The sequence below is a fragment of the Streptomyces sp. NPDC027185 genome (assembly GCF_055567035.1).
In genome coordinates this window covers 1-57,196 of the sequence record NZ_JBVHRF010000012.1, presented here as the reverse complement: position 1 = coordinate 57,196, position 57,196 = coordinate 1, and the positions used below count along the sequence as shown (strand labels likewise).

47 protein-coding genes (1 of these 47 cut by a window edge) are annotated in these 57,196 nt (G+C 72.9%); 18 read left to right on the top strand and 29 right to left on the bottom strand.

The genetic code is table 11. The annotated features are described in order from the left end of the window. Positions 1–922 carry the 5' portion of an HhH-GPD family protein gene (locus tag ACZ4M8_RS29225; RefSeq protein WP_399087439.1) on the bottom strand. Its footprint begins 41 nt before the window's first position, so the window shows 922 of its 963 coding nt (coding positions 1–922); the start codon lies at positions 920–922; its stop codon lies beyond the left edge, outside the window. Between the two features lie 480 nt (positions 923–1,402). On the opposite strand from ACZ4M8_RS29225, the gene ACZ4M8_RS29220 reads away from it, so the two are divergent. Continuing rightward, positions 1,403–2,074 (top strand): pyridoxamine 5'-phosphate oxidase, encoded by a 672-nt coding sequence (locus tag ACZ4M8_RS29220; protein ID WP_467612817.1) that lies wholly within the window; start codon positions 1,403–1,405, stop codon positions 2,072–2,074. A gap of 34 nt (positions 2,075–2,108) precedes the next feature. On the opposite strand, the gene ACZ4M8_RS29215 is transcribed toward ACZ4M8_RS29220, so the two are convergent. Continuing rightward, complete coding sequence (locus ACZ4M8_RS29215; protein WP_467612814.1) at positions 2,109–2,717, bottom strand: phosphatase PAP2 family protein; 609 nt, start codon at positions 2,715–2,717, stop codon at positions 2,109–2,111. Between the two features lie 422 nt (positions 2,718–3,139). Between ACZ4M8_RS29215 and ACZ4M8_RS29210 the strand changes: the two genes are divergently transcribed. Both ACZ4M8_RS29210 and ACZ4M8_RS29205 read left to right on the top strand, forming a co-directional pair. After that, entirely contained in the window at positions 3,140–3,955 is an 816-nt protein-coding gene (locus ACZ4M8_RS29210; RefSeq protein ID WP_467612811.1) for a hypothetical protein, read from the top strand. Between the two features lie 378 nt (positions 3,956–4,333). Then, positions 4,334–5,323, top strand: a complete 990-nt coding sequence (locus ACZ4M8_RS29205; protein ID WP_467612808.1) for an NAD-dependent epimerase/dehydratase family protein — start codon at positions 4,334–4,336, stop codon at positions 5,321–5,323. Positions 5,324–5,383: 60 nt separating this feature from the next. Here the strand turns inward: ACZ4M8_RS29205 and disA are convergent, their stop codons facing one another. Together disA and radA are read right to left on the bottom strand one after the other, a co-directional pair. Beyond that, the gene (gene disA, locus ACZ4M8_RS29200) at positions 5,384–6,508 is read right to left on the bottom strand and encodes a DNA integrity scanning diadenylate cyclase DisA (RefSeq protein WP_467612805.1); all 1,125 of its coding nucleotides are present in this window, start codon (positions 6,506–6,508) and stop codon (positions 5,384–5,386) included. A 130-nt stretch (positions 6,509–6,638) separates the two neighbouring features. Continuing rightward, a complete protein-coding gene (gene radA / locus ACZ4M8_RS29195; protein ID WP_345077337.1) occupies positions 6,639–8,051 on the bottom strand; it encodes a DNA repair protein RadA in 1,413 nt (470 codons plus the stop codon). A gap of 516 nt (positions 8,052–8,567) precedes the next feature. Here radA and ACZ4M8_RS29190 point away from each other — a divergent pair. Continuing rightward, complete coding sequence (locus ACZ4M8_RS29190; RefSeq protein ID WP_467612802.1) at positions 8,568–10,376, top strand: RNA polymerase sigma factor; 1,809 nt, start codon at positions 8,568–8,570, stop codon at positions 10,374–10,376. A gap of 485 nt (positions 10,377–10,861) precedes the next feature. On the opposite strand, the gene ACZ4M8_RS29185 is transcribed toward ACZ4M8_RS29190, so the two are convergent. Next, the gene (locus tag ACZ4M8_RS29185) at positions 10,862–11,740 is read right to left on the bottom strand and encodes a DUF3109 family protein (protein WP_467612799.1); all 879 of its coding nucleotides are present in this window, start codon (positions 11,738–11,740) and stop codon (positions 10,862–10,864) included. 135 nt (positions 11,741–11,875) lie between these two features. Here ACZ4M8_RS29185 and ACZ4M8_RS29180 point away from each other — a divergent pair, with 135 nt between their 5' ends. The 3 genes from ACZ4M8_RS29180 to ilvD all read left to right on the top strand — a co-directional run bounded on the left by ACZ4M8_RS29180 (position 11,876) and on the right by ilvD (position 15,901). Then, a complete protein-coding gene (locus tag ACZ4M8_RS29180) occupies positions 11,876–12,808 on the top strand; it encodes a Ppx/GppA family phosphatase (protein ID WP_467612796.1) in 933 nt (310 codons plus the stop codon). Positions 12,809–12,846: 38 nt separating this feature from the next. Continuing rightward, positions 12,847–13,659, top strand: coding sequence for a sugar phosphate isomerase/epimerase family protein (locus tag ACZ4M8_RS29175; protein WP_467612863.1), 813 nt, complete (start codon positions 12,847–12,849; stop codon positions 13,657–13,659). Between the two features lie 403 nt (positions 13,660–14,062). Next, the gene (gene ilvD, locus ACZ4M8_RS29170) at positions 14,063–15,901 is read left to right on the top strand and encodes a dihydroxy-acid dehydratase (protein ID WP_467612860.1); all 1,839 of its coding nucleotides are present in this window, start codon (positions 14,063–14,065) and stop codon (positions 15,899–15,901) included. A 329-nt stretch (positions 15,902–16,230) separates the two neighbouring features. Here ilvD and ACZ4M8_RS29165 read toward each other — a convergent pair whose 3' ends face one another. Beyond that, on the bottom strand, positions 16,231–17,142 hold the full coding sequence (locus ACZ4M8_RS29165) for a GNAT family N-acetyltransferase (RefSeq protein WP_467612793.1): 912 nt from the start codon (positions 17,140–17,142) through the stop codon (positions 16,231–16,233). Positions 17,143–17,355: 213 nt separating this feature from the next. Beyond that, complete coding sequence (locus ACZ4M8_RS29160; protein WP_467612790.1) at positions 17,356–17,946, bottom strand: TetR/AcrR family transcriptional regulator; 591 nt, start codon at positions 17,944–17,946, stop codon at positions 17,356–17,358. 260 nt (positions 17,947–18,206) lie between these two features. Here ACZ4M8_RS29160 and ACZ4M8_RS29155 point away from each other — a divergent pair, with 260 nt between their 5' ends. Together ACZ4M8_RS29155 and ACZ4M8_RS29150 are read left to right on the top strand one after the other, a co-directional pair. Continuing rightward, complete coding sequence (locus tag ACZ4M8_RS29155; RefSeq protein WP_467612787.1) at positions 18,207–19,361, top strand: FAD-dependent oxidoreductase; 1,155 nt, start codon at positions 18,207–18,209, stop codon at positions 19,359–19,361. Between the two features lie 407 nt (positions 19,362–19,768). Continuing rightward, on the top strand, positions 19,769–19,900 hold the full coding sequence (locus tag ACZ4M8_RS29150; protein WP_467612784.1) for a hypothetical protein: 132 nt from the start codon (positions 19,769–19,771) through the stop codon (positions 19,898–19,900). Between the two features lie 502 nt (positions 19,901–20,402). On the opposite strand, the gene ACZ4M8_RS29145 is transcribed toward ACZ4M8_RS29150, so the two are convergent. After that, on the bottom strand, positions 20,403–21,113 hold the full coding sequence (locus ACZ4M8_RS29145) for a DUF4232 domain-containing protein (RefSeq protein ID WP_467612781.1): 711 nt from the start codon (positions 21,111–21,113) through the stop codon (positions 20,403–20,405). A gap of 205 nt (positions 21,114–21,318) precedes the next feature. Here ACZ4M8_RS29145 and ACZ4M8_RS29140 point away from each other — a divergent pair, with 205 nt between their 5' ends. Next, positions 21,319–22,911, top strand: a complete 1,593-nt coding sequence (locus ACZ4M8_RS29140; RefSeq protein WP_467612778.1) for a helix-turn-helix domain-containing protein — start codon at positions 21,319–21,321, stop codon at positions 22,909–22,911. Positions 22,912–23,139: 228 nt separating this feature from the next. Here the strand turns inward: ACZ4M8_RS29140 and ACZ4M8_RS29135 are convergent, their stop codons facing one another. Beyond that, positions 23,140–24,732 carry an MDR family MFS transporter gene (locus tag ACZ4M8_RS29135; RefSeq protein WP_467612775.1) on the bottom strand — a complete coding sequence of 531 codons (1,593 nt, stop codon included), beginning with the start codon at positions 24,730–24,732 and terminating at the stop codon, positions 23,140–23,142. Positions 24,733–24,909: 177 nt separating this feature from the next. Between ACZ4M8_RS29135 and ACZ4M8_RS29130 the strand changes: the two genes are divergently transcribed. Continuing rightward, positions 24,910–25,521, top strand: coding sequence for a TetR/AcrR family transcriptional regulator (locus ACZ4M8_RS29130; RefSeq protein WP_467612772.1), 612 nt, complete (start codon positions 24,910–24,912; stop codon positions 25,519–25,521). Here the strand turns inward: ACZ4M8_RS29130 and ACZ4M8_RS29125 are convergent. Then, positions 25,503–26,141 (bottom strand): M23 family metallopeptidase, encoded by a 639-nt coding sequence (locus tag ACZ4M8_RS29125; protein ID WP_467612769.1) that lies wholly within the window; start codon positions 26,139–26,141, stop codon positions 25,503–25,505. The two genes, ACZ4M8_RS29130 and ACZ4M8_RS29125, sit on opposite strands and share 19 nt — an antisense overlap. A gap of 1,028 nt (positions 26,142–27,169) precedes the next feature. On the opposite strand from ACZ4M8_RS29125, the gene ACZ4M8_RS29120 reads away from it, so the two are divergent. Continuing rightward, entirely contained in the window at positions 27,170–30,403 is a 3,234-nt protein-coding gene (locus tag ACZ4M8_RS29120) for an NACHT domain-containing protein (RefSeq protein WP_467612766.1), read from the top strand. Positions 30,404–30,486: 83 nt separating this feature from the next. On the opposite strand, the gene ACZ4M8_RS29115 is transcribed toward ACZ4M8_RS29120, so the two are convergent. Continuing rightward, positions 30,487–33,015: an ATP-dependent Clp protease ATP-binding subunit gene (locus tag ACZ4M8_RS29115; protein ID WP_467612764.1), complete on the bottom strand. Its 2,529-nt coding sequence runs from the start codon at positions 33,013–33,015 to the stop codon at positions 30,487–30,489. Between the two features lie 502 nt (positions 33,016–33,517). Here ACZ4M8_RS29115 and ACZ4M8_RS29110 point away from each other — a divergent pair. Next, complete coding sequence (locus ACZ4M8_RS29110) at positions 33,518–34,258, top strand: SCO3374 family protein (protein ID WP_467612761.1); 741 nt, start codon at positions 33,518–33,520, stop codon at positions 34,256–34,258. Here the strand turns inward: ACZ4M8_RS29110 and ACZ4M8_RS29105 are convergent. The 10 genes from ACZ4M8_RS29105 to ACZ4M8_RS29060 form a co-directional block, all read right to left on the bottom strand. Beyond that, a complete protein-coding gene (locus ACZ4M8_RS29105; RefSeq protein ID WP_030289381.1) occupies positions 34,189–34,524 on the bottom strand; it encodes a histone-like nucleoid-structuring protein Lsr2 in 336 nt (111 codons plus the stop codon). The genes ACZ4M8_RS29110 and ACZ4M8_RS29105 overlap by 70 nt on opposite strands. 157 nt (positions 34,525–34,681) lie before the next feature. Further along, entirely contained in the window at positions 34,682–35,200 is a 519-nt protein-coding gene (locus tag ACZ4M8_RS29100; RefSeq protein WP_399087482.1) for an amino-acid N-acetyltransferase, read from the bottom strand. Between the two features lie 9 nt (positions 35,201–35,209). Continuing rightward, entirely contained in the window at positions 35,210–35,752 is a 543-nt protein-coding gene (locus ACZ4M8_RS29095) for a BlaI/MecI/CopY family transcriptional regulator (protein ID WP_467612857.1), read from the bottom strand. Positions 35,753–35,924: 172 nt separating this feature from the next. Continuing rightward, positions 35,925–36,104: a hypothetical protein gene (locus ACZ4M8_RS29090; RefSeq protein WP_467612757.1), complete on the bottom strand. Its 180-nt coding sequence runs from the start codon at positions 36,102–36,104 to the stop codon at positions 35,925–35,927. A gap of 44 nt (positions 36,105–36,148) precedes the next feature. After that, positions 36,149–36,781, bottom strand: coding sequence for a hypothetical protein (locus ACZ4M8_RS29085; protein WP_467612754.1), 633 nt, complete (start codon positions 36,779–36,781; stop codon positions 36,149–36,151). Positions 36,782–36,994: 213 nt separating this feature from the next. After that, positions 36,995–37,792 (bottom strand): type III pantothenate kinase, encoded by a 798-nt coding sequence (locus tag ACZ4M8_RS29080; protein WP_030289391.1) that lies wholly within the window; start codon positions 37,790–37,792, stop codon positions 36,995–36,997. 5 nt (positions 37,793–37,797) lie between these two features. Then, positions 37,798–38,862, bottom strand: coding sequence for a carboxylating nicotinate-nucleotide diphosphorylase (gene nadC, locus ACZ4M8_RS29075; RefSeq protein WP_467612751.1), 1,065 nt, complete (start codon positions 38,860–38,862; stop codon positions 37,798–37,800). A 64-nt stretch (positions 38,863–38,926) separates the two neighbouring features. Next, complete coding sequence (locus tag ACZ4M8_RS29070) at positions 38,927–40,738, bottom strand: L-aspartate oxidase (RefSeq protein WP_467612748.1); 1,812 nt, start codon at positions 40,736–40,738, stop codon at positions 38,927–38,929. Beyond that, complete coding sequence (gene panC, locus ACZ4M8_RS29065) at positions 40,738–41,928, bottom strand: pantoate--beta-alanine ligase (protein ID WP_467612745.1); 1,191 nt, start codon at positions 41,926–41,928, stop codon at positions 40,738–40,740. The genes ACZ4M8_RS29070 and panC overlap by 1 nt, the downstream gene beginning before the upstream one ends. Beyond that, a complete protein-coding gene (locus ACZ4M8_RS29060) occupies positions 41,925–42,989 on the bottom strand; it encodes a Rossmann-like and DUF2520 domain-containing protein (RefSeq protein WP_467612742.1) in 1,065 nt (354 codons plus the stop codon). Before ACZ4M8_RS29060 ends, panC begins: the two co-directional genes overlap by 4 nt. Positions 42,990–43,321: 332 nt before the next feature. On the opposite strand from ACZ4M8_RS29060, the gene ACZ4M8_RS29055 reads away from it, so the two are divergent. After that, the gene (locus tag ACZ4M8_RS29055) at positions 43,322–44,557 is read left to right on the top strand and encodes a threonine aldolase family protein (protein ID WP_467612739.1); all 1,236 of its coding nucleotides are present in this window, start codon (positions 43,322–43,324) and stop codon (positions 44,555–44,557) included. A 64-nt stretch (positions 44,558–44,621) separates the two neighbouring features. Here the strand turns inward: ACZ4M8_RS29055 and ACZ4M8_RS29050 are convergent, their stop codons facing one another. Then, positions 44,622–44,975 carry a hypothetical protein gene (locus ACZ4M8_RS29050; RefSeq protein ID WP_467612736.1) on the bottom strand — a complete coding sequence of 118 codons (354 nt, stop codon included), beginning with the start codon at positions 44,973–44,975 and terminating at the stop codon, positions 44,622–44,624. A gap of 99 nt (positions 44,976–45,074) precedes the next feature. On the opposite strand from ACZ4M8_RS29050, the gene ACZ4M8_RS29045 reads away from it, so the two are divergent. Then, positions 45,075–46,178, top strand: coding sequence for a DUF5937 family protein (locus ACZ4M8_RS29045; RefSeq protein WP_467612733.1), 1,104 nt, complete (start codon positions 45,075–45,077; stop codon positions 46,176–46,178). Positions 46,179–46,280: 102 nt separating this feature from the next. Here the strand turns inward: ACZ4M8_RS29045 and ACZ4M8_RS29040 are convergent, their stop codons facing one another. The 3 genes from ACZ4M8_RS29040 to ACZ4M8_RS29030 all read right to left on the bottom strand — a co-directional run bounded on the left by ACZ4M8_RS29040 (position 46,281) and on the right by ACZ4M8_RS29030 (position 49,411). Beyond that, on the bottom strand, positions 46,281–46,991 hold the full coding sequence (locus ACZ4M8_RS29040) for a glycoside hydrolase family 75 protein (protein ID WP_467612730.1): 711 nt from the start codon (positions 46,989–46,991) through the stop codon (positions 46,281–46,283). Between the two features lie 216 nt (positions 46,992–47,207). Then, positions 47,208–47,897 carry a response regulator gene (locus ACZ4M8_RS29035; RefSeq protein WP_467612727.1) on the bottom strand — a complete coding sequence of 230 codons (690 nt, stop codon included), beginning with the start codon at positions 47,895–47,897 and terminating at the stop codon, positions 47,208–47,210. A 317-nt stretch (positions 47,898–48,214) separates the two neighbouring features. Continuing rightward, on the bottom strand, positions 48,215–49,411 hold the full coding sequence (locus tag ACZ4M8_RS29030) for a sensor histidine kinase (protein WP_467612724.1): 1,197 nt from the start codon (positions 49,409–49,411) through the stop codon (positions 48,215–48,217). Between the two features lie 226 nt (positions 49,412–49,637). Between ACZ4M8_RS29030 and ACZ4M8_RS29025 the strand changes: the two genes are divergently transcribed. Together ACZ4M8_RS29025 and ACZ4M8_RS29020 are read left to right on the top strand one after the other, a co-directional pair. Then, positions 49,638–50,687 carry an SAM-dependent methyltransferase gene (locus tag ACZ4M8_RS29025; RefSeq protein ID WP_467612721.1) on the top strand — a complete coding sequence of 350 codons (1,050 nt, stop codon included), beginning with the start codon at positions 49,638–49,640 and terminating at the stop codon, positions 50,685–50,687. A 136-nt stretch (positions 50,688–50,823) separates the two neighbouring features. Continuing rightward, entirely contained in the window at positions 50,824–51,966 is a 1,143-nt protein-coding gene (locus ACZ4M8_RS29020) for an NADH-quinone oxidoreductase subunit D (RefSeq protein ID WP_467612718.1), read from the top strand. A 540-nt stretch (positions 51,967–52,506) separates the two neighbouring features. Here the strand turns inward: ACZ4M8_RS29020 and ACZ4M8_RS29015 are convergent. The 4 genes from ACZ4M8_RS29015 to ACZ4M8_RS29000 all read right to left on the bottom strand — a co-directional run bounded on the left by ACZ4M8_RS29015 (position 52,507) and on the right by ACZ4M8_RS29000 (position 56,666). Further along, entirely contained in the window at positions 52,507–53,949 is a 1,443-nt protein-coding gene (locus ACZ4M8_RS29015) for a hypothetical protein (protein WP_467612715.1), read from the bottom strand. Positions 53,950–54,013: 64 nt separating this feature from the next. Next, positions 54,014–54,982 carry an ABC transporter substrate-binding protein gene (locus tag ACZ4M8_RS29010; protein WP_467612712.1) on the bottom strand — a complete coding sequence of 323 codons (969 nt, stop codon included), beginning with the start codon at positions 54,980–54,982 and terminating at the stop codon, positions 54,014–54,016. 236 nt (positions 54,983–55,218) lie between these two features. Further along, positions 55,219–55,965 carry an ABC transporter permease gene (locus ACZ4M8_RS29005; protein WP_467612709.1) on the bottom strand — a complete coding sequence of 249 codons (747 nt, stop codon included), beginning with the start codon at positions 55,963–55,965 and terminating at the stop codon, positions 55,219–55,221. Between the two features lie 2 nt (positions 55,966–55,967). Then, positions 55,968–56,666, bottom strand: coding sequence for an ABC transporter permease (locus ACZ4M8_RS29000; RefSeq protein ID WP_467612854.1), 699 nt, complete (start codon positions 56,664–56,666; stop codon positions 55,968–55,970). A gap of 268 nt (positions 56,667–56,934) precedes the next feature. Here ACZ4M8_RS29000 and ACZ4M8_RS28995 point away from each other — a divergent pair. After that, on the top strand, positions 56,935–57,196 hold a 262-nt coding region (locus tag ACZ4M8_RS28995; protein WP_467612707.1), incomplete at its 3' end, for an ATP-binding cassette domain-containing protein.

Below are 57,196 nucleotides of genomic sequence, written 5' to 3'. Positions count from 1 at the left end.
CCACCAGACCGTCGGAGACCAGGCCGTCGAGCGCGCGGGCCCGCTGCACCGGCTCGTCCCACACCGCGTCCAGTGCCGCCTGCGGCACCGGCGACAGCGCCTCGCGCAGGACGGCGAGGAGCTTGCCGCGGACCTGCCGGTCGGTGCCCGCGTACGACTGCGTGCGGCGGGCCGGGCCCTCGTGGGGCGGGGAACCGGCCAGTTTCCAGGCGCACCGGGCGGCGATCGGGCAGCGCCCGCACTCCGGGCCGCGCGCCGTGCACACCAGCGCGCCCAGCTCCATCGTGGCCGCCGCCCACTTCGCGGCGATCCGCTCGTCGTCCGGGAGCAGTGCGCGGGCGAGCTTCCGCTCGGCGGCGGTGGTGGCGTTCGGCGGGAACTGGCGGCCGGTGACGGCGCGGGCGAAGACCCGCCGCACGTTCGTGTCCAGCACCGCGTGCCGCTGCCCGTACGCGAAAGAGGCGACGGCGGCGGCGGTGTACTCACCGACACCGGGCAGCGCCAGCAGCTGACCGTGCTCGCGCGGGACGTCCCCGCCGTGGCGTTCCTGTATGGCCAGCGCCGCGGCGTGCAGGCGCAGTGCGCGCCGCGGGTAGCCGAGCCGGCCCCACGCGCGGACCGCCTCGCCGGGGGCTTCGGCGGCCAGGTCGGCGGGGCGCGGCCAGCGGGCCAGCCACTGTTCGTAGACCGGCAGCACCCGGCTGACCGGCGTCTGCTGGAGCATGAACTCGCTGACCATCACGCCCCAGGCACCCGCTTCGGGGCGGCGCCAGGGCAGGTCGCGGGCGTGTGCGTCGAACCAGTCGGTGACGGGACCGTGGAGCTGGGACCCGTCGGACCCCTCCGCGGCCGGTACGGCGGCGGAGGGCAGGGAGGCGGCGGAGGGCGGGACCGTGGGGGTGGTGGCAGGGATGGAAGTCATGGCCCACCGATCCTGGCACGGGCGCACCCGCCCATGAAACGCGCCGGGCCCGCACCACCCCGCGCCCCACCCGCACGCGGGAGGCCCGGTACGTACGGGTGGCGGCTTACCGGGGGTAGGGGTGGTGCGCCACCGGGGCCGGTGCGGGGCATGTGCCAGAGGCGTTCGCCGCCCCGGGAGCGGCACCTTCGGGGCGCCTCGGGGCGGTGAGCCGGGACGGCGGGCGGCGAGCGGCGGGTGGCGGGTGGCCTGCCGGGCGGTCTCCCCGGGCGGGCTCAGCCGTGCAGGGCCGGGCCGGTCGCGCCGGACGTGGTTCTCCGGGAGCCGGTGTGCGAGCGACCTTGAGGGGGTCCAGGTATCCGTTCCGGGGGTGGGGCGCCCCCGCCTGCGCGGGGCCCGTTCCGGACGGCAGAGTGGAGGGACGGGCGGCCGGCGAGGCGTCGCCGTCCCGTGCGCACACCAGGAACGGAGACGGCCAGGATGACCACGTACGAGGCGGACGGGCCCGGAGCCGCGGTACCCGGGGAACCCGGGGGCGGAACGGCCGGCGGTCCCGAGGGCGGGACGCCCGGCGGCCCCGGGGGCGGAACGGCCGGCCCCCGGGACGGCCGCCCCGGCTCCCCCGGGGGCGACAGGCCCGGCGTACCGGGCTCCCCGCCCTGTGGCGACGGTCCCGGCCCGGCCGGTGAGGACTGTCCGGCCGCGATCCGGCAGGCACTCGCCGCCCATACGACGCTGACGCTCGCGTACGCGGACGACGACGGGCCGCAGGCGTGCGCGGTGCTCTACGCGCCGGGCGGGGACGCCGCCGCGCCTCTGCTGTACTTCGTCACCGCGCGTTCCACCCGGCACGGGCGGGCGCTGGCCCGGCCCGGGGCCCGGGTGGCGTTCACGGCGCAGCGCGACGGCCAGGAATGGAGCGGGCTCACCGGGCTCCAGGGGCGCGGCCGCTGCCGCGAGCTGACCGGCACCGCGCGGGCGGCGGGCTGGAACGCGTACACCGGGCGGTTCCCCTTCGTCGCCGGGGAGGAACGGCTGCGCGCGGCCCTGGAACGGACTGCCCTGTGGGAGCTGCGCCCCGACTGGCTGCGGCTGATCGACAACGGCCGGGGCTTCGGCCACAAAGAGGAGTGGCGGCCCCAGGGCCCGTAGCCCTGTGCCGCCACCCGGTGGTCGCCGCGGCCGGTCAGCCGGCCGCGTGCGAGCCCCGCCGCGCCTCGACCAGCGGCTTCAGCGGCCCGGTACGCAACTTGAGCACCAGCGCCGTCATCGGGCCGGTCAGCGCGGTCACGCAGATCGCGGCGATCACCGCGCCGAAGAGCAGCCCGGCGGCGACGTCGTGCGGGTAGTGCACGCCGACGAAGACCCGGGAGAAGCCGGTCAGCAGCGCCACCGGCACCGCGAGCCAGGCCGCCGCGCGCCAGGCGAGGAAGATCCCGACGGCCAGCGAGGCGGCGATCACCGAGTGGTTGCTGGGGAAGGACCAGTCCCCCTCGGGCGGGCAGGTGGCGATCGACGCGGCGGCGTGCGCCACCGCCCGGCACGGCCGCTCCTCGTGGACGAAGCTCTTGAGGATCTCGCTCAGGAGGTAGGCGACGGCCGTGCCCACCGGCACCAGCACGGCCAGGGCGACCGCACGCGGTGCGTGGCGCCGCGCCCGCCACCAGCCGAGGACGGCCACCGCCATCAGGAGCAGGATCCCGCCTTCGGTACCGGCGTCGGCGAAGGAATGGACCCACCCAGGGGTGCCGTGCGCGAAGTCGGTGACATCGCGATAGAGGTCGGTGCTGTTCATGAGGGACGACGGTACGTAATGCCGGGCCCTTAGCGCACCTGGCCCACGTGTCCAGGGCCGTCCGGCCAACGCCGGGCACCCGTCCGGTGACCGTTCGGAAACGCCGGACCGGTGGCCACGGAGGCGTCGGGACCGGTGGCGAGGCCGGTGGCCGGGGCAGGTGGAACGGCAGCGCCGGAGGCAGCAGGGAACGGCACCGCCGAACGGATCCGAGGTCGGGACCAGGGGACGTCCCTCTGGGGTCAGCTCCGGCCCGCCCTCGCGGACGGTTCTGGAACAGGCGCTGGAACGGTTCCGGAACGGCCCTGGAACGCCTCACGCCTCCTCTCGCGTCCCGTCTCCGGACCGATCATGGGAAAAGTTGCCGTTCTGTGCGGCGGGTACTGGCCGGTGCCGGTGGTGATCTCTCGTAGAGTTTCCGCGTGGGATCTCTGCGCAATCCGATCGGGCCGCTCCCCTCCTCCATCTACTGGCGGCGGAGAGCCGTTGCGCTGGGCATCATCGCGCTGCTCGCCCTCCTCACGGCGTGGATCCTCAACTGGGGCGGCGACAGCGGCTCCACCGGATCCGAGGACAAGAGCACCGCGGGGCACGGCCCGGCCGACGCCATCACTCCGGGTCCGTCCTCCACGGGCCCCGCGATCAGTCAGAAGCCGGGCGGCCGCGACGAGTCGGGCGACGACGGCGCGGGCGGATCCGGCGGCGCGGACGGTACCGGCTCCGGCGGTCCGGGCGGCGGGAGCGCGGGCTCCGGCGGCGCCGGCTCCGGGGGTCCCGGCGCGGGCCCGATCGGCACGGGTACCGGCGGCGCGCCCGTCACGGCCGGTTCGGCCCTGCCGAACTGCACCGGCTCCAGCACGGAGTTGGCGCTGCGCAGCGTCAAGGACGCGTACCACCCGGGCGTGAAGCCCGAGTTCGAACTGTCCGTCAAGAACACCGGCGGCGCGGACTGCAAGGTCGATCTCGGCGCGAAGGCCGCGGTGCTGACCATCACCGACACCACCGCGGACGACCCGGTGTGGGCCTCCGACGACTGCCCGAAGGGCTCCGCCACCGCCTTCCTGAAGATCCCCGCGCACTCCACCGTCACCCGCACCGTCACCTGGGACCGCCGGGCCGGCGGCCCGCAGTGCGCCACCCCGAGCGCCGCCTTCGTCCCCGCCGGCAAGTACCGCGTCGAGGCCGCCGTCCCGGGCCTGACCGCGGTCCACACGGACTTCACGCTCGCCAAGGACTGACCCCGGAACGGCCCCGGGCCCGTCCCCCGGGCCGTCCCACCGGGGGCGGGCCCCGGGCCGTCCTCCATTCCGCGTTCCAGGCCGCCCCTCCCACGTTCCGGGCAGCCTGGGGCCCCGTTCGTCCCCGCGTCCCGCGTTCCGTGTTCCGTGTTCCGGGCGACGGTCTGCCCCTCGTCCCACCGTCGCCCTCCGTACGTCCTGCACCTCGGCAAGTGCGGCGAACGGCCTCACCGGAGAGTCCGTTCCAGCAGGGCGCGGTCCGGCCGTACCGTCCCCGCCGCCTTCGGACGCACGGACTCCGGTTGTTCCGCCGGCAGCGGATCTGCTCGGAGCACGCGTTCCTGGCGGCCCCGGGACGGCGCGGGGCACAGTCGCCGTATGAAGCTGCTGATGCTGGGTGGAACGGAGTTCGTCGGCCGCGCGGTCGCCGAGGAGGCCCTGGCCCGGGGCTGGCAGGTGACGGTCTTCCACCGTGGCCGCCACGCACCGCCTCCGGGGGCGGCGGTGCGCACCGGCGACCGGAACACCCCGGGCGGTCCGGACGCACTGAAGGACGGGGTCTGGGACGCCGTCGTCGACACGTGGAGCGGCGCACCCGTCGCCGCCCGGGACACCGCACGGCTGCTGTCCGGCCGCGTCGGGCGCTACCTCTACGTCTCCTCGCGGTCGGTCCACCCCTTTCCGTGCGCCGCGGGGCTCGACGAGAGCGGCCCCGTGGTCGACGCCTCGCCCGACGACCCCTCCGCCGACGACTACGCGCGGGCCAAACGGGGCGCCGAACTGGCCGTCCAGGAAGTGTTCGGCGAGCGGGCGGTGCTGGCCCGTGCCGGGCTGATCCTCGGGCCGTACGAGAACATCGGGCGGCTGCCGTGGTGGCTGGGCCGCATCGCCCGGGGCGGGCCGGTCCTCGCACCCGGCCCGCGCGGACTGCCGCTCCAGTACATCGACGTCCGCGACCTCGCCCGCTGGTCGCTGGACGCGCTGCGCGACCGGGTGCCCGGCGGCGCGTACAACGTCGTCAGCCCGACCGGTCACGCCACGATGGGTGAACTCCTCGACGCCTGTGTGCGGGTGACGGGCGCGGACGCCGAATTGCGCTGGGCCGCACCGGAAGCGGTGACGGCCGCCGGGATCGCACCGTGGACGGAGCTGCCGGTGTGGCTGCCCCCGGGTGAGCAGCACGACACGCTGCACCGCGGCGAGGTGACGAAAGCGCTGGCCACCGGGTTGCGGTGCCGTCCCGTGGCGGAGACCGTCGCCGATACGTGGGCGTGGCTGCGGTCGATCGGCGGCACCGCGCCGCTGCGCCGGGACCGGCCAGCGGTGGGGCTGTCCCCGGAGAAGGAGGCGGCGTTCCTGGCGGCGTGACGCCCGCCCGTCATACGGGCGCGCGGGCCCGGAGGCCGACCGGCCCCGGGCCCGGCGCCGTCAGACGTACCGTTCGAGGATCGACGACTCGGCGAGGCGGGACAGCCCCTCGCGGACCGAACGGGCGCGGGCCTCACCGACACCGTCCACCGCCTGGAGGTCGTCGACGCTGGCGGCCAGCAGCTTCTGGAGGCCGCCGAAGTGGTCGACGAGACGCTCGATGACCGCGCCGGGCAGCCGCGGCACCTTCGCCAGCAGCCGGAAACCGCGCGGCGACACCGCGGAGTCCAGCGTCTCGGGCGAGCCGCTGTAGCCCAACGCGCGGGCGACGGTCGGCAGTTCCAGCAGTTCGGTGTGGGTGAGCGCGTCCAGCTCCGCGAGCGCCTCGGGGACGGTACGGGAACGTTTGGCGGTCGGCTCGGGGACGTAGTCGCGGGCGACCAGCTCGCGCTCCGGCTCGACTCCGGCGATCAACTCGTCCAGCTGGAGCGTCAGGAGGCGGCCGTCGGTGCCCAGTTCGACGACGTACTCGGCGATCTCGGTGGCGATCCGGCGGACCATCTCCAGGCGCTGCGCGACGGCGGAGACGTCCCGCACCGTGACCAGGTCCTCGATCTCCAGGGCGGAGAGGGTGCCGGCGACCTCGTCGAGGCGGAGCTTGTACCGCTCCAGCGTCGCGAGCGCTTGGTTGGCACGGGAGAGGATCGCCGCCGACTCCTCCAGGACGCGCCGCTCCCCGTCGACGTACAGGGCGATCAGCCGCATCGACTGGCTCACCGAGACGACCGGGAAACCCGCCTGGATGGAGACGCGCTGCGCGGTGCGGTGGCGGGTGCCGGTCTCCTCGGTGGGGATGGAGGCGTCCGGCACCAGCTGCACCCCGGCGCGGAGGATCTTGCTGATGTCCTTGTCGAGCACGAGCGCGCCGTCCAGCTTGCACAGCTCACGCAGGCGGGTGGCGGTGAACTCGACGTCCAGCACGAAGCCGCCGGTACACATCGACTCGACGGTTCTGTCGAAGCCGAGGACGATCAGTCCGCCGGTGTTGCCGCGCAGGATGCGTTCGAGTCCGTCGCGCAGGGCCGTACCGGGGGCGACCGCGCTCAGCGAGGCGCGCATCAGGGCGTCGGTGCCGGAACCCCCGCCGGACCTGCCGGGAGACGATGCCCGGTCGTTGGCTGCCACTGCACTCCTCCGTCGCACGGTCTGTCGGTCCGCAGCCGCCCGGCCCCTGCCGTGGTGTCCTGCGGCGTACCAGGGAGCGTACGTGTCCCGGCGGCAGGACTCGGTGGGGCGGGCGGGACCGGGGCAGAGTCTACCGGCGGACCTCCTCCTCCTGCGGGGCCGCTCGCCGGGGCCGCTTGGGCAACACCCGCAGCGCCTCACCGACGTCGGCGACCTCCAGCACCCGCATCCCGTCGGGGATCTTCCCCGGATCGGACGGCACCAGGGCGTGGGTGAAACCGAGCCGCGCCGCCTCGGCGAGCCGCCGCTGCACACCGGTGACGCGCCGCACCTCCCCGGCGAGCCCGACCTCCCCGATGGCGACGAGGTTCTTCGGCAGCGGGGTGTCGCTCGCGGCACTGGCCAGGGCGAGCGCCACCGCGAGGTCGGCGGCGGGCTCGGTGAGCTTCACCCCGCCGACGGTGGCGCTGTAGATGTCGCGCTTGCCCAGGGCGCTGATCCGGCCGCGCTGCTCCAGGACGGCGAGCATCATCGAGACGCGGGAGGTCTCCAGGCCGGAGGTGGTCCGCCGCGGCGAGGGGATCTGCGAGTCGACGGTGAGCGCCTGCACCTCGGCGACGAGCGGACGGCGGCCCTCCAGCGTGACGGTCAGGCAGGTGCCGGGCACCGGCTCGGCGCGGCGGGTCAGGAAGAGGCCCGACGGGTCGGCGAGCCCGGTGATGCCCTCGTCGTGCAGCTCGAAGCAGCCGACCTCGTCGGTGGTGCCGTAGCGGTTCTTGACGCCGCGGACCAGGCGCAGCCGGGCGTGCCGGTCGCCCTCGAACTGGAGGACCACGTCGACGAGATGCTCCAGCAGGCGGGGGCCTGCGATGGCGCCGTCCTTGGTGACGTGGCCGACGAGGAGGGTGGCCATCCCGCGCTCCTTGGACGCGCGGATGAGCGCCCCGGCGACCTCGCGGACCTGCGCCATACCGCCCGGGGCGCCGTCGATCTCCGGGGAGGCGACGGTCTGCACGGAGTCGAGGACCAGCAGCGACGGCTTGACGCTGTCGAGATGGCCGAGGACGGCGGAGAGGTCGGTCTCGGCGGCCAGGTAGAGGTCCTCGCTGAGCGCGCCGATGCGGTCGGCGCGCAGCCGGACCTGGCTCGCGGACTCCTCACCGGTGACGTAGAGGGTGCGGTGCGCGTCGGACGCGGCCTTCGCGGCGACGTCCAGCAGGAGGGTCGACTTGCCGACCCCCGGCTCCCCGGCGAGCAGCACCACGGCCCCGGGGACGAGGCCGCCGCCGAGCACGCGGTCCAGTTCGGGCACGCCGGTGGAGCGGGCGGTCGCCCGGCGGCCGTCGACCTGCCCGATCGGCACGGCGGCGGTGGTGACCCGCCCCGGCGCGGTGGTGCGGACCGCCCCGGCGCCGCCGGTCTCCTCGACCGTGCCCCACGCCTGGCATTCGGGACAGCGCCCGAGCCACTTGACGGTGGTCCAGCCGCACTCGGTGCATCGGTAGGAGGGGCGCTCCTTGGCCGACGTTTTACGGGTTGCCATGACGTCACCGTAACGGCGGGGTGTGACAACGGGCGCCGACGGCGGCCGGGCGGGACGGCGCGGGCGCGGGTCCGGGCAGGTGGCGGGCGGACGGCGCGTACAGCGGCGGCCCGAGCGGCGTGCCCGGACCGCAGGTTCTCCCCGGGGCACCGCCGGACGTCCCGCCGCTCGCGCCGGGGCGCTCCCCGCCGAGCACGCCACGGCGCTCCCCCCATGGGCGAGAACCTGATGCAGAACCGCTGGAGCGCCGTTCCACCTCCCGTTCCCGCCGTTCCACCCGTTCCACGGCCGCCCGTTCCGCCGTCGGCCGCACCGGGTTCCACCCCGTTCGGGGAGCCCGGGTGTTTTCCGTCGGAAACGGTCGAGGGCGCCCGGACCCGGCCCCGCCACCTTCGGGAGGCTTGGGCGGAACGGGTGGTTCCTGTCCCCTTTTGAGTGAGATGCTCACTCGTTAGGGTTGAATGTGCGGCCAGACGGCGAGTGCCGCTGGATCATCGCCCTACCGTCGCCGGGGTGATGAGCAGGCCCGAGCACCCCACGCACACCACCGGCGCACACCGGTCGCGCAGCGGCGCTTCGCATCGGAGCAGGCCGCAGCACCCCGGCCGACCGGCGCCGTCCGACCGTCCCGAGCAGACCGGCCACCCCGAGCGGGCGGCCCGCATCGCCTGGCCCGTCCTGCCCCCACCCCCGGGCGCCCCGGGTCCGCAGCCGCACGCCCCGCGCCCCGGTGCCCCCGGCCGTCCGGGGCACCCCGTCCGCGCCGCGGGCTACGAGCCGTATCTGGACGGGCTGTTCACGTACTGCCTGTCGGTGCTGTGCGCGCACGACGCGGCGACCGCGGTGCTGGGTGAGACGCTGGCGCTCGCCGAGCGGCAGCACGGCAGGCGCCCCGGCGATCCGGGCCTGTACCGCCCGTGGCTCTACGCACTCGCCCGCTGGGCGTGCCTGCGCCGGCTGGCCGATGCCGCGCCGCCCGATCCGGCGGACGGCCCGGAGGCCGGACGGCGTGAGCTGGCCCGGCTGGCGTGGCCCGAGGCGGCCGGGATGACGCCCGAGCAACGCGAGGCGCTGGAGCTGTCGGTCCGCCACCGGCTGCCCGCGGCGGAGGTGGCGGCGGTGCTCGGCACCGACCCGGTGGCCACCCGGGCGCTGCTGGCCACCGCGTCCTGCGAGGTCGAGCGGACCCGCGCGGCGCTGACCGTCGTCGAGCGCGGCCGGTGCCCGGACGTGGCACAGCTGGCCGGCGGCAGCGGGATGCTGCTCGGGGCGGTGCTCCGCCGGGAGTTGGTGCGGCACGTCGACGACTGCGCCGAGTGCCGCCGGACCGCCGAGTGCGCGACGGCCGCCGGTCCCTGGCCGGGCACCGCACCCGCGGCCCGGGGGACGCTGCCGCTGGTCGCGGCGCCCCGGGAGGCGGTGTTCGGGGCGCTGGCGGCGGCCCGGCGGGCGCGCTCGGGGCGGGCTGAGGGGGTGGCGGGTTCGGGGGTGCCGGACGGGGCGCGCCGTACGGGCCGCGGCGGTGGGCCAAACGGTTCTCCACGCTACGACCGCCGGGGCTTCCCGGTCCGTCCGACGGATGTGGCGGCCCGCCGGCTGAGGCTGCGCAGCCGCGCGATGACGACGACGATCGTCGCCACCGTACTGGCCGCCCCGGTGCTGGCCCTGTGGGCGGCGTACCGCGGGGCGCCCGAGCCCGGGAAGGCGGAGAGCGCGCCGCCGGTGTCGGCCGTCGACTCGGACAGCGGGCGGCTGGACGGCCGTCCCTACGAGAACGCGGGAAACGCCGGGACGCCCCCGCGCTCCTCGACGTCGGCGCCCGGAGGGGCGGGGAGCGTGGCGGCGCGGGTGACCGGCGCGGATACCGGACGCGCGCGCCGGGACACCGGTCCCGGGCGGCTGACCGTGGCGGCGCAGCCGCGCGGCGCGGCGACCGTCATCACGCTCAGCGCGTCCGGGGGCGCCCCGGTGCGGTGGACGGCGGCGTCGGGCGCCCCCTGGCTCCGGCTCAGCCGGACGGCCGGGGAGCTGCGGCCGGGGCGGACCACGACGGTGCTCCTCCACATCACGCACGACCGGGAACCGGCCGGTCCGTGGCGGGCCCGCGTCGTCATCGGTCCGGGCACCACCACCGTCACGGTGGAGGGCCACGGCACCGGCTCTCCGGGTACGGACGCCCCGCGCCCCACGGACCCGTCCCCCGCCCCGTCCCGTCCGGCCACCCCGTCGCCCCGCCCGACCGGTCCGTCCCCGACGCCCCCCGGCCCCACGCCCACCGGGCCGGCGCCCGCGGACTCGTCCACGCCGGTGGCCACGGTGCGCTGAGCGGGCGGGCGGCACGGGACACCGCCCCTTACGGGTGGAACGCCGGAACGGCCCGGTGGAACGTCCCACGGCCGACGCGGGACACCGGAACGGCCCCGGCAAGGCACCGCACCACCCGACCGGAACACCGGACGGAACGTGCGGAACGCCCTTCCCCTACGGGTGGAACGCCGACCCGGCCCGTCCGGGACGCCGGGCTGCACCGAACGGGCCGCCGCCCCGCCTGTCCGGGACGCCGGAACGGTCAGCTGGAACGTCCGAGCGGCCGGGCTGCCGAGCGGCCGGAGGGCCGGAAGGCGGGAAGGGGTCGGAGGGCCGGAAGGGGTCGGCCGGGACGCCGTCCCCCACCGGGTGACCGCCCGAGCACACCGCTCGGCACACCGGAAACGGCCCGGGTGGAACGCCGGAACGTCCCGGTGGCCAGGCCCGCCCCTCAGCCCCGAACGGCCTCTCCGCACCCGGACCTCATCCCGGGAACGCGCCGGTCAGACCGTTCCCTCCGGGTGTTCCAGCTTGGCCGCCTTGCCCGAGCGGGCGGACTTGGGCGGGCGCGCGGGGTCCGCCGGGTGCGGGGCCAGCGGGAGGGTGGCGGCCAGGCGTTCCTCGCAGAGTTCGGCGAGCTTGGCGTAGCCCTCCTTGCCCATCAGTTCGGTGAGTTCGGGCTCGTACGAGACGTAGACCGGGTCGCCGGCGCCGTGGGCGGAGGTGGCGGAGGTGCACCACCAGTGCAGGTCGTGACCGCCGGGGCCCCAGCCGCGGCGGTCGTACTCGCCGATCGTGACCTGGAGGATCTGGGTGTCGTCGGGCCGGTCGATCCAGTCGTAGGTGCGGCGCACCGGGAGCTGCCAGCAGACGTCCGGCTTGGTCTCCAGGGGTTCGCGGCCCTCGCGCAGCGCCAGCAGGTGCAGGGAGCAGCCGGCGCCCGCCGCGAAGCCGGGGCGGTTCTGGAAGATGCAGGAGCCCTGCCAGCGGCGGGTCTGCCGGTCGCCGTCCTCGTCCTCCTCGGTCCAGCCGCTCTCCGTGCCGACGTCGTGGAACTGCCACAGCTCCGGCGTGAGCCGCGCCACGTGTCCGGCGACGCGCTGTTCGTCCTCCTCGTCGGAGAAGTGCGCGCCGAGCGTGCAGCAGCCGTCGTCGGCGCGGCCCGCCTGGATGCCCTGGCAGCCGCTGCCGAAGATGCAGGTCCAGCGGGAGGTCAGCCAGGTCAGGTCGCAGCGGAAGAGCTGCTCGTCGTCGGCCGGGTCCGGGAAGGTGACCCAGGCGCGGGCGAAGTCGAGGCCGACCTCGTCGGTCGCGGCGCCCGCCTGGCGCTTTGCGCCCTTCTCCGCGGTTTTCCCGTGCTTCGCCTTGTTCGTCTTAGCCACCTCTCCAGCGTACGGGCCCGGCGCCGGCGGCTCCGTCCCCCCGGGCGCGCGCGTATCCCCGCCGGGCGCCCCGGATCGCACCGCATCCCCCGGGCGGGCCCCTCCGCCTCCGGGCGCCGCAGTAGGTTTCCCCGTATGAGACTCGGTGTCCTCGATGTGGGTTCGAATACGGTGCATCTCCTGGTGGTCGACGCGCACCCGGGCGCGCGTCCGCTGCCCGCCTACTCGCACAAGGCGGAGCTGCGGCTCGCCGAACTGCTCGACGCGGACGGCGCGATAAGCGACGCGGGGGTGGAACGGCTGGTCGCGACGGTCCGGGAGGCCGGGCAGGTGGCCGAGGACAAGGGCGTCGAGGACGTGCTGCCGTTCGCGACCTCCGCGGTCCGCGACGCCGCCAACGGTGAGGCGGTGCTGCGCCGCGTCACCGAGGAGACCGGTATCGCGCTGCAGGTGCTGTCCGGCGCGGACGAGGCGCGTTTGACCTTCCTCGCCGCCCGCCGCTGGTTCGGCTGGTCGGCAGGCCGGCTGCTGCTCCTGGACATCGGCGGCGGCTCCCTGGAGATCGCGTACGGGCTGGACGAGGAGCCGGACGCGGCGGCGTCGCTGCCGCTCGGCGCGGGCCGGCTGACCAGCGGCGCGCTCCCCGGCGATCCGCCCGGGACCGAGGAGGTGCGGGCGCTGCGCCGCCGGGTGCGGGCCGACATCGCGAAGGTGGTGAGCGACTTCACCCGGTACGGCACCCCCGATCACGTCGTCGGGACGTCGAAGACCTTCCGGCAGCTGGCCCGGATCACCGGTGCCGCCCGTTCCTCCGACGGGCTGTACGTCCAGCGGGAGCTGGAACGCAAGAAGCTGGAGGAGTGGGTGCCGAAGCTGGCGGGGATGACGGCGCGGGAGCGCGCCGAACTGCCCGGCGTCTCCGAGGGCCGCTCGCGGCAGCTGCTGGCGGGGGCGCTGGTGGCGGAGGCGGCGATGGACCTGTTCGGGGTGGAATCGCTGGAGATCTGCCCGTGGGCGCTGCGCGAGGGCGTGATCCTGCGGCGGCTCGACCACCTGCCGACGGCCTGAGCGGTGCGGCCCGTACGCTGTCCCTCGTGACAGAGCCAGTGGTGCGCATCCCCGATGCGAAGGTCGCGCTGTCCACGGCCTCGGTCTACCCGGAGTCGACGGCGACGGCGTTCGAGATCGCCGCGCGTCTGGGGTACGACGGCGTCGAGGTCATGGTGTGGACCGACCCGGTCAGCCAGGACATCGAGGCGCTGCGACGGCTGTCGGACTACCACGGTGTGCCGGTGCTGGCGGTGCACGCGCCGTGTCTGCTGATCACGCAGCGGGTGTGGTCGACGGACCCGTGGGTCAAGCTCCAGCGCGCGAAGAACGCCGCGCAGAAGCTGGGCGCCTCCACCGTCGTCGTCCATCCGCCGTTCCGCTGGCAGCGGGCGTACGCGCGGGAGTTCGTCCGCGGCGTGTGGCGGATGGAACAGGAGACGGACGTCCGGTTCGCCGTCGAGAACATGTATCCGTGGCGCTACCGCGACCGGGAGATGCTGGCGTACGCGCCGGACTGGGACCCGACCAACGACGACTACCGCCACTTCACGATCGATCTCTCGCACACCGCGACGTCGCGCAGCGAGGCGCTGAAGATGGTGGAACGGATGGGCGACCGGCTGGCCCACATCCATCTCGCCGACGGCAGCGGTTCGGGCAAGGACGAGCATCTGGTGCCGGGACGCGGTACGCAGCCGTGCGCGCAGCTGCTGGAACAGCTGGCGGTGACCGGTTTCGACGGGCATGTCGTCGTCGAGGTCAACACCCGCCGCGCGATGTCCACGGCGGAACGCGAGGCCGATCTCGCCGAGGCACTGGCTTTCACCCGGCTCCATCTGGCGTCGCCCACGGGGACGCCAGGGGCGTGAGGCGGCGGTCCGGGGCCTCCTGAAGGGGCCTCCCGCGGGGCCCTTCCCAGGAGGGGCCCCTCCCCGAGAGGGAACGGTCCCGACCCGTACGGGTGGCGACCGGCCCGTAGGGGAGACGGGCCCCAGCCCGTAAGGGACCGCCCTCGCCCCTTACCGGAGCCGGAACCGCCCATCAAGAACGGCGCGGCCCACCCCCGTGCCACCTCCCCGGATCTGTCCGCACTCCGGTCACCCGTCTCACCATGCGGAGGGCTTGTCCGGATCGCGGATCGGCAGCGTACTCTCGGATGAGCTGATACAGGACGGCTGATGTACGGCGCCGCCGGTACGCGGCGGGGTGCCCGCACCCCTTCCGGTACCGCAGCGGCGGTCGTCCGAGACGATCCCCTAGGGAGTGACCATCGTGCCCGAGCTGAGGTCCCGCACCGTTACCCATGGCCGCAACATGGCCGGCGCCCGAGCCCTTATGCAGGCCAGCGGCGTAGCGCGCGAGGACTTCGGCAAGCCGATCATCGCCGTCGCCAACAGCTTCACGGAGTTCGTGCCGGGCCACACCCACCTCCAGCCGGTGGGCCGCATCGTCTCCGAGGCGATCCACGCGGCGGGCGGCATCGCCCGGGAGTTCAACACCATCGCCGTCGACGACGGCATCGCCATGGGCCACGGCGGCATGCTCTACAGCCTGCCCTCGCGCGATCTGATCGCCGACTCCGTCGAGTACATGGTCGAGGCGCACTGCGCGGACGCGCTGATCTGCATCTCCAACTGCGACAAGATCACCCCGGGCATGCTGATGGCCGCGATGCGCCTCAACATCCCGACCGTCTTCGTCTCCGGCGGCCCGATGGAAGCCGGCCAGACCACGCTGGTCGACGGCACCGTCCGCAAGCTCGACCTCGTCAACGCCATCTCCGAGGCGGTCAACGAGAACGTCTCCGACGAGGACATCCTCCGTATCGAGCAGAACGCCTGCCCGACCTGCGGTTCCTGTTCCGGCATGTTCACCGCCAACTCCATGAACTGCCTGACCGAGGCGATCGGCCTGGCCCTGCCCGGCAACGGCTCCGTCCTCGCCACCCACACCGCCCGCAAGGCGCTGTACGAGAACGCCGGCCGCACCGTCGTCGAGATCACCAAGCGCCACTACGAGCAGAACGACACCACCGTCCTGCCGCGCTCCGTCGGCTCCCGCGCCGCGTTCGAGAACGCCGTCGCCCTCGACATCGCCATGGGCGGGTCGACCAACACGATCCTGCACCTGCTGGCCGCCGCCCAGGAGGCGGAGCTCGACTTCGACATGAAGAAGATCGACGAGCTGTCGCGGAAGCTGCCGTGCCTGTCGAAGGTCGCCCCGAACGGCGCGTACTACATGGAGGACGTGCACCGCGCCGGCGGCATCCCCGCCATCCTCGGCGAGCTGTACCGCGCCGGGCTGCTCAACGAGGACGTCCACACCGTCCACTCCCCCTCGCTCGCCGACTGGCTGAAGAGCTGGGACATCCGCGGCGGCTCGCCGTCCGCGGAGGCCACCGAGCTGTTCCACGCGGCGCCCGGCTGCGTCCGCTCCGCGAAGGCGTTCTCCCAGTCGGAGCGGTGGGAGTCGCTGGACACCGACGCGGCGAACGGCTGCATCCGCGACATCGCGCACGCCTACTCCACCGAGGGCGGCCTCGCGATCCTCTACGGCAACCTCGCCGTGGACGGCTGTGTCGTGAAGACCGCCGGTGTCGACGAGTCGATCTGGACGTTCGAGGGCCCCGCCGTGGTCTGCGAATCGCAGGAAGCCGCGGTCGACGCGATCTTGAAGAAGCAGGTCAAGGAGGGTGACGTCGTCGTCATCCGCTACGAGGGCCCCAAGGGCGGCCCCGGTATGCAGGAGATGCTGTACCCGACGTCGTTCCTCAAGGGCCGCGGTCTGGGCAAGGCGTGCGCGCTCGTCACCGACGGCCGGTTCTCCGGCGGCACTTCGGGCCTGTCCATCGGCCACGCCTCGCCCGAAGCGGCGTCCGGCGGCACCATCGCCCTCGTCGAGAACGGCGACCGTATCCGCATCGACATCCCGAACCGCTCGATCGAACTCCTCGTCCCGGAGACGGAGCTGGAGTCCCGCCGCCTGGCCCTCGGCGGCGTCTACGCCCCCAAGGACCGCGAACGCAAGGTCTCCCAGGCCCTGCGCGCCTACGCCGCGATGGCCACCAGCGCCGACAAGGGCGCCGTCCGCGATGTGAGCAAGCTGGGCTGAACCACCGGATTCGTACGTGGGCCCTCGCCGGGAGGCGGGGGCCCACGGTGGTGTCCGGGCCGCGTCGGCGTCGTGGCGCAGCCGTCGTGGCGCGGCCGTCGTGGCGCGGCCGTCGTGGCGCAGCCGTCGCGATGCGGCACCAGGACAGCGCGCCGGGGCGGCAGGGTCGTCGGTCCGACAGGGCACGGCCGGTCCCGGACGTGTGGCGGAGCCCGGCGGGGCCCGGACGCGAAGGTGAGGGGGCCCGGAGCGCGACCGGGCCCGGCGGAATCCGGAAGCGAAGGTGGGGCGGGGCCCGGAGCGGGAGCCCCGCCGGGCCCGGCAGGCGGTCAGCCGGTGAGCGGCAGGGACCTGCTGGTCTCCACGACGCGGTAGCCGGCCCGGTCGTACAGGCGCATCGCCACCTCGTTCCCGCCCCACACGGTGAACATCAGCGCCGTGTCCCCGGCGGTACGGGTGAGCTGTTCGCCCGCTGCCATCGCGGCGCGGCCGTAGCCCTTGCCGCGGTGCTCGGCGTCGATGTCGAGGCTGTAGCCGTAGGTGACGCCGGGCAGATGGCCGTGGTGGAGCCAGCCGGTGCCGACGGGGCCGTCCGCCGCCTCCAGGACGACGAAGGCGTGGCCGGGGGTGGCCTGCCCCCGGGGGATCAGCTCCGCGAAGTCGTCCTCCGCCTTCCGGACGGCTTCGTCCCTGGTCGAAGTGGCCGCCCGGACGATGTCACCGATGTACGCGTCCTTCTCGGCGGCGAACCAGCGTGGGAACTCGTCCGCGCCCATCGGCCGTGCGACGACCGGGGAGGGCGGTGGCGGTCCGGCGTCGAGGGTACGGATCCGCAACTCCGCCGCGACGGGGTAGTCGGCGAACGGCCCACCGTCCGGGCCGGCGACCCGGACCGCGATCCGGCGTGCGCCACGCTCGGCGCACCACGCCTCGGCCCAGGCACGCGCGGCCTGTTCACGGCCCTGACCTGCGTGTTCCGCGTTGATCCAGAGGTCTTCCACCCGGCCCACGGGCGTGCCGTGGTCGTCGGTGACGTCCACCGCGACATACCCGATCCGGGTCCCGCCGTCGGTGATCTCCGCGACGGTCCACTCCTCGCACCTCTCCCCCTTCCGGAGCCGGGCGACCCGGCCCTCGGCCGCCTCCGGACCGAGCCCGGCGGCGCGGTACGCACGCCGCCGCCGTTCCTCGAAGTCCCGCTGCCACGCGGCGCGTTCGTCCAGCACACGGAATCCCGTCATCGGGCCACCGTAGCCATGGGCACACCGTGGCGCGCGGGCGATTTCCGGTACGGCGCGTGCAGCGACCGGGAGTCAGCGACGCGCCGTCAGAACTTCCGTCGCAGGGCACCCCGTGGATGCCATGGCTCACCGCCTGTCCGAAGGGGTTCGGGGGTCGGCGCCCCGGGCCGCGCGGCGTGGGTCCGCTCTCCCGTCCGCCCGCTGCCGCCTCCACTACCCCTTGCCCCACCCGTTCTCCAGCAGGTCGAACGCCGCATCCAGCGCCGCCACCTGGTCATCGGAACGGTATGCGAGCGCGACCGCCTCCAGGGCGAAGCGGGCCAGAGCCGCACTCCGCGGATCGCCGGGGGCGGCACCGCAGTCCTCGGCGATGGCGCCGGCGAGGGCGGTCTGATGGCGCATCCACATGCGGTGGGCGTACGCGCTGAGCGCCGGGGTCCGCTCGACGAGGGCGAAGAACTCAGCCGCGCCGGAGGTCTCGTCGGAAATTTTCAGGCGGGCCCATTCGGCGTGGGCGCGGAGCGCCGCCGGGATGCTGACGCCCCTCTCCCGGTCGCGTACGGCGGCGACGAGCCCCGCTTCCTGGTCCGCCTCCTCGTCGAAGACCAGCGCTTCCTTGCTCGGGAAGTACTTGAGCAGCGTGGTGGTCGAGACGTCCGCGGCGTCGGCGACGGTGTGCAGCGTCACCGCGTCGTAGCCGTGTTCCAGGAAGAGGCGCAGCGCCGCGTCGGCCAGGGCGCGACGGGTGGCCGCCTTCTTGCGTTCGCGACGCCCTACAGGTGCGGGCTCGACGGGAGTGGGCATGCCGCCACCCTACCCAAGGTGGCACGATCAAAAAAGTTGCATGGTTGCACTTTCTTGGTCAGTGTTCTTTCATGAGCACGGCGGCACGGTAGCGCGGCGGCACGGCGACGCACCGGGACCTCCGCGCCCTCCTTCCTTCCACCCTTTCCTCCTCCCTCTCTCCCTCCTCTCACCTCCTCCGGCCGTCCACGCCGGGCTCTCTTCCGCACCTTCCCGGCCACCGCGTGCCGATGAAGTTCCACCACCATCCGAGGATCGTCATGCCTTCTTCCCGCACCCCCCGTATCGACGTTGTCGGCGCCGGCCCCGGCGGCCTGATCTGCGCCCGCGTACTCCAGCGCCACGGCGCCGCCGTCACCGTCCACGACCTCGACGGATCCGCCACCGCCCGTGACCAGGGCGGCAGCCTCGACATGCACCCCGGCACCGGCCAACACGCCCTGAAAGAAGCCGGTTTGTGGGATGCGTTCACCCCTCTCTCCCGCCCCGAGGGCCAGCAGATACGCGTGGCCGACCGCCACGGGCGGCTCCTGCTCGACGCCGCGCCGCCCGAGGACGGGGACGGTGCCGATGTCCGGCCCGAGATCGACCGCGGTCGTCTGCGTCACCTCCTCCTCAACTCCCTTACGCCCGGCACCGTCCGGTGGGGCCACCGCCTGGAGCACGTCGAGCCGCTGGGCCACGGCGTCCACCGCCTGCACTTCGGCAATGGCTCCACGACCGAGACGGACCTGGTCATCGGCGCGGACGGCGCCTGGTCCCGGGTCCGCCCGCTGGTCTCCGACGCCCGCCCCGACTACACCGGCGTCACCGTCGTCGAGGCCGAACTGCTCGACGCCGACCGCCGCCACCCGGAGCTGTCCGCCTTCACGGGCAACGGCATGATGATGGCCATCGACGCAGGTCAGGGCGTGATCGCACAGCGCAACGGCAACGGCCGGATCCGTGTCCACATCGCCCTGCGCACCGCCGAGGACTGGCACCGCACGGCAGGTGTCGACCTCGCCGACCCTGCCGCCGTCCGCACCGCCCTCCTGGCACGCTTCTCCGACTGGGGGACCCCGCTCCTCGCCTTCCTCCGGGCCACCGACACCGGTTACGTCAACCGCCCCGTGTACGCGCTGCCCGTCCCGCACACCTGGCGGCCCACCCCCGGTGTCACCCTGCTCGGCGACGCGGCACACCTGATGTCCCCGATCTCGGGCATGGGCGCCAACCTGGCGATGCGGGACGGCGCGGACCTCGCCCATGCGCTCCTCGACCACGCCACCACCGACGCGGCCGTCGCTGCCTACGAGAAGGTGCTCTTCCCCCGATCCGCCGAAGCAGCCCAAGGCGCCGCGGCGGGCCTGGCCGACCTCTTCTCCCCGGACGGCGCCGCGCATGTCCTCGCCCACATGTCGGGCGAGGGGTGAGGGGCCGGCACGGAACCGGTCCGGCTACCGCCCGTCGCCCGGCGGCCGGAAACAGTCCATGGTGACCGCCAACCGGACCGTGTGCGGCGGCTTGGCGGAGGCGACGGCGAGATGGCTGCGGTGCGGTCCGTCGGTGGCGTCGAGCTGGGCCTCCTGGGCCGGCGGCCGTTCCTCGTACGTGGTGATCTCGACGCCGCCGCGCTGCTCCAGCGCTGTCCGGAGTCGTCGCAGCGCGGCGATATGGAGTGGGTCGGGCAGGTCCGCGTACGCGGTGTACGTCAGTGCGTACGGGCCGTCGGTGGGCGCCCGGACGCCTTGGCGATCGCATCGTTCGTAGAACGCGCCCGGGGTGTACCGCCCGGTGATGCCGATACGGGCGTCGGCGGCCAGCGCCTGGACCTGTTGCTGTGGCGAGCGCCGCCGCCCGGCTCTCCCGAGGCGGCGCCGTCCCGGCGGACGACCACGCCAGCCACCAGGCGATCGCGGCGATCACCACCGCGGTCACGATCGGCCCGCCGCGTCGCCGTCCGGTGCTGTAGCTGCTCAACGGCCCGACAGCGTTCCGCTCTTCACCGCACCGGCGTACGGCGCCCGAGTCGATGCCCAGAACGCGGGCGCGAGTTGGGTCGGAGTCTTGCTTTCCTGGATGGGGGAGAGTGCGGAGAGGTTGCCGGAGACCTCTGCACAAGCCTCGCCCTCGTGGTTGTGGTGTCTGTGACTGCGCCCCTGAAGGGTGCTCAGTTCGGCTTGGCGGGCGGGCATGCGGCTCCCTTCAGGGCACGGTCTGGACTCGACGGACTCGCGTGCGGGAAGAGCGCGAGCGCGCAGTCGATCGTAACTGGCCTGTCAGTACTCAACTCTGGCGTTATGGGGCACCGGTAATTTGCTGGATCCGGCCCCTTTCGCAGGCAGCGCAGTGACCGTCGCGTGCCGGTCGCCCCGGCGCGGCACCGGCTCCCGTTCGGGCAGTGAACTGCCCTGCGGGGCCGGTGCCGGGAAGGCGGCCGGAGGACCGGGCGCGGAGGCCGGTACCCATCGGTCTCAGAAGGAGAGGGCGGTGTTGGGATCGGTCTGCCAGTAGGTGACGAAGGCGTTGTCGTCGATCTTGGTGCCGTCCGGCAGGGCGAGGGTGACGCTGTGCCCGGCGTCGGGCTCACTCTCGTCCCGGCCCTGGAAGTGGACCTCCAGATTGCGGGCGTCGCGCAGGTGGGTGTCGTCGCTCGGCTCGCCTATCAGCCCGACCCCGGCGTACGCGGACTCACCGGGCTCGATGCTCACGACGGCCTGCGGCTGCGAGTCGTCCAGCACGCGGGTGGCGGCCTGGTCCTCGTCGAAGCGGAGCTGGGGGGCGTAGTACGCGTTGCAGCGCTTGCTGCCGGTGTTGGTGATCTTGATGAGCAGGTGGTTGATCGGGCGCGGCGCCTGGGAAACCTCGGCCTTCACCGTCGCGCCGGTGCAGGGAGCGTCCTCCGACGCCTCGCCCGCGCCGCTGCCCTTCTTACCGGCGTTGCTCCTGCCGGCGTCGCTGCCCTGATCGGTGGTGGCGCGGGCCTCTTCCTTGCCCGTGCTCCCACCGCCCTTGGCGTCGGTGCCGCCGCCGGAGGTGTGCTGTCCCTGCTCCTCCGCCGCGGAAGGTACGGACTTGAGCGCGTCGTCCTTCCCGTCGGCGGGGCCGCAGGCGGTCAAGGAGAGGGCCGCGAGGGCGGTGACGGCGAAGAGGGCGGGCTTGCGGACATGGCGAAGAGCAGACATGGCAGACCTCGGTCAGGTGATCGGAGTGGATGACCGCGGTGGAGATTCTCAACGCCGCGGCGTGGTCACCACATTCACCGTTCCACTCCTCACGCGGCAAGGATTCGGGCCTCATACGGGACGCCGGAATGATTCCACCTCACCTGACCTGCGGGGTTATCCACAGCCTGGAACGCCTGCCTGGAACGGGTGGAATAGTTGAGGCATGACGAAGGACGAAGGGGAGGGCTCCTTCGCGGCCATGCTGCGGGAGTTGAAAGGGCGTTCGGGGCAGAGCTACGGCACGCTGGCGAAACGGCTGCACGTGAGCACATCGACGCTGCACCGCTACTGCAACGGCGACGCGGTTCCCGCCGAGTTCGCGCCCGCCGAACGTCTCGGGCGGTTCTGCGGCGCGAAGCCGGATGAACTGGTCGAGCTGCACCGCCGGTGGATCCTGGCGTCGGCCACCCGGGGAGGGAAGAAACGCCCGGCGGGCGCAGCCGCCGAGGAACCGGCCGCGTCGGCGCCGGCGCACGTCCCGCATGCGCCGTCCACCGTCCCGCCCGAACCGGTCGGACCGACAACGCCGTTCGAGGCAGCACCTGGCCCGGCACCAGGGCCGCAGGACGCACCGGCGGCCGAGCCGGAGCCGGGGGGCACGGCGGTACGGAAGCCGGAGTGGGCACGGGACGCGGAAGCCGCGTCGGCGGCGTCGGAGATGGATCCGGAACCGGTCCGGGACGTACACCCGGACGAGGAAGCGGCCCGCAACGCCGCCTTCCCCGTTCCCGCCGGCCCGGCTCCCGGCTCGGGCGACCATCCGGACGACGCCGCCGCCCGGAACGCCGCCTACGCCGCCCCGCCGAAAGCGTTCCGGAAACGCCGGCCGCTCCTCATCGCGGCGGCGGTGGCCGTCGTCGCCGCGCTCACCGTCACCGCCGCGTACCGCATCGCGGGCGACGACGCCTCGCGCCGCGTCACCACCACCCACGACGGGCAGGACGACGCGGGTGCCACCCCGGGTGACGGCGCCGCTTCGGCGACCGCCGGGAAGAAGGGGAAGGACGAGAAGGAGGACGAGAAGAACAAGGACGGGAAGAACGGCTCCTCCGCCCCGCCCGGCAAGGGCGATCGGGATCCGTCCGGCGCCCCGTCCTCCTCCGCGGGCGCCGGCAACGGCCACCCTTCGAGCGGCATCCCGTTGTCGGTGAACGTCCGCCCGTACGTATGGGGGGACGAACTCCCCTGTATGCAGACCTTCCTGATCGACCGGGCTCCGGAGAACATGCCCGGCACCCCGCAGACCGGCGACACCGTCGGCTGGGCCCGCAGCCTCGGCGGTGTCGACGCGGAACACTCGCGCATCGGCGTGGTGGTCCGCGGTACGGAGAAGGAGCCGGTGGTGCTGGAGGCGCTGCGCGCCCAGGTCGTGGGGCGGGGCCCTGCGCTGGGCTGGCACCACTACAACCCGTCGGGCGGCTGCGGCGGCGGGCTGACCCCCTCCTCGTACTCCATCGCCCTCGACAACACCAGTCCGGTCGTCAAGCCGATCCCCGGTGAGCAGGCGGGGAAGCCGGTCCCCGCCAAGCCGTTCCCGCGTACGGTCAGTGCCGGCGATCCGGAGGCGCTGGCGGTCCGGGCGGACGCGGTCTCCTGCGACTGCAGCTGGTACCTGGAGCTGGACTGGAGCAGCGGGAAGCGCAGCGGCACCCTCCGTATCGACGACGGCGGCCGCCCGTTCCGCACCAGCGGTGCCGCCAGCCGCACGACCTACACATACGGCGGCGATCCCGCCAAGTGGTGGGGCGACAACTGACCCCACCGGCGCCGCGTCCTGGAACGTTGGCCATGGAACGCGTGGCGAGCAGCCCTGGAACGGCGTCGCCCCAGCCCGTCCGTCACCCCTGGAACGTTGGCCATGGGACGCGGTGAGCGGCGGGCCGGAACACGACGGTCCCGCCTCGTACGGCATGGAACGCACACAGCGGCCCCCGCCGGAGCGGGGGCCGCTGAACGTATGCGCCGGTCAGGCAGGTGAAACAGATCAGACCGGTTCGGCGACGGGCGCCGGGGCGGCGGTGTGCTCCTCCGCCTCCGGACGGGCCGGACCGCCGCGCAGCGGGATCTCCTTGAGGTACCACGCCGCGGCGAACCCGATGACGCTGATCACCGCGCCCCACAGGAAGACATGGTGCGTTCCGGCGGAGACCGCGTGCAGATACGCGTCCTTCACCATCGGCGGCAGCTGCGCCAGGCCCTTCGGGTCCAGCTGCGCGGCACCGCCGGACGGCAGCTTGCCGCCCGCCGCGCCGAGCCGCTCACTCATCGTGTCCTTCACCTGCTGGGTGAAGATCGCACCGAAGACCGCGACACCGAAGGAACCACCGATCGTCCGGAAGAGCGTGGCGGACGACGAGCCGACGCCCATGTCCTTCATCGCCACGCTGTTCTGCGCGATCAGCATCGTCGTCTGCATCAGGAAGCCCATACCGGCGCCGAGCACCGCCATGTAGAGACCCGAGGTGAAGCGGGTGGTGCCGACGTCCATCAGGGACAGCAGCCCCAGACCGACGGTGATCAGCCCGGCGCCGACCACCACGAAGACCTTGTACTTACCGGTCGTGGTGGTGACCCGGCCCGCGAACAGCGACACCGCCATCATCGCCAGCAGCATCGGCAGAAGCAGCAGCCCGGAGTTGGTGGCCGAGGCGCCCTGCACCGTCTGCTGGAACAGCGGCAGGAAGGTCATCGACCCGAACATCACGAAGCCGACGAGGAAACCGATCAGCGTGACCAGCGAGAAGTTGCCGTTACGGAAGATGTGGAGCGGCAACACCGGCTCCGCGACCTTCCGCTCCACCAGCACGAACAGCACCAGCGCGACGACCGCGCCCGCACCCAGCCCGATGATCTGCGGCGACGCCCACGCGTACTCGGTACCGCCCCACGTCGCCATCAGCACCAGCGCGGTGATACCGACGGTGAGCAGCGCCGCGCCGAGGTAGTCGATCCGCGCCTGCGCCCGCTTCTTCGGCAGGTGCAGCACCGCGGTGACCATGGCGAGGGCCACGGCGCCCAGCGGCAGGTTGATGTAGAAGCTCCAGCGCCAGCCGAGATGATCGGTGATGGAGCCGCCGACCAGCGGCCCGCCGATCATGGCGATGGCCATGACACCGGCCATCATGCCCTGGTACTTACCGCGCTCCCGCGGCGGAATCAGATCACCGATGATCGCCATGACGCCGACCATCAGACCGCCGGCGCCCAGTCCCTGCACGGCACGGAAGCCGATGAGCTGGCCCATGTCCTGGGCCGCGCCGGAGAGCGCCGAGCCGATCAGGAAGAGCACGATGGACGACAGGAACACGCCCTTGCGTCCGTACATGTCGCCAAGCTTGCCCCAGATCGGGGTGGACGCTGCGGTGGCGAGCGTATAGGCGGTGACCACCCAGGACAGGTGCTCCAGACCGCCCAGTTCACCGACGATCGTGGGCATCGCGGTGCCGACGATCATGTTGTCGAGCATCGCGAGCAGCATCGCGATCATCAGCGCGAAGAGCACCACCCGCACGCTGGCGGGCGGCTTACCCGCCACCTGCTGTTCCGGCGCCGGTCCGTCCTTGTCGCCCGCTGCCATTCCGTCCCCCGTCGGGGTCGCGCTCCGCGACTTCCCCATCACTCTCACTTACTCCCACTTACTTGCCGCCCGGCTAGTTCAGTACAGTGAGGAAAGGTAAGTCGGCACTAGCCGGTCGTCAAGTAAGTTTTTTTCTGACGCACCGGGAGCACCACATCGAGGACCCAGGAGAGCGCCATGAGCACAGGTCAGCGCAGGGGCAACACCCGTCGGCGCATCCAGGACGCCGCACTGGAACTGTTCTCCGCGCAGGGTTACGAGAAGACCTCGCTCCGCGAGATCGCCGAGCGGCTGGACGTCACCAAGGCCGCCCTCTACTACCACTTCAAGACCAAGGAAGACATCGTCATCGGCCTCTTCGAGGACGCGGCACAGCCGATCGACGCCCTCCTGGCCTGGGGGCGGGAGCAGCCACGCACCACGGAGACCAAGATCGAACTGGTCCGCCGCTACGGCGCGGCGCTGCGCAACGCGGAGGCACTGTTCCGCTTCGTCCACGACAACCAGGCGACGGTCCGCGACCTCAGCATCGGTGAGATCTTCAAGCGGCGGGTGATGGAACTGTTCGACATGCTCAAGGACCCGGACGGCGATCTGGTCGACCAGATGCGGTGCCTGGCCGCGGTGCACGCGCTGCACGCGGGTCAGTTCACGATGCAGCACGTCGAAGGCGACCCCGAGGAGAAGCGCAAGGCCATCCTCGAGGTCGCCACGGAACTGGTCACGGCGGCCAACCCGCCGTACCGCCGGCCAGCCCGGCCGGACTCAGCTCAGACGGCGTCGCCGTGAGCCCGCAGGAATCCGGTCGGCTCGATGCCCGACCCGTAGTTGGGGCCGGTGCGGACCTCGAAGTGCAGGTGCGGGCCGGTGGAGTTGCCGGTGGAGCCCGACAGGCCGATCTGCTGACCGGTCTTGACGGCCTGGCCGACGCTCACCTGGATCTGCGACAGGTGGGCGTACTGGGTGTACATCCCGTTCGGGTGCTTGATCACGATGGCGTTGCCGTACGCGGGGCCGTCGCCGCCACCGTTCGGACCGGCCTTGACCACGATGCCGTTGTGCACGGCCTTGACGGCGGTACCGGTCGGCACGACGAAGTCCTGACCGCTGTGGTTGTGCGACCAGTGCGAACCGGCGAGACCGAAGGTGGAGCCGAGGGTGTACTTGTCGACCGGCTTGACCCAGGCGTTGGCGGACTTCTTGGCGCTCTGGACGGCCTTGGTCTGCGCGTCGGCCTGCTTCGCGACGGTGGAGCTCACATTCGAGGTGAGGCTCGTCAGCCCGGAATCCGCGGCGTTCGCGACACCCGCGCCCAGCGCGACGGAGGCGCCCAGACCGACGGTGACGGCCACCGCACGGGTACGGAGAACGGACTTCTTGGAATTGCGGAGCTTGGCGAACTTCGACATGCGGGTTGTACCTCCGGAAAGGAACGGAAAGGGATCTGCGATCCGGCTGCGGACCGGCATCGCCATTCCTTGGTAACCCGCCATTGCCGTGCTGCCAAGGGCCCTTTCTACTAGCCCGGACCGTAAGCATGCCGAGGCGCGGATGTCCGTCGGACACCCCGAGCAGCCGGTGGATCAATCCCCCAAATCACCCCATCTCGCCTAGGCTGACGCAGCCCCCATACCACCCCTGAACTGGACATATAGGCTCACACCACCCAGGCCGGGAGCCCTGCGCCCCACCCCCGGGAAACACGGCCCGCGAGGGTCGGCCCACACCCCCGTACACCCCCGGAGAACTCCCCCTAATTCCTCTAGTAGGCCGGAATTCGGCTGTGCGGCACGTCACCGGAAAGCCCTTTCGGTGGGACTTTTGATGTCCGTTTCGGGACCAACGGCCTTCTGTGACCGGGGTTACTCTCCTGCCGCCCGCAGCGCTTTTCGATCACCATTTTCCGGGTTTATGTGACCGCGGTTACTCGGAATGGGGTGAAAATGACCTGGGTTATGTGACGGCGGTTACCCGGCACGGTGCGACGGCGGGAGCGGGGCGAGGAACGGCCACCGAGGCCGCCGGCGAACGACCGGGACCGCCGCCGGGCCGCTGCCCGTGGCTGCCGACCGGGTGCCGCCGCCTCCGCCGGATCCACCGTCGCGGAACCTTCCGAAACCGCTCCCCGGGCCACTCGTACGCCCCTAGCCTTGTTCGCGCCCGTCCCGCCTGGAACGGCGAAGGCCCGGGGCCCGTGTCCCAGCCGTTCCAGGAACGGCAACGGGCGGCAGATCGCGTCCCACCCTGGAACAGCCTGGCCGGGCCTCACGCCCCACCGTTCCGGGAACAGCGGGAGCCGGGGCCCCGCGTGCCACGCGTCCCTGGAACAGCGGCGGCCGAGGGCCCGGCCACGTACGCCGGGGCCAGAGGCGGCACAGGGAGCCAGGCAACGCAGGGCAACAAGCGGATACAAGGGAACTCGGGGGGAGACCCACTCATGGATCCATCCACCGCGGGCGTACGCCTCGCCTCCGCCGTGGTCGGGCCGCTGGTCCGGAAGCTCTTCGTCCGCGAAGGGCCGGGCGCCGGCTTGACCGACGCCCCGGTCCGCCTCTCCGCACTGATCTCGTTCCGCGGCGAGAAACGCACCCTCACCCCGAAGGACCTGCACGGACTCGCCGCCGAACTGGTCCGCCGGGCCGTCGACGCGGCCGGGCCGGGCGAGCGTCCCGTCCCCGCCGACGAGGAGACGGCCGTCGCCGATGCCCTGGCCGCCTCCCTGGGCGCCCTCGGGGACCTCGACATGGACGACGTCCAGGCCGTCCGGCTCGGCGCCACCGCACTCGCCGCCCGCCTCACGGCCGCCGCCCCGAACGCCATCCGCGGCCTCAGCCGGGACGCCGAGGAACTCCACCGCACCCTCCTCACCACGTCCTGCCTGCACATCGTCCACTTCTTCACCCAGCGGTCGACGTTCGTGGCCCGCACCCTCGTCCAGCAGAGCCGTGGTCTGGACACCCTGATCGACCGCGTCGACACCCTCCTCGCCCGCCGGCCGTCCGTGCACGCCGCCGACGCCGCCTTCGACCGCGACTACCTCCGCTACATCGCCCGCAAGCACAGCCGCCTGACCATCTACGGCATCGACCTCACCCGCTCCCCCGACCGCTGGCCCCTCGACGCCGCCTACCTGAGCCTCCGCGCCGCCCCGCACCGCCACACAGGCCCCGGCGGACCCACCGACCTCGACGGTCTCGGCACGGAACCCGCGCCCCCGCCCCTCGAACCGGCCGACCGAGCCCTCGCCCACCTCGACCGTGTCCTGCTGCGCGGCGTCGCCGGCTCCGGCAAGAGCACCCTCGTCCAGTGGCTCGCCGTCGGCTGCACCCGTGAACCCGCCGCCACCCCGCTCCCGCACCTCTACGGCCGCATCCCCTTCGTCCTCCCGCTGCGCACCCTGCACCGCGCCGACACACTGCCCGCCCCGGACCGCTTCCTGGCCGCCGTCGGCTGCCCCCGCACCGGCCCCCAGGGCTGGGCCGAACGCGTCCTGACCGCCGGCCGCGGCCTCCTCCTCATCGACGGCCTCGACGAAATCCCCGAGGCCGACCGGGAACGCGCCCGCCGCTGGCTCCGCGACCTCCTCGACGCCTTCTCGGACAACCTGTGGATGGTCACCACCCGCCCCTCCGCCGTCCGCGAGGACTGGCTCGCCTCCGAACACTTCACGGAACAGACCCTCGCCCCCATGGGCCGCGACGAGGTGGCCGCCTTCATCACCCGCTGGCACACCGCCGCCCGCCCGGACGCCCCCGACCCGGACCTCCTCGACACCTACGAAACGTCCCTGCTCACCGCCGTCCGCACCAAGCAGGACCTCGCCCGCCTCGCCACCAACCCGCTCATGTGCGGTCTGCTCTGCGCCCTCCACCACGACCGCCGCGGCTACCTCCCCACCGGCCGCAAGGAGCTGTACGACGCCGCGCTGACAATGCTCCTCACCCGCCGCGACCGGGAACGCGACATGCGCGGCCCCGACGGCATCGAGCTGAGCGACGCCCCGCAGATCCAACTCCTGCAACGCCTCGCCTACTGGCTCATCCGCAACGGCCGCACCGAACTCGACCGCCCCCACGCCGAACGCCTCATCGCCCAGGCCCTCCCCTCCGTCCCCGCCGCCGCAGCCCAGGGCGACGCCCCGCAGATCTTCCGCCACCTCCTCCTCCGCAGCGGCCTCCTCCGCGAACCCACCCCCGGCTCCGTCGACTTCGTCCACCGCACCTTCCAGGACTACCTGGGCGCCAAGGCCGCCATCGAGGAGGGCGACCTGGGGCTGCTGGTCCGGCACGCCTCGGACTCCCAGTGGGAGGACGTGATCCGGATGGCGGTGGCCCACGCGCGTCCGCGGGAACGGGCGGAGCTGCTCACCGAGATGGTGGCCCACGGCGACGAGATCGAGGACCGGACCGTCCGCCTCCGCGTCCATCTCCTCGCACTCGCCTGCCTGGAACATGCGACGGAGCTGGCACCCGCGGTACGGGAGGCCGTGGAGGAACGGGCGGGGGCCATTCTGCCGCCACGGCATTTCGAGGAATCCAAACTGCTTGCCGACGTCGGCCCACTCGTCCTGGAACTGCTGCCAGGGCCCGAAGACGACCTGTCGGACGAAGAAGCCAGGGAGACGGTCCACACGGCCGGCCGGATCGGTACGGCCGGCGCACTGGAATTCCTCAAGCGCTTCCGGAAACACCCGGCCCCCGCCGTCCGACTCCAACTCGCACATTCCTGGTCGTCGTTCGACACCGACCGCTATGCGGAGGACATCATCCGGCACCTCGCCCCGGAGGTCCTCCACAAGGCCAATTCCACCGCCGAACTGCAGATCCTCAAAGCACTCGGCGGCCGCACCCGTATGTGGGTGAACGGCCCCTTCCCCGACGCGGAACTCGTCGATGCCCTGGACGTGGAACACCTCGAAGCGCTGTCCCTCATGGACAATCCGGTCCTCGATGACCTGAGCTTCCTCCGGAGAGCCCAGCACCTGACGTCACTGACGTTGTCCAATTGCCCGAAGATCACCGGTCTCGCTCCGCTGGCCGGGATCAGAACCCTCCGCGCGCTCTACCTCCACGGCACCGACGCCGACCGCTCTCCCGGCGACCTCGTCACACTCCGCCACCTCGAATCCTTGAATGTCGGCGTGCCACTGCCACCGGACGGCTTGCGTGCCTGCCCTACGGACGCCCCGCTGACGCATCTGACGCTCGGCGCGCCACTCGGCGCCGAGTTCGACCGAGCGGCGGAGATCTGGCCGCTCCTGAGCAGTCTCCAGCTCCGCCGCCTCACGGCCGACTTCGGCGAGGAACAGTGGGACGTTCTCACCCGCCTCCCGAACCTGACGGATTTCGTCTTCGGGGTGCACGCGAACGCAACGCTCCGGCTCCCCGCCGGGCTACGGATCCCCCAGGTGACGACACTCAGCATCGTCAATGACGAAAAGGATCCCGAAACGGCCCTCACCGCCCGGCTGCGCGCTGTCCTCCCGCATTTCCCCGGCGTCCGGACCCTGAAGGTGTTCGGCATGGGCACCCATTTCCCCGCCTTCGACGCCCCGGACCTCTCACTTCTGCCCCTCCTCGAAGAGCTCCATCTCTCCCTCCTTCTGCCCGCCACGGATATCGCCCTGCCCCCCGGCGTAAAACTCACCCTCTATCCCGAGCCCCGCACCTGAGCCCCAAAACAACACCGCCCCGAACCGTAAAAACGGTCCGGGGCGGTGCCGCCGGCGCTGCGCCACGCGCAGGCCGTTACGCGTTACGCGTCCTTGCTCAGGTTCGTCGGACCGGAGCCACCGGCCGCGGACTCGATCGGCGGGGCGTCCGGCAGGGCCGACTTCTCCTCGCCGCGGAAGGTGAAGGCGGCGGTGTCGCCCTCGCCCTCCACGTCGACGACGACGATGTGACCGGGGCGCAGCTCGTTGAAGAGGATCTTCTCCGAGAGGGTGTCCTCGATCTCACGCTGGATCGTGCGACGCAGCGGACGGGCGCCGAGCACCGGGTCGTACCCGCGCTTGGCCAGCAGCGACTTGGCCTCGCCGCTGAGCTCGATGCCCATGTCGCGGTCCTTCAGCCGCTCGTCCACCTTGGCGATCATGAGGTCGACGATCTGGATGATGTCTTCCTCGGTGAGCTGGTGGAAGACGACGGTGTCGTCGACACGGTTGAGGAACTCGGGGCGGAAGTGCTGCTTCAGCTCCTCGTTGACCTTGTTCTTCATCCGCTCGTAGCCGGTCTTGACGTCGCCCTGGGCGGCGAAGCCCAGGTTGAAGCCCTTGGAGATGTCCCGGGTGCCGAGGTTCGTCGTCATGATGATGACGGTGTTCTTGAAGTCCACGACCCGGCCCTGGGAGTCGGTCAGGCGACCGTCCTCCAGGATCTGCAGCAGCGAGTTGAAGATGTCCGGGTGGGCCTTCTCGACCTCGTCGAAGAGCACGACGGAGAACGGCTTGCGGCGCACCTTCTCGGTGAGCTGACCGCCCTCTTCGTAGCCGACGTAGCCGGGAGGCGAGCCGAAGAGCCGCGAGACGGTGTGCTTCTCGCTGAACTCCGACATGTCGAGGGAGATCAGCGCGTCCTCGTCGCCGAAGAGGAACTCGGCGAGCGTCTTGGAGAGCTCCGTCTTACCGACACCGGACGGACCGGCGAAGATGAACGACCCGCCGGGGCGCTTCGGGTCCTTCAGACCGGCACGGGTGCGGCGGATGGCCTGCGAGAGCGCCTTGATGGCGTCCTTCTGGCCGATGACGCGCTTGTGGAGCTCGTCCTCCATCCGCAGCAGCCGGGAGGACTCCTCCTCGGTGAGCTTGAAGACCGGGATACCGGTGGCCGTCGCCAGGACCTCGGCGATCAGCTCCTCGTCCACCTCGGCGACGACGTCCATGTCGCCTGCCTTCCACTCCTTCTCCCGCTTCGCCTTCGCGGCCAGGAGCTGCTTCTCCTTGTCGCGGAGACCGGCGGCCATCTCGAAGTCCTGCGAGTCGATCGCGGACTCCTTCTCGCGGCGCACGTCGGCGATCTTCTCGTCGAACTCGCGGAGGTCCGGCGGCGCGGTCATCCGGCGGATGCGCATCCGGGAGCCGGCCTCGTCGATGAGGTCGATGGCCTTGTCCGGCAGGAAGCGGTCGGAGATGTACCGGTCGGCGAGGGTCGCCGCGGCGACCAGCGCGGAGTCCGTGATGGACACCCGGTGGTGCGCCTCGTAGCGGTCCCGCAGGCCCTTGAGGATCTCGATGGTGTGCGGCAGCGACGGCTCGGCGACCTGGATGGGCTGGAAGCGGCGCTCCAGCGCGGCGTCCTTCTCCAGGTGCTTGCGGTACTCGTCGAGCGTGGTGGCGCCGATGGTCTGCAGCTCACCACGGGCCAGCATCGGCTTCAGGATGGAGGCGGCGTCGATCGCGCCCTCGGCGGCGCCCGCACCGACCAGCGTGTGCAGCTCGTCGATGAACAGGATGATGTCGCCGCGGGTGCGGATCTCCTTGAGGACCTTCTTCAGGCGTTCCTCGAAGTCACCGCGGTAGCGGGAGCCGGCGACCAGCGCGCCGAGGTCGAGGGTGTAGAGGTGCTTGTCCTTGAGGGTCTCGGGCACCTCGCCCTTGACGATGGCCTGCGCCAAGCCCTCGACGACGGCGGTCTTGCCGACGCCGGGCTCGCCGATGAGGACCGGGTTGTTCTTGGTGCGGCGGGACAGCACCTGCATGACCCGCTCGATTTCCTTCTCACGCCCGATGACCGGGTCGAGCTTGGTCTCCCGGGCGGCCTGCGTGAGGTTGCGGCCGAACTGGTCCAGGACGAGGGAGGTCGAGGGCGTGCCCTCGGCGGGGCCACCGGCGGTGGCGGCTTCCTTGCCCTGGTAGCCGGAGAGCAGCTGGATGACCTGCTGCCGCACCCGGTTGAGATCGGCGCCCAGCTTCACGAGGACCTGGGCGGCGACGCCCTCGCCCTCGCGGATCAGGCCGAGCAGGATGTGCTCGGTGCCGATGTAGTTGTGGCCGAGCTGAAGGGCCTCGCGGAGCGAGAGCTCCAGGACCTTCTTGGCACGGGGGGTGAAGGGGATGTGGCCGGACGGAGCCTGCTGGCCCTGCCCGATGATCTCCTCCACCTGCTGGCGGACCGCCTCGAGCGAAATCCCGAGGCTCTCCAGGGCCTTAGCGGCGACACCCTCACCCTCGTGGATCAGGCCCAGGAGAATGTGCTCGGTGCCGATGTAGTTGTGGTTGAGCATCCGGGCTTCTTCCTGAGCCAGGACGACAACCCGCCGCGCGCGGTCGGTGAACCTCTCGAACATCGTAAATCGCTCCTCAGAGCGGTCGGGCAGTGAAGGGGGCGGTCCCCTCCCTGTCCTTCCGCATGCTAGTCCCGCAGGGCGGGACAGCTCATTCCAACTGCCGACACCCGTACGCAGCTCACCCCACTCTCGTAGGGACGTCACCTGCCCCGAACAGCCGACAACTGCTCCAACCCGATGGTGCGAGACGATGTTCCCGCAGGCCAGGCATATACGCCCACCACCACTACGCCCGTGGCGAACGCGGCCCGTTCCGGCACGGCGTCCGGGAAACCGGCTCTGCCGCCGATATCCGGGCGTCGTACGCCGTCACACCGTCTTTTCCCATGATGAATGTCTTACCCGCCGCCACTGACACTCCATGCGGCACGGGCCCCTCCCATCCGCTACGGGCGAACACCGCGGGACCCTTCCGGGCCCCCGCCCGGCACCCGCTCCCGTACGGAAAGCAGTCACCCGTCGACCCTGCGTAACCTTCCGGGGTTCCGGAAGTTCACCGGGCATGGCCCGCGCGTTCCCGCGTCCCCGTACGCCTTTCGCCGCCCTGCGCCGCCGGTACGAGCGGGAACTCGGCTGGCCGACGGCCCCGGGGGAGCCGCCGGAGCTGCTGACGGGGGTGTGGTTCGACGTTCTGGAGATGCCCGCGGACGCGGGCCGGGCGGTGCTGCGGGTGCTGCCGGGCACCGGGCCGGTCGCGCTTTTGGGTGGTCACCCCTGTGCGTCGTCCGGGCCCGGGGCGGCGGTGTGCCGCGCCGGAAGTGTTCCGGCCGGTACCGACGGGATTTCCCGCGTCGATCGGCCGAAAATACTCATGCTCGTGGCGGTGGGCGGCGCCGAGGAACTGCCCGGAATCCTGGAATGGCTGGAGTGGGGCTCACTCGTACCCGATCTCACGGCGCGGGGCGCCGGAGAACGGATGCCCGCTCCGTCATTCCCCACTTCCGGACAGTCGCCGTGCGGAATCGGCTCGCGGGAGGCCGCGGTTTGGATGCGGCCTCCCGAACCGGGATACGAGGCCGAGAATTCCCTGCCCGTCACGGGGATCGGGGCAGGTTTCGGGGGTCGCGGCGGCGCCCCCGACCTCGTACGGCTCGTGAGCGCGGCGGCCACGGAATGCCACCGCGCCCGGTTGCTGCGTGCTCGTAATGACCAAACGGATCGCGCCGGAGGCGATCAGCCGTTGGCCTTCTCGTATGCCTCGCGAATGTCGGCGGGGACACGGCCGCGGTCATTGACGTTGTAGCCGTTCTCCTTGGCCCATGCGCGCACCTTCGCGGTGTCCTGGCTGCCACCGGAAGCCGCACGTGCCTTGCCGCGACCGGAAGCGGAACGACCTCCGGTACGACGGCCCGCCTTCACGAAGTCGGCAAGAGACTCACGCAGCTTGTCCGCGTTGGCGGTGGTGAGGTCGATCTCGTAGGACTTGCCGTCGAGAGAGAACGTCACGGTCTCGTCGGCCTCGCCACCGTCGAGGTCGTCGACAAGAAGAACCTGAACCTTCTGTGCCACCGGGTTTCCCTTTCATCGAATGCGGATTACGACGGAAAGCAAACCGCTTTTCCCGGAAAAACACAAACCCCCGGGTAGGGTTCACTTGCCTGTGCACCGGGGAACACGTCGTGTCCTGGCCATGGGATAGGGGCGCGATTCGGACATAGAACGCCGGTCAGAGGTGCAGAAGCATGCGGCTGTTGCCCAGGGTGTTGGGCTTCACCCGTTCGAGACCGAGGAACTCCGCCACTCCCTCGTCATAGGAACGCAGCAGCTCGCTGTAGACATCACCGTCCACGGGAGTCTCACCGATCTCGACGAAGCCGTGCTTGGCGAAGAAGTCGACTTCGAAGGTGAGACAGAAAATGCGCCGCACGCCGAGCCAGCTCGCGGTCCGCAGCAGCTTGTCCAGGACCTGATGGCCGACGCCGGCGCCCTTGAGCTGCGGATCCACGGCGAGTGTGCGGACCTCGGCGAGGTCCTCCCACATCACGTGGAGAGCGCCGCAGCCGACGACCTCGCCGTCCTCGTCGCGCTCGGCCACCCAGAACTCCTGGATGTCCTCGTAAAGCGTGACGGTGGCTTTGTCGAGCAGGATGCCGTCACGGGAGTACGAGTCGATGAGGTGACGTACGGCGGGCACATCTGCGGTCCTGGCGCGGCGGACGGTGAGCCCTTTTGAATGCGGAGGCATGCGGCGACGCTATCGCTCCGTGTCGCGCGCGTCCGCCCCGGGTTCTTCGCCTTCCGCCGGGGCGGTGCGGTGCGGCTCTTCCGTGACTTCTTCCGGCGCCGCTCCGGCGGTCCGGGAGGTGTTCGGGTGAGTCTCTTCCGGCTCTGCGGGGAGTGCGGTGCCGGATGTCCGTTCGGGGGCGGCGGGGGCTTCTGCGGCTTCGGTGAGTTCTGCCGGCGGGGTCACCGCGTCGATCTGAACCATATGGACGGCGTCACGCAGTGCCTTGCGTTGTTCCGCCGACATCATGCCGAAGAAGGCGACAAGAGCGGCCGCCGGGTTGTCGCTCGCGGACCATGCTTCGTTCATCAGTGCGGCCGAGTATGCGGCGCGGGTGGAGACCGCTTCATATCGATAGGCGCGCCCTTCCGCTTCGCGCCGGACCCAGCCCTTCTGGTGGAGGTTGTCCAATACCGTCATGACGGTCGTGTACGCGATCGACCGTTCCTTCTGCAGGTCCTCCAGAACTTCCCGGACGGTGACCGGGCGGTTCCACTCCCAGACCCGCGTCATGACGGCGTCTTCCAGCTCACCCAATGGTCTCGGCACACTTGAACAATAGTGGGAGATGTCGCGATTGCCGGTTCATCGGGTGCGTTTGCGCGGGAAAAACGAGGTACGGCCCGGGGGGAATCCCGGGCCGTACGAAGTGCGGGTGGCGGTGTTCGCCGGATTGCGCCGTGGATCAGACGCCGGGCGCGGCGGGCTTCTGGCCGGAAGCCACCGATTCGGCCAACGCCGCGTCGACCGCGGCGTCTTCCTTGGCCTTGTTCTGACCGCCCTGGCTCTTGACCATGACCACAATCAACGCGGTGAACGCCACGGCCATTAGTGCGGGCGGGAAGAGCGCGGCGACGTATTGCATGGCGGTGCCTCCTTGGGGCGTGAGGATTCCAGGGTACGCAGCGCTCAGGCCGTACGGGCCGCGGGGGGCGGCGTGGGGCGGCGGGGCGGGAAGACCTCCCCCGGGGTGGGGACGGGACGGTCGGGACGGGGCGCCTTGGGTGCGGGGCGCGGGGCCGGGCGGGACGCGGGGCCGGGTGCCGGGCGGGGCTCGTCGGCGCTGCGGGCGGCCGGGAGGGTCCTGAGGCGGGCGTCCGCCGGGCGGGGGCGGGCGGTCCGTCCGGCGCGGTCCTCGCAGCGCCGGAGCAGCCCGGTGCGGCGGTCGCGCTCGGCGGGCCCGGCGGCCCGTGGGGCGAGGACGCGCAGGGCGGCGAGGTCGTCGGCGGCGGGGGTGCAGCCGGTGGCGAGCGCCTCGTCGAGGCGGGCGAGGTAGCCGGGGGCCGCGCCGGGGAGGGCGGCGCGGTAGCGGGCGAGGTCGGCGAGGAGGAAGGCGCGCAGCCGGGCGCCCTCGCGTTCCGCCTCGTCGACGGCCTCGGCCAGCCGGAGGTACTCCTGCGGTTCCACGGGGCGCTCGGGTCCGGTGGGGCCGGGCGGGGCGGCGGGCGCGGGACGGCGGGCGTGGGCGAGGGCGCGGCGGAGCACGCGCAGTTCGTCGGCGCTGAACACCATGCCGCCGCGGGTTCCGTATGGCATAGGCATGCAGCGGACTTTACGTGCAATCAGGACAAAAGCTGCTTAGCGGGATGGAGGCGGCGTGGGGTGGGTGCGGTCCGGGGCGGGAAAGGGCGCGGCCCCCGGGGTGGCGCCTGGGGGCGCGTACCGGGGGCCGTGCGGGCAGGCCGGGAGCCGCGGTACGGGGCGGCGTGGTCGGGCGCGGCCCCGTACCGGCGGTCAGCGGCCCCGTACCGGTGGTCAGGAGCGGGCGACGTTGCGTTCGTGGACGAGGCGGAGGCCGATCAGGGTGAGCCACGGCTCGTGCTCGTCGATCTCGGTGGCCTCGCCCAGGACCATGGGGGCGAGGCCACCGGTGGCGATGACGGTCACGTCGTCCGGGTCGTCGGCGAGTTCGCGGGCCATCCGGCGGACGACGCCGTCGACCTGGCCGGCGAAGCCGTAGAGGATGCCGGACTGCATCGCCTCGACGGTGTTCTTGCCGATGACGCTGCGCGGGCGGGCCAGTTCGATCTTGCGGAGCTGGGCGCCGCGGACACCGAGGGCGTCGACGGAGATCTCGATGCCGGGCGCGATGACGCCGCCGACGTACTCGCCGCGGGCGCTGACCGCGTCGAAGGTGGTGGCGGTGCCGAAGTCGACGACGACGGCCGGGCCGCCGTACAGCTCGACGGCGGCCAGCGAGTTGATGATCCGGTCGGCGCCGACCTCCTTGGGGTTGTCCATGAGGATCGGCACGCCCGTCTTGACGCCGGGCTCGACCAGAACGGCCGGGACGTCGCCGTAGTAGCGGCGGGTGACCTCGCGCAGTTCGTGCAGGACGGAGGGGACGGTGGAGCAGATGGCGATGCCGTCGATGCCGTCGCCGAGGTCGTCGCCCAGGAGCGGGTGCATGCCCATCAGGCCGTGGAGCAGGACGGCGAGTTCGTCGGCGGTGCGGCGGGCGTCGGTGGAGATCCGCCAGTGCTCGACGATGTCCTCGCCGTCGAAGAGCCCGAGGACGGTGTGGGTGTTGCCCACGTCAATGGTCAGCAGCATGGCGGTCAGCGGTCCTCGTGCTCGTCGTGGGCCGGGGCGGCGGGGGCCTCTTCGCGCAGGTCGAGGCCGATGTCGAGGACCGGCGCGGAGTGGGTGAGGGCGCCGACGGCGAGGAAGTCGACACCGGTGCGGCCGTAGCGGGCGGCGTTGTCGAGGGTGAGGCGCCCGGAGGACTCCAGGATCGCGCGGCCGGCCACCAGGGCGACGGCCTCCTCGGTCTGCTCCGGGGTGAAGTTGTCCAGGAGGATCAGGTCGGCGCCCTCGGCGAGGATCGGCGGGATCTGGTCGAGCCGGTCGACCTCGACCTCGATCGGCACACCGGGGAACTCGTCGCGTACGGCGGTGAACGCCTCGGCGACGCCGCCCGCCGCGATGACGTGGTTGTCCTTGATCAGCGCGGCGTCCGACAGCGACATGCGGTGGTTGACGCCGCCGCCGCAGCGCACGGCGAACTTCTCCAGGGCGCGCAGTCCGGGGGTGGTCTTACGGGTGTCGCGGACCTTGGCGCCGGTGCCCTCCAGGGCGTCGGCCCAGGCGCGGGTGGCGGTGGCGATGCCGGAGAGGCGGCCGAGGAGGTTGAGGGCGCTGCGCTCGGCGGTGAGCAGGTCGCGGGTGCGGGTGGTGACGCTGAGGAGGGTGGTGCCGGCCTCGACGCGGTCGCCGTCCTCGACGTGCCGCTCGACCTCGAACTCCTCGGTGCACACCAGGGAGAGCACCGCCTCGGCGACCCGTAGGCCGGCGACCGTACCGGCCTGGCGGGCGGTGAAGTCACCGGTGGAGACGGACTCCTCGGGGACGGTCGCGACGGTGGTGACGTCCACGCCCTCGTCGAGGTCCTCCTCCAGGGCGAGGTGGGCGATGCCCTCCACCTGGACGGGGTCGAGTCCGCCGGCCACCAGGAGGGCGGCGAGGTCCGGGTCGAGTCCGCAGGTCAGCGGGGACAGGTCGTAGCCGTCGTCGGTCCCGCCGCAGCCGCAGGCGTCGCCGCAGCCGCCGCCGGCGGGGGCCTCGGCCGACGGCCTGCCGATGCCGATCTGGAGGAGGGGGAGGTCGTCGGGGGTGCTGCTCACGGGTTGGGCTCCGTATCGGGAAGGGGCGGGTGTGGCGGGTGGTGGGACGTCCGGTGGGGGCGCGTCAGGCGGCCGGTGCGCCGGGGGCGGGCGCGCTCGGGCCCGGTGCCGTCGGCGGGAAGGACGCGGTCCTCGTGGTGTGGACGGCGAGGGCGCGGCCGGTGCCGAGGGTGATGCGGAAGTGGCGGCGCCAGGCGGCGTCGTCGCGTCCGGGGTGGTCCTCGCGCCAGTGGCAGCCGCGGGTCTCCTCCCGGCGCCGGGCCGCGGCGACGAGGACGCGGGCGACGCAGAGCAGGTTGGTGGCCTCCCACGCCTCGACGCCGGGCTCGGGCGCCTTGAGGTCGGGGGCGCCGTCGCCGCCGGCCGCGGCCGCGTCCTGGTGGAGCCGGTCGAGCGCCGCGGCGGCCCGCGCGAGGCTGCCGGCGCTGCGCAGTACCCCGGCGCCCTCCGTCATGACGCGCTGCACCTGGGTCCGCGCCTCGGGGGCGAGGAGGGGGAGGGCCGGGGTGTCCTCGGGGGCGGCGGGGGCCGGCTTGCCCGGGGAGGCGGCCGTGGCCTGGGCGGTGGCCCGGGTCTGCTCCCCCGGGGCGCCCGGCGCGCCCGTGGTGAGGTCCGTCGCGATGCGTTCGGCGAAGACCAGGCCCTCCAGGAGGGAGTTGGAGGCGAGGCGGTTCGCCCCGTGGACGCCGGTGCAGGCCACCTCGCCGCAGGCGTAGAGCCCGGGGACGGTCGTCCGGCCCCACAGGTCGGTGCGGACGCCGCCGGAGGCGTAGTGGGCGGCCGGGGCCACCGGGATCGGCTGGGTGACGGGGTCGATGCCGTGGCTGCGGCAGGCGGCGAGGATGGTGGGGAAGCGGGCCTCCCACATGGCGGCGCCGAAGTGCCGGGCGTCGAGGAACATGTGGTCGGTGCCGGTCTCGTGGGCCCGGCGCATGATCGCCTTGGCGACGATGTCGCGCGGGGCGAGTTCGGCGAGTTCGTGCTGTCCCACCATGAAGCGGTGGCCGTCGGCGTCGACCAGATGGGCGCCCTCGCCGCGGACCGCCTCGGAGATGAGCGGCTGCTGGCCTTCCGCTTCCGCCCCCAGGTAGAGGACGGTCGGGTGGAACTGCACGAACTCCAGGTCGGAGACCTCGGCCCCGGCCCGCAGGGCGAGGGCGACGCCGTCGCCGGTGGAGACGGCCGGGTTGGTGGTGGCGGAGAAGACCTGGCCCATGCCGCCGGTGGCGAGGACCACGGCGGGGGCGTGGACGGCCCCCACGCCGTCGTGGCGGCCCTCGCCCATGACGTGCAGGGTGACGCCCGTGGTACGGCCGCGATCATCGGTCAGCAGGTCGAGGACGAGCGCGTTCTCGACGGTGCGCAGCCCGGCGGCGCGGACCGCGGCGACCAGTGCGCGGGAGATCTCCGCGCCGGTCGCGTCGCCGCCCGCGTGCGCGATGCGGCGGCGGTGGTGGCCGCCCTCCCGGGTGAGCGCGATGCCCTCGCCGTCCGGTGCGGGGTCGAAGCGGGCGCCTGCCGCGATGAGGCGGTGGACGGCGGCCGGCCCTTCGGTGACGAGGGTGCGGACGGCGTCCTCGTCGCAGAGTCCGGCGCCGGCGACGAGGGTGTCCGCCAGGTGCTGTTCGGGGGTGTCGCCCTCCCCCAGGGCGGCGGCGATACCGCCCTGCGCCCACCGGGTGGAGCCATCGTCCAGGCGCGCCTTGGTGACGACGACGGTGCGGCGTCCGGCGGCGGCGCAGCGCAGCGCGGCGGTCAGGCCCGCGACGCCGGAGCCCACGACGACGACGTCGGCGTCGATGGCCCAGCCCGGGGCGGGCGCGGTCAGCCGTATGCCGGTGGGGCCGGGGACGGCGGCTGTTCCGGTGGCGGTCATCAGGACGCTCCGAGGGGGCCTTGGGGTTCGTCGGACGGGGCCCCTCCGGGGGCCTGCGGTGAGGTTACGGCCGCTTCTTCGTGGGGGCGCACGGGCCCCTGGGACGCGCCCGGGGTGTGCGCGCCGGTCCCGGGGCCGGTCCGCGGTCCGAAATGGAGGCGGATGTTGTCGATGAGGCGGGTGGTGCCGACGCGGGCGGCGAGTGCCAGGACCGCTTCGCCCTCGTAGCCGTCGGGGACCTCGGTGAAGTCCGACGGGTCGACGAGTGCGAGGTAGTCCAGTTCCAGCGGCGGGTCGAGGCGCGCGGCGTCGGCGAGGACGGCGTTGGCGGCGGCGCGCGCCACGGCGGGTCCGGGCGGGCCCGCGGCGGCTCGGGCGACGGCGTGGGCGTCCGCGGCGGCGCGTTCCTCACCGAGGGCGGCGAGCGCCTCGGAGCGGCGCCGGGAGCGCGGCCCGTCGGCCCCGGCGCGGGCCCGCAGCGCCTCCTCGGCGGTGAGCCGGTCCCGGGCGGCGAACAGCGCCCTGGACAGCGTCAGGGCGGTGCGGCGTTCGGCGGCGGAGAGGTAACGGTTGCGGCTGGAGCGGGCGAGCCCGTCGTCCTCCCGGACGGTGGGGACGCCGACGATCTCCACGGGGAAGTTCAGGTCGGCGACCATCCTGGTGATGACGGCGAGCTGCTGCGCGTCCTTCTCGCCGAACAGGGCGACGTCCGGGGCGGTGAGGTGCAGCAGTTTGGCGACGACGGTGAGGACGCCGTCGAAGTGCCCGGGGCGGCTGGCGCCCTCCAGGCGTGTGCCCATCGGTCCGGCGGCGATCTTGACCTGCGGTTCTCCGCCCGGGTAAACCTCGTCGGCGGACGGCGCGAAGACGACGTCGGCGCCTGCCCCGGTGGCGACGCGGACATCGGCTTCCAGGGTGCGCGGATAGCGGTCCAGGTCCTCGCCCGCGCCGAACTGCAGCGGGTTGACGAAGACGGTGACGACCACCTGGCCGCGCGGCCCGACCCGTTCCCGGGCGGCGCGCATCAAGGTGGCGTGCCCTTCGTGGAGGGCGCCCATCGTCATGACGACGGCGCGCGGACCGTCGCCGCGCGCCGTGGCGCGGAGGTCGGCGGCGGTGTGGAGGAGCCGGGGGGTGGGGGCCCGGTGTGCGCCGGGAACCTGGTGGGGGCCCGGGGTGGCGGTGGTCATCGGGGGGCGTCTCCCTCGGGGCCGTCGTCCGGGGCGTCGTTCCGTGGGCGTCCGGGGCCGTGCGGCGGGTCGGTGTCCGCACCGGGAGCGCCGTCTCCGGGACGGTCGTCCCTCCGGCCGTCTTCGGGAGCGGCGGTGACGCCCGGCCGGCCCGGGGGCGTGGTGTCGGCGAGGACGCCGAGCAGGTCCTCGGCCAGCTCGGGCTTGAGCAGGCCGTGTGCCAGCGCCCGGTCGGCCGTCGTACGGGCCATCGCCAGGTAGCCGGCGACGGCCTGCGGTGCGTGCGCGCGCAACTCGGCGACGTGCGCGGCCACGGTGCCCGCGTCGCCGCGCGCCACCGGGCCGGTCAGGGCGGCGTCACCGGAGCGGAGGGCGTTGTCGAGGGCCGCGCCGAGCAGCGGGCCGAGCATCCGGTCCGGCGCCCCGACACCGGCGGTGCGGAGCAGTTCCATCGCCTGGGCGACCAGGGTGACGAGGTGGTTCGCACCGATCGCGAGGGCCGCGTGGTAGAGCGGACGGGCTTCCTCCGCGATCCACTCGGGTTCCCCGCCCATCTCGATGACCAGCGCTTCGGCGGCCATCCGCAGTTCCTCGGGCGAGGTCACGCCGAAGGAGCAACCGGCCAGCCGCTGGACGTCCACGGGCGTGCCGGTGAACGTCATCGCCGGGTGGAGTGCGAGCGGCAGCGCGCCCGCCCTGGTGGCCGGGTCCAGCACGGCCGTCCCGTGACGGCCCGAGGTGTGCGCGAGAAGCTGTCCCGGGCGGACGGCGCCGGTTTCGGCGAGTCCGGCGACCAGACCGGCCAGCGCGTCGTCCGGGACGGTCAGCAGGACGAGGTCGGCACGGGCCAGCACCTCGGCGGGTGGCACCAGCGGCACCTCGGGCAGCAGAGCCGCGGCGCGCCGTACGGAGGCGTCGGAGACCCCGGAGACGGCGACCGGGCGGTGCCCGGCGAGCTGGAGCGAGGCGGCGAGGGCGGGACCGACACGGCCTGCGCCGACCACGCCGACGGTCAGTCGGGCCGGGCGGTCCTGGGCCTCGATGGGTGGGATTGCGTTCACGTGGCGATGGCCTTCCGTTCCAGTCCGCAGGGGGTACCGGACGATTCATCGCCATGCTACGCGAGTGTTTCGGGCCACCTCCGGCCCGGCGAAGGGCGCCGCCGGGCCGCCCTCCCCGCCTCCGTCCGACCGTGCCCGCCCGCCGCGCCACGCCCCGGCCCCCTCGTCCCTCCGCACCGGCTCGCACGACTGTTTACGCAGGTCAGGCACGTCGTCACGGCGCCTCGCGGAAAGTTGTCCACAGGCTGAGCGGCGGTGGCACCGCGTACGTCATCATCGAGGCAACGACGCGGAGCACCGGCTCGGCGGAGACCGGCACGGACGGGGGCACCATGCGCGGGGACACCCGGCACGACCACGATCACCACCACGACCGACGGCCTGCTCGGCAGACCGAACGGCACGCGGCGCCGGAAGCCGACCCCGGCGCGGATCCGGCCGCCGGCGAGCGGCAGCGGCGGCTCTCGGCGGCGCGCGGCGCGAAGCGGACGCTGGCCGCCCGGCCGCAGACCCTCCGCGAACGGCTCGGCGGCCTCCTCACCGACGCCCCGGACCTCTGCGACCTCGACGCCTGGCCCGACATGTACGGCAACGACGACTCCGTCATCGGCGAGCTGGAACGCCGGACCGCCGACGCCCTGGGCGCCGAGGCCGCCGCGTTCTTCCCCACCGGGACGATGGCGCAGCAGGTGGCCCTGCGCTGCTGGGCCGGTCGTACGGGCAACGCCACCGTCGCCGGCCATCCGCTGTCGCACATGGAGGTCCACGAGCGCGACGCGTACGCCACGGTCAGCGGCCTGCGGATGGTCCATCCGACCGGTGAGCCACGCATCCCGACGGCCGCCGAGATCCACGCCCTCCAGGAGCCGTTCGGCACTCTGGCGCTGGAACTTCCGCTGCGGGACGCCGGGTTCGTCCTGCCCGGGTGGGAGGAGCTGACGGCGACCGTCGAGGCGGCCCGGGAGCGAGAGGCGGTCGTCCATTTCGACGGGGCGCGCCTCTGGGAATGCACGCCCCACTTCGGGCGCGGGCTCGGGGAGATCGCCGCCCTCGCCGACAGCGTGTACGTCTCGTTCTACAAGTCGCTCGGCGGCATCGGCGGCGCCGCCCTGGTGGGCACCGAGAGCTTCATCGAGGAGACCCGCGCCTGGCGGCACCGCTACGGCGGGCAGCTCTACCAGCAGTGGCCGACAGCGCTGACCGCACTCGCCGGGCTGGACGGAGAGCTGCCGCGTCTGCCCGCGTACGTCGCGCAGGCGAAGGTCGTCGCACAGGCCCTGACGGAAGCGCTGGCCGCCTCGCCCGTGCCGTGGTTCCGCGTCCATCCGGAGATACCGCACACCCATCAGTTCCGGCTGTGGCTGCCGTATCCGGCACAGGCGCTGAACGACGCCGGTCTGCGGCAGGCGCGGGAGACGGGGACGGCCCTGTTCCAGGGCTGGTTCGACGATGCCGTCCCGGGCCTCGCGACCACCGAGGTGACGGTGCAGGCGCCCGCGCTGGAGTGGACGGCGGACGACATACGGGCGGCGTCGGCGGACTTCGTCGCGCGGACAGCCACCGCCTGAGCCGCCGGGCCACCCCGACGCCGCGGCAGTTGCGGCACGGCGCCGTCCGCCACGGCGGGCCGGTCTAGGCGCACGGGGAGGCCGCGCGGCGCCCGGTGCGCCGCCCGGCGCCGTCCCCGGTGCGGACCGGGTGCGCCCCGGCGGTGCGGACAGCGATACGGGACGGCGTCCGGCGAAGCGCTCCGGTGCCCGGGTGGAACGGGCGAGGGTGCCGGAAGGACGCCCGCAGACGCCGGACGGCACGCAGCGCGCGGGCCGGGAAACGATCGGCGGGATCGGTGAGAACGGAGGTGAAGCGTCTCCACAGGAGAATCTCGCGGACGGTACGGACGGTGGCGACGTCCGGCCGGACGGGCGGGGCCTCGCCCCGCTGTGCGGCACGGTAGGCGTCGAGAAGGTGCTGCTGGCTGGCGTTCATGCCCTCACTCTGGGGCAGCTCCGGGCAGCGGCGCGCGCCGATTGACGGGAGCCGTCAAACGACGTTCCCGCAGGTCCAGGGCGAGCGCATGATGAGGACATGGCCAACGTCATCGACCTCACCGGGCTCCCGCCCGAGCGCATCGTCTTCTCGCCGTCACCCCTCGCGGAACTGGGCGCCGCGCTGCACGCGCTGTCCGAACCGGGCCACCACCCGGGGCTGCACGGCTGGGTCACGGCGACCTCGTCCGGGCTGAAGACCGACCTCGCCGACCGGCTGTGCGAGGCGGACTTCCTGTGGCGGTCCGCCCGCTCGGACCTGCTGCTGCCGGCCCGCCCGGGAGCGACGCTGGCCGACGAGCTGGACACGATGGACACGATCGACGATGAACGGTTCGTGGCCGCCGCCTTCGAGATCTCCTGCAGCACCACATATACCCGCTGCACGCCCTCGCCCCTCGTGGACGCGGAAGAACGCGCCCGTGTGCGGGAGATGGCCGCGGCCCGCGGTCCGCGGCAGGCCGCGTTCACCGACCGCATGCTCACCGACCCGGACGGGCTGCGGATATGGCTCAGGAGACTGTTCGAAGACTGTGAGGAGGCGTTCTTCGGAGACATCTGGCGGCGCGTCGGCATCCAACTGGCCGCCGACGCCCGGCACAAGACAGAACTGCTCCGCCGCAAGGGCCTCGCCGAGACACTGCCCGCCACCTCGACCGCGCTCTCCCTTCAGAGCACGCCCGACGGCGGCGAACGCATCGTCGTCGACAAACTCGCCGGCGGCCGGACCACGGCGTTCGCGGACGCCGACGATCCGGGGGTGACGCTCGTCCCGACATCGTTCGGCTGGCCTCATCTGCTGGTCAGCCACGCACCGGGCTGGCGGCCGGTGATCCAGTACCCGGTGGCGAGCCCCGAACTGCCCGCACCGGCCACGCTGGAACTCGTCCAGCAACGCCTCGACGCGCTGGCGCACCCGATGCGGATGAAACTGTGCCGGTCCCTGTCGCGCGGACCGCACACGACGGGCGAACTGGCGAACACGTTCGGCATCACACCGCCCGAGGTGTCCCGGCACATCGCGGCGCTCAAAAAAGCCGGACTCATCCAGACCCGGCGCCGCGGCCGGTACGTGCTGCACCAACTGGACCTCCAGGTGGTCGCACGGCTGGGGAGCGACTTTCTGGAGGGGGCGCTGCGGTAGGGGGAGGGGAGGGTGGGGGGCGGGGGGGGGCGGCCCCCCGGGAGGGGAATACACACCCCGCCCTCCCCGAAAGCCCCCCACCCCCCGCTCCGACCCCTCAGCTCAGTTCTCCCCCAAGAACTTCTTGGCCAGTTCGTCTCCTCGGCTGATCGCCGCTTCGTGGCTTTCGATGGGCGTTGCCCGGGAGTTCTTGAAGAGGATGTAGGTGACGCCGGAGTCGGCGCCGCCGGTTTCCGGGTCGGGGTCTATGCCCAGGTTCTTGGCGGCCGCGTAGGAGGCTTCGCCGATGATCTTTTCGGGGCCGGTGTCTCCGACGGCGGCGTATTCGACCTGGTTGTTGTAGATGATGGCGACGATGCCGCCGCCTTTGATGCCGTGCTTGGTGTAGTCCCAGATGCCGCTGGAGCTGGGTACGACGACGAAGGGCAGTTCGGCGGCGTTGAGGGGTTTGCCGTCGGACTGGTGGAACCGGGTGTCGTCCTGGAACCACGGGTCGGTCTGTTTGTTGCACCGGTCGGTGATCTGGCCGTCGCAGTCGATGTCCATGTCGGCTTTCCAGAAGACCGCGCCGTTCTTGCCGCAGACGGGGACCGTGGCGGAGGTCTCCTCGTCGGTGCGGTACTTGCCGTTCGAGAGCTGGTCGCAGCCCTTGAGTTCGGCCAGCAGGTCGGCGGCGCTGACGCTGCCTTCCTGGAGGGGGCGGGCCTTGGCGACAGCGGGCGTGGGGGCCGGCTGGGCGGTGGCCGGCAGGGCGGCTGCGGTGAGCAGCGCGGCGCCGGCGACGGTGGCGAGAGCGAGGTTTCCTGTCCGCACTGGGGAACCCTTCGATTAGGAAAGTTTCCTTACCGAGCGCGCCCAATCTGCTCTTCTTTACGTGTCCCCGTCAAGGAGTCGTACGGGGCGCCGCCCACCGGCCCGTCAGGATCGCCCGCCCGGAGCACGGCCGCGTATCCGCCCGGCGCACGGCCATCCGGTACGGCCCCGGCGCTCCTCGCCCGCCCCGCCGGGCGCGCCCGCCGCGCCCGCGCCTCAGCTCGCCGTGCCTCCGCCGCCCGCCCTGACCAGCCCCGATTCGTAGGCGAGGACCACTGCCTGGACGCGGTCGCGGAGGCTCAGCTTGGTGAGGATGCGGCCGACGTGGGTCTTGACGGTGGCCTCGGAGAGCACCAGCCGCGCCGCGATCTCACCGTTCGACAGCCCCTGGGCGACCAGCAGCAGGACCTCCCGCTCGCGTTCCGTCAGCCGGCCCAGTTCGGGGCGGGACGGCTCGGCGCCGGTGGCGGGCAGCATCGGCGTGAAGCGGTCCAGCAGCCGGCGGGTGGTGGACGGCGCGACGACCGCGTCACCGCTGTGCACGGCGCGGATCGCGGTGAGCAGCTCCCCCGGCGGGACGTCCTTGAGCATGAAGCCGCTGGCCCCGGCCTTGAGGGCGGAGAACGCGTACTCGTCGAGGTCGAAGGTGGTCAGGATCAGCACCTTCGGCGCGTCCTCCGTGCGGCCCTCGCCGCAGATCCGCCGCGTCGCCTCGACGCCGTCCAGGTGCGGCATCCGGACGTCCATGAGGATCACGTCGACCTTCGTGGCGCGCAGCACCTCCAGCGCCTCCGCACCGTTCCCCGCCTCGGCGACCACTTCCATGTCGGGCTGCGCCGCCAGCACCATCCGGAATCCGGTGCGCAGGAGCGCCTGATCGTCGACGAGCATCACACGGATGGTCATGGCAGGGGGTTCCCTTCACATGCGGAACGGCGGCGCACGGTGCGCGGCTACGGAACGGACGGATCAGAGGTGCGGGTCGGCGGACCGGACCGGGACGGACGGCGGGAGCGGCCCCGGACGCCCCGGCCCGCACATCCCGGGCCCCGGCCCCTCCCGCACCGGGCGGAAGGAGCGGACGGACGAATGGAACCACGTCACGGGCACCACCGGCCCCCACGGGCCCCGCCCACGGACCGCAGGCCCGGACTCCACGGAGCACAGACCTGGACTCCACGGAGCGCACCACCGGCCCCGCCCGGACCGCCGCCCGCTCCCGCTCACCCCTCGGGCCGGAGCGGCAGCACCGCGTCGATGCGGAAGCCGCCGCCCTCGCGCGGGCCCGCCTCCAGGCTGCCGCCGACCATGCCGACCCGTTCGCGCATGCCGATGAGGCCGTGGCCGAGGCCGTCGGCGCCGCCCTCCTCGTACAGTTCGCGCTGCGCGCCGCGGCCATCGTCCTCGATGAGGAGTTCCAGTTCGGCGTCCCCGTAGGTGAGGCGCACCGTCGCGCCCACGTCGGGCCCGCCGTGCTTGCGGGTGTTGGTGAGGGCTTCCTGCACGATGCGGTACGCGGTGAGTTCGACGCCGCTGGGCAGGGGCCGCGGGGTGCCGTCGACGCGGAAGTCGACCGGCAGTCCGGCGCCGCGTACCTGGTCGATGAGGTCGGCGAGCTGTTCCACGCCGGGCTGCGGGACGTACTCGCCGCCCTCGGCCTGTTCGCCGGTGCGCAGGACACCGAGCAGCCGCCGCATCTCGGCGAGGGCCTGCCGTCCGGTGCCGGAGATGGTCTCCAGCGCCTGCCGGGCCTGGTCGGGCGCGTTGTCGAGGACGTACGCGGCGCCGTCGGCCTGGACGACCATGACGGAGACGTTGTGCGCGACGACGTCGTGGAGTTCGCGGGCGATGCGGGCGCGTTCGGCGGCGACGGCGATCCGGGCCTGGGCCTCGCGCTCCTTCTCCAGCCGTTCCGCCTTCTCCTCCAGCTGTGCCCAGTACGCGCGGCGGGTGCGGACGGAGTCACCGAGGACCCAGGCGAGGACGAAGGGGACGGTGAGCAGCACCGTGACGAACACGGCTTCCCAGGAGGAGCGTTCGGGGGCCGGGTCGCCGAAGCGCATCAGGAAGAGGGTCGGCGCGAGGCAGGCGCCGGTCAGTGCCAGCCGGGACGCCCAGCGGGTGGTGCCGGAGGCGACGGTGTAGACGATGACGAGCAGCGCGAAGTCGGCCGGGTTGGAGCCCGAGTGGAAGAGCAGTTGCATCAGGCCGATGAGGATGCCGAGCAGCAGCATCTTCTCGGGCCATTTGCGGCGCAGCGCGATGACGGTGCAGAGCCCGAGGCTGATGAAGATGGCGACGACCACCTCCGTGGCCTCCAGCGACATGACCCACAGACCGTTGAACGCCAGCAGGAGGAACGCCCAGAAGCTGTCCACCCCCGTGGGGTGCCGGCGGAAGAAGTCGTAGAGACGCTGCACGTCACCCAGCGTAGGCAGGGCGTCCGGGCCCGGAGGTCAGCCGGAGGAGCGATCCTGCCGGACGGCTCTACTCCGGAAGGTGGAGACGGTGTGCGTGCGGAGGCCGGTGGGCCGCACCCCGGTGCGGCGTGGTCCCGGTGTCCCGCCGCACGTCACAGGGGCGCGCCCCGGGGCGCGTGCCTCCCCGCCGCCCGGCCCGTGGTGCGTGCGCCCGTACCGTGGTGCGGTGACGAGCGAGTGGTGCGGCTGGCGGGATGCGGCGGAGGCGGCCCTGTACGGGCCCGGCGGTTTCTACACGCGGGCCGGCGGCCCCGGGCCGGCGGGGCATTTCCGTACGTCGGTGCATGCCTCGCCGCTGTTCGCCGGGGCCGTCGCGCGGCTGCTGCGGGAGGTGGACGCGGCGCTCGGCCACCCGGACGGGCTGGCCCTGATCGATGTCGGCGCGGGCCGCGGCGAGCTGCTGACCGGTGTCCTCGCCGCCCTGGAGGACGCCCCCGGGGACCTTCCGGCGCGGCTGCGCCCGTACGCCGTGGAGCGGGCCGCCCGGCCGGAGGGGCTGGATCCGCGGATCGGCTGGTCGGCGCGGTTGCCGGAGCCGGGCTCGGCGGTCGGGCTGCTGTTCGCGAACGAGTGGCTGGACAACGTCCCGGTCGATGTCGTGGAGGCGGACGGGGACGGCGCGGTGCGCCGGGTGCTGGTCCGGGCGGACGGCACGGAGCGGCTCGGCGACGAGGTCGACGGGGCGGACGCCGCCTGGCTGGCCCGGTGGTGGCCGCAGCTCGCGCCCGGGGAGCTGCGGTCGCCGGGCGCGGCGCCGCCCGCCCCCGGGACGCGCGGCGAGATCGGGCGGCCCCGGGACGCGGCGTGGGCGCGGGCGGTCCGCTGTCTGGGCGCGGGTCTCGCGGTCGCCTCCGACTACGCGCACAGCCGGGCGGACCGGCCGCCGTTCGGCACGCTGACCGGGTTCCGGGCCGGCCGTGAGGTCGCGCCGGTGCCGGACGGTACGGCCGATGTGACCGCGCATGTGGCGCTCGACGCGTGCGCCGGGCCGGCCGGGCGGCTCCTGACCCAGCGGGCCGCCCTGCGCTCCTTGGGGGTGACGGGCCGCCGCCCGCCCCTGGCGCTCGCGTCCACCGACCCCGCCGGTTACGTACGGGCGCTGTCCGCCGCGGGTGCCGCCGCCGAACTGACCGATCCGGCGGGCCTCGGCGGCTTCGGCTGGCTCGTCGAGCCGGTCGGCACGGAGTGCGCGGAGCTGCTGCGCCCGGAGGCGTGAGCCGTACGGGAGGGGGCGCGGGCGAGGGCGCGGGCGCCGGTGGGCGCCGCCGTGCCGTACGGGCCCCGGTCCGTGGAGGGCGGGCAGGTCCGGAGGGGTTTCCGGGCGTCTGGTGGTGTGCTGCGAGACTGTTCCCATGACGGAGACGACGGTCGGCATCGGCGGCGCGGCGGAGAGCACCGACATGGTGCTGAACATCGGCCCGCAACACCCCTCCACGCACGGCGTGCTGCGGCTGCGTCTGGTGCTGGACGGCGAGCGGATCCAGCACGCGGAGCCGGTCATCGGCTATATGCACCGGGGCGCGGAGAAGCTGTTCGAGGCGCGGGACTACCGCCAGATCATCATGCTCGCCAACCGCCACGACTGGCTGTCGGCGTTCTCCAACGAACTGGGTGTGGTCCTCGGCGTCGAGCGGATGCTCGGCATGGAGGTCCCCGAGCGGGCCGTGTGGCTGCGCACCCTGCTGGCGGAGCTGAACCGCGTCCTGAACCATCTGATGTTCCTCGGCTCGTACCCGCTGGAGCTGGGCGGCATCACGCCGGTCTTCTACGCCTTCCGGGAGCGGGAAGAGTTGCAGACGGTCATGGAGGAGATCTCCGGCGGCCGGATGCACTACATGTTCAACCGCGTCGGCGGTCTCAAGGAGGACCTGCCCGCGGGCTGGACGGACCGCGCGCGCCACGCCGTCGCGCAGGTCCGCTCCCGGATGGGCGTCTTCGACGATCTGGTGCTGGGCAACGAGATCTTCCGCGGCCGCACCCGCGGCGTCGGCGTGCTGTCCCGGGAGGCGGTGCACGCGTACGGGGTGTCCGGTCCGATCGCGCGGGCGTCCGGCGTCGATTTCGATCTGCGGCGCGACGAGCCGTACCTCGCCTACGCGGATCTCCAGGACACGCTGGAGGTCGCCGTGCGGGAGGAGGGTGACTGCCTGGCCCGCTTCGAATGTCTGCTGGAGCAGAGCCACAACGCCCTCGACCTCGCCGACGCCTGCCTGGACCGCCTCGCGCAGCTGCCGCCCGGCCCGGTCAACCAGCGGCTGCCGAAGGTGCTGAAGGCCCCGGAGGGCGCGACGTACGCGTGGACGGAGAACCCGCTCGGCATCAACGGCTACTACCTCGTCTCCAAGGGCGAGAAGACCCCGTACCGCCTGAAGCTGCGCTCCGCCTCGTACAACAACATCCAGGCCCTGACGGAACTCCTCCCCGGCACCCTCGTCGCGGACATGGTCGCGATCCTGGGCTCCCTCTTCTTCGTCGTCGGCGACATCGACAAGTAGGCGGACAGCCAGGCGACGGGTAGCGACCCGTCGGGCCGGTAACGGCCCCTCGGACCGGTACCGGCGTCCCGCGGGCCACCCCGCCGACGCCCGCTTCGGCCCCGGCCCCGGTCCGCCCGGACGGTGTACGCGCATGACGCCGGCCCCTCCCCCACACGTTCGGGGAGGGGCCGGCATTCGGGTTTTACGGGACCGGGAGCGGGGGAACCGGCACGGGCTCCGACCGGGCCGCCGCTTCGGAACCGGGCGGGCCGCCGCTTCGGAACCGGGCGGGCCGCCGCTTCGGAACCGGGCGGGCCGCCGCTTCGGAACCGGGCGCTCCGGTCGTCCCGCCTACGCGTTCGGGCCCGGCTCCGGGTCCGGCCACCGGCTCGGGCCCGGCCCTACGGCTCGGTCTCGGGTCCGGGCCTGGTGTCAGGCTCGGGCCTGGCCGCCGCGGGCCCGGCCCCTCGGCTCGGGGCCTCGGCCTGGTGCCAGGCTCAGGCCCTGCCCGTCGGCTCCGGGCCCGGCCCGTCGGCTCGGGCCCGCCGCCGTCCCCGGCTACGAGATGGCGGTGCGGAGGCCGGCCAGGTCGAGCTGTTCCGTCTCGTCGTGGGCGGTCAGGTCGATGACCTCGCCCACGCCGTCCTTCTCCGGGGCGTTCCGCTCCGCACCGTCCTTGCCGGTGGCGTCCTCGGCGGCGGCGCCTTCGGGCGCGGCCCCCTCCGGGGCGACGCCGTCAGAAGCCGGAGCTGCCGCGTGGGCACCGTCGGCCGCCGGAGCTTCCGCCTCGGCTTCCCCGGCCGCGTCCTCGGCCTCCACCGGCCGCACGGCACCTGCCTCGGCTGTCTCCGTGACGGAGGCGGCTCCCGGAACCGTGGCGTCCCGGGCGCCGGCCCCGGGCACGGCCGCCTCGGGGGCACCGGCCTCCGGCACGGTCCCGGCTTCGGGAGCGCCATCGGACGCGGTGCCGGCCGGTGCGCCCGCCGGGCCGGGGCGGCGGTGACTGCCGGGCCCGGGTGCCGGTTCCGGCTCCGCCGGGCGGAGGCGGGCGGCGGCGCGGACGGTCTGCTCGGCGATGGCTTCGTCGCCGACGACATCGGCGAGGTCCTCCTCCATGGGCGCGGGCAGCGCCGGAGGCGTCGTGTTGCCGAAGAAGTCGAAGCCGCCGATCTCGCGGGAGGCCGGGGGCCGGGGCGCGGCGGGCGGTGCGACGGCCGCCGCGGTGGCCGGGACCGGACGCAGCGCCGGTCCGTCCGGTACAGGCGCCGCGGGACCGGCGGCGGCCGGGGCCGCGTGCCTGCCGCGCGGGCGATCGGCGCCGGTGTTCTCCGTACGGGCGTCACGCTGCCGGGCGGCGTTGCGGGCCAGCTGCCGGAGGGCGTGGTCGGCCTGCGCGAACGTGGCCGGGACAGGGCGCGCCGCCGCCGGACCGCCCGATACGGGGCGCGCCGCCGTGTTCTGACGGGCCGTGCCACCGGCGGCGGGCGTCGCGGTGCGCTCCGCCGCCGGGGCCCCGGCGGGTGCGGGCAGCGCCGCGGCGGGCGCCGTCCCCTCTATGGCGAGCTGACGGCGGCGCTCCAGAGCACCGGCCCGCTCGGTCTCGGAGGTGGCGTAGCGGCGCAGCAGATCGGCGTGTTCGGTCCGCAGCCGGGCGAGTTCGGCGCGCTTGGCGCGGAGCTTGGTGTCCAGGGCCGCGCGGATCTCCCGGGACTCCTCGGCATCGGATTCGAGTTCGGCGATCCGCTCCTCGGTGCGCCACTCGTCGCGGACGCGGGCGCGGCCCAGTTCGGCGACGCGCCTGCCGGCCTTGCGGTCCCAGGCGCGCAGCAGCACCGCGCCGGTGACCGCGGCGCCCGCGGCTCCGGCGGCGAGCACCCGCTGCACCAGGTCGTCGCCGACGAACCATGTCCCGGCGGCGCAGACGATCGACGCTCCGGCGACCGAGGAGGGAGGAAGCAGCCGGTGGAGGGGTGGTGAATGGCGGTGGCGTCCTCGTGGCATGGCCAGAAACTTACCGTGCGCCGGAGGTCGATGGAGCCCCGCCCACCGATCCGTTTCCCGGTGGTTACTTCTTCAGCAGTCCCTTCGCCTCCAGATAAGTCCGTGCGACCTCCTCGGGCTTGAGCCGTTCGGCGTCGACCTTACGGTTCAGATTGATCAGCTCTTTGGTGGTGAGGACCTGTGTGAGCTTGCCGAGCGCCGTCTCGATTCCCTTGTCACCTGCGCTTTTGGTATTGACGACGGGCAGGACGTTGTCGGCGTTCTGGAGCTTCTTGTCGTCGGTGAGGAGGACCAGCCCGAAGTTGCCGAGGGTGGCGTCCGTGGTCGTGGTCAGCACCACCTGATCGGTACCGTCCTTGACGGCCTGTTTGGACGACGGGGAGCCCACGCCCTTGGGGTCGATACCGGCGACGGATATGCCGTACGTCTTCTCCAGTCCCGGCTTGCAGAACGGCCTGGTCTCGCACTCCTCCCCGGCGGCGATCTTGACTTTCTGTCCGGAGGCGCCGAGGTCGGAGAGGGTCTTCAGCTTGTGCTTCGCGGCGAATTCGGCGGTGACCGCGAAGGCGTTCTGGTCGGCGGCGGGACCGGCGTCGAGGACGGTGAGACCGCGCGGGGCCGCGAGCTTCTTCAACGCCGTGACGGTCTTGCCGATGTCGCCGGAGGCGACGGGCTTCGCCTTCGCGCCGTTCTCCTTCGCGTTGAGGAATTCGGCGAGGGTGGAGGCGTATTCGGGAACGACGTCGATCTGCCCCTTCTCCAGGGCCGGTTCGTACAGTTCGCGATTGTCGAGCGTCTGGACGCGGGCGTCGTATCCGGCGGCTCCCAGGAGCTGGGAATACATCTGCGCGAGCACCTTCGACTCGGTGAAAACGGCCGAGCCGATGACGATTTCACCCTTGCCGCCGCCCTTTCCCCGGGCCGCTCCCTTGTCCTCCAGACTCTGGCCACCGCAGGCGGCCAGAGCCGCCGCCAGCGCGATCGCCGTGCCCGCGGCGAGCGCGGTGCGCGCCCCTCGCGACGTGCTGCTCATGGATTCGTCCTTCGCTTCATCGGTCTTGGCATCGTCGGTCTTGGCTTCGTCGGTCTTGGCTTCGTCGGTCTTGGCTTCGTCGGTCTTGGCTTCGTCGGTCTTGGCTTCGTCGGTCTTGGCTTCGTCGGTTCGGATCTGCCGGTCGCCGAGGCCCGGTGCCGGTACGGGGCATCGGCGCCGCCGGGCCGGGGCACCGGGCGGGCCGGTGCAGGGTACGCGGGTGGCCCCGCCGGCTGTCAGGCCGTACTGCCGATCGCTACCGCATCGTCATCCCGCGCCCCGCCACCGGCCCGCGGCCGTCCGGCGCGGGCCGCCCGGCGGCGACCGCGCATCGGGTCGCAGAGCCGGTCGACGAGGACGAGGGCGCCCTCGACGAGCAGGGCGAGGACCGCGACCAGCACTGCCCCGGCGACGACCTGCGCGGTGTCGTAGTTGCCGAAGCCCGCGGTGATGATGCGGCCGAGCCCGCCGCCGCCGGCCATCGCCGCCAGCGTGGCCGTGGCGACGATCTGGACGGCCGCGGACCGCAGGCCGGTCATCAGCAGCGGATAGGCGAGGGGCAGTTCGACGCGGAGCAGGAGCTGCGGGCCGGACATCCCCATCCCGCGGGCGGCCTCGACGGCGTCCCGGTCGGCCTCGCGTATGCCGAGGTAGGCGTTGGTCAGCAGCGGCGGCACGGCGAACAGCACCAGGGCGATGACCGTGGGCCACTCCCCCTGGCTGCCGAGCGGACCGATCGTCAGCAGCACCAGCACCGCGAAGGTCGGCACCGCCCGTCCGACGTTGGAGACGTTGACGGCCAGCGCACCGCCCTTGCCGATATGGCCGAGCCAGAGCGCGAGCGGCAGCGCCACCAGGCAGGAGAGCACCAGGCAGACCGCGCTGATCTGCACATGCTCGGTCAGCCGGTGCCAGACGCCTTTCTCGCCCGCCCAGTTGGCGGCCGACGTCAGCCACTGCCAGGCGCCTGTGAGCGCGTCCATCGTCAGGCCACCGCCTTCGTCGCCCGGGTGCGCCGGCGGCCGCGCCGCGCCGCCGGGCGCGGCCGGGTCCATGGGGTCAGCAGCCGCTGGGCCGCCATCAGCAGCAGGTCCGCCGTGACGGCGAGCAGGACGCAGAGCACCGAGGCGGTCAGCACCTCGGCCTTGAAGAAGCCCTCCAGACCGCTGGCGATGAGGTTGCCCAGCCCGCCGAAGCCGACGACGGAGCCGATGGTGGTCATCGCGACCGTCGAGACCGTGGCGATGCGTATCCCGGCGACCAGTGCCGGGAGTGCCAGCGGGAGTTCGACCCCGAACAGCAGCCGGGCGGGGCCGTACCCCATCCCGCGGGCCGCCTCACGAACCTCGGCGGGCACCGCGTCGAGCCCGGCGAGGATGTTGCGGACCAGGATCGTCAGGGAGTAGAGCACCAGGCCCGTGACGACGACGGCGACGGAGACCCCGAAGACCGGGGTCAGCAGCGCGAACATCGCCAGTGACGGGATGGTGTAGAGCACCGTCGTCAGCCCCAGCACCGCGCCCGCGACGGCGCGCCGCCGCCGGGCGAGCAGCGCCAGCGGGAAGGCGATCAGCAGCCCGAGGACCACGGACGCCGCGGTGATGCCGATGTGCTGCACGGTGGCGTCCAGCAACTCATGGCTACGGGTGCGGAGATACGCACCGCAGATCCAGTCGTTGGCCATCAGGCAGTCGGAGCCGCCCTCCCCCGCGGCCTGCGCCGTCCAGGGCCCGCCAGGATCCGCCGGCACCTGTCCGGACGGCCAGGCGGCCGCCGTCAGGCTCCACGGCACGCTCATCCGTCGTCACCTCCCCCGCCCTGTCGCTCACATTTTCGGTGACTGTCTGCGACCCTATCCCCCACCACTGACATCCGGACCGGCCGCCATATGTCCGCCACACCGCGTTCACGCGCCGCCGCCCACAATGGAGACCGTCCACAACGGGGGAAAGATGATCCGCTTCGAGCACGTCACCAAGCGCTACCCGGACGGGACGACCGCCGTCGACGACCTGTCCTTCGAGGTCGCGGAGGGGGAACTCGTCACCCTCGTCGGCCCGTCCGGCTGCGGCAAGACCACCACGATGAAGATGGTCAACCGCCTCATCGACCCCACCGAGGGCACCATCTCGGTGGCCGGCCAGGACATCGCGGGCACCGATCCCGTCCGGCTGCGGCGCCGGATCGGCTACGTCATCCAGCAGGTCGGCCTCT

Excerpts from the sequence above, each read along its gene's own strand:
- ACZ4M8_RS29165 (WP_467612793.1), bottom strand. The coding sequence starts at position 17,142 with ATGACGGGATTCCGTGTGCTGGACGAACGCGCCGCGTGGCAGCGGGAC.
- ACZ4M8_RS29095 (WP_467612857.1), bottom strand. The coding sequence starts at position 35,752 with ATGACGCGGGTCTGGGAGTGGAACCGCCCGGTCACCGTCCGGGAAGTT.
- ACZ4M8_RS29045 (WP_467612733.1), top strand. The coding sequence starts at position 45,075 with ATGGCCAACGTCATCGACCTCACCGGGCTCCCGCCCGAGCGCATCGTC.
- radA (WP_345077337.1), bottom strand. The coding sequence starts at position 8,051 with ATGGCAACCCGTAAAACGTCGGCCAAGGAGCGCCCCTCCTACCGATGC.
- ACZ4M8_RS29020 (WP_467612718.1), top strand. The coding sequence starts at position 50,824 with ATGACGGAGACGACGGTCGGCATCGGCGGCGCGGCGGAGAGCACCGAC.
- panC (WP_467612745.1), bottom strand. The coding sequence starts at position 41,928 with ATGACCACCGCCACCCCGGGCCCCCACCAGGTTCCCGGCGCACACCGG.
- ACZ4M8_RS29050 (WP_467612736.1), bottom strand. The coding sequence starts at position 44,975 with ATGAACGCCAGCCAGCAGCACCTTCTCGACGCCTACCGTGCCGCACAG.
- ACZ4M8_RS29110 (WP_467612761.1), top strand. The coding sequence starts at position 33,518 with ATGGCCCGCGCGTTCCCGCGTCCCCGTACGCCTTTCGCCGCCCTGCGC.
- ACZ4M8_RS29085 (WP_467612754.1), bottom strand. The coding sequence starts at position 36,781 with ATGCCTATGCCATACGGAACCCGCGGCGGCATGGTGTTCAGCGCCGAC.
- ACZ4M8_RS29205 (WP_467612808.1), top strand. The coding sequence starts at position 4,334 with ATGAAGCTGCTGATGCTGGGTGGAACGGAGTTCGTCGGCCGCGCGGTC.
- ACZ4M8_RS29080 (WP_030289391.1), bottom strand. The coding sequence starts at position 37,792 with ATGCTGCTGACCATTGACGTGGGCAACACCCACACCGTCCTCGGGCTC.
- ACZ4M8_RS29180 (WP_467612796.1), top strand. The coding sequence starts at position 11,876 with ATGAGACTCGGTGTCCTCGATGTGGGTTCGAATACGGTGCATCTCCTG.
- ACZ4M8_RS29190 (WP_467612802.1), top strand. The coding sequence starts at position 8,568 with ATGAGCAGGCCCGAGCACCCCACGCACACCACCGGCGCACACCGGTCG.
- ACZ4M8_RS29055 (WP_467612739.1), top strand. The coding sequence starts at position 43,322 with ATGCGCGGGGACACCCGGCACGACCACGATCACCACCACGACCGACGG.
- ACZ4M8_RS29215 (WP_467612814.1), bottom strand. The coding sequence starts at position 2,717 with ATGAACAGCACCGACCTCTATCGCGATGTCACCGACTTCGCGCACGGC.
- ACZ4M8_RS29005 (WP_467612709.1), bottom strand. The coding sequence starts at position 55,965 with ATGGACGCGCTCACAGGCGCCTGGCAGTGGCTGACGTCGGCCGCCAAC.
- ACZ4M8_RS29115 (WP_467612764.1), bottom strand. The coding sequence starts at position 33,015 with ATGTTCGAGAGGTTCACCGACCGCGCGCGGCGGGTTGTCGTCCTGGCT.
- ACZ4M8_RS29220 (WP_467612817.1), top strand. The coding sequence starts at position 1,403 with ATGACCACGTACGAGGCGGACGGGCCCGGAGCCGCGGTACCCGGGGAA.
- ACZ4M8_RS29140 (WP_467612778.1), top strand. The coding sequence starts at position 21,319 with ATGACGAAGGACGAAGGGGAGGGCTCCTTCGCGGCCATGCTGCGGGAG.
- ACZ4M8_RS29145 (WP_467612781.1), bottom strand. The coding sequence starts at position 21,113 with ATGTCTGCTCTTCGCCATGTCCGCAAGCCCGCCCTCTTCGCCGTCACC.
- ACZ4M8_RS29120 (WP_467612766.1), top strand. The coding sequence starts at position 27,170 with ATGGATCCATCCACCGCGGGCGTACGCCTCGCCTCCGCCGTGGTCGGG.
- ACZ4M8_RS29015 (WP_467612715.1), bottom strand. The coding sequence starts at position 53,949 with ATGCCACGAGGACGCCACCGCCATTCACCACCCCTCCACCGGCTGCTT.
- ACZ4M8_RS29070 (WP_467612748.1), bottom strand. The coding sequence starts at position 40,738 with ATGACCGCCACCGGAACAGCCGCCGTCCCCGGCCCCACCGGCATACGG.
- ACZ4M8_RS29125 (WP_467612769.1), bottom strand. The coding sequence starts at position 26,141 with ATGTCGAAGTTCGCCAAGCTCCGCAATTCCAAGAAGTCCGTTCTCCGT.
- ACZ4M8_RS29090 (WP_467612757.1), bottom strand. The coding sequence starts at position 36,104 with ATGCAATACGTCGCCGCGCTCTTCCCGCCCGCACTAATGGCCGTGGCG.
- ACZ4M8_RS29160 (WP_467612790.1), bottom strand. The coding sequence starts at position 17,946 with ATGCCCACTCCCGTCGAGCCCGCACCTGTAGGGCGTCGCGAACGCAAG.
- ACZ4M8_RS29135 (WP_467612775.1), bottom strand. The coding sequence starts at position 24,732 with ATGGCAGCGGGCGACAAGGACGGACCGGCGCCGGAACAGCAGGTGGCG.
- ACZ4M8_RS29010 (WP_467612712.1), bottom strand. The coding sequence starts at position 54,982 with ATGAGCAGCACGTCGCGAGGGGCGCGCACCGCGCTCGCCGCGGGCACG.
- ACZ4M8_RS29100 (WP_399087482.1), bottom strand. The coding sequence starts at position 35,200 with ATGCCTCCGCATTCAAAAGGGCTCACCGTCCGCCGCGCCAGGACCGCA.
- ACZ4M8_RS29000 (WP_467612854.1), bottom strand. The coding sequence starts at position 56,666 with ATGGCCAACGACTGGATCTGCGGTGCGTATCTCCGCACCCGTAGCCAT.
- ACZ4M8_RS29035 (WP_467612727.1), bottom strand. The coding sequence starts at position 47,897 with ATGACCATCCGTGTGATGCTCGTCGACGATCAGGCGCTCCTGCGCACC.
- ACZ4M8_RS29155 (WP_467612787.1), top strand. The coding sequence starts at position 18,207 with ATGCCTTCTTCCCGCACCCCCCGTATCGACGTTGTCGGCGCCGGCCCC.
- ACZ4M8_RS29130 (WP_467612772.1), top strand. The coding sequence starts at position 24,910 with ATGAGCACAGGTCAGCGCAGGGGCAACACCCGTCGGCGCATCCAGGAC.